The organism is Streptomyces sp. NPDC051636, from assembly GCF_044453765.1.
In the GTDB taxonomy this organism is placed as follows: domain Bacteria; phylum Actinomycetota; class Actinomycetes; order Streptomycetales; family Streptomycetaceae; genus Streptomyces.
On record NZ_JBITDA010000025.1, the window covers coordinates 57,672 to 114,424 of the forward strand.

Annotated in this window: 59 protein-coding genes and 1 tRNA gene (2 of these 60 cut by a window edge); 48 read left to right on the top strand and 12 right to left on the bottom strand. The window is 69.2% G+C overall.

Annotated elements, in window-relative coordinates; translation table 11 throughout:
- Positions 1-805, bottom strand: partial view of a hypothetical protein gene (locus tag ACIBBH_RS32925; RefSeq protein WP_399410955.1) — the 5' portion only. The gene continues 197 nt to the left of window position 1, outside the view; 805 of the gene's 1,002 nt are visible here — the first part of the coding sequence; its start codon is at positions 803-805; its stop codon lies beyond the left edge, outside the window.
- Between the two features lie 177 nt (positions 806-982).
- Positions 983-1,123, bottom strand: a complete 141-nt coding sequence (locus ACIBBH_RS32930) for a hypothetical protein (protein WP_399410958.1) — start codon at positions 1,121-1,123, stop codon at positions 983-985.
- Positions 1,124-1,584: 461 nt separating this feature from the next.
- On the opposite strand from ACIBBH_RS32930, the gene ACIBBH_RS32935 reads away from it, so the two are divergent.
- Together ACIBBH_RS32935 and ACIBBH_RS32940 are read left to right on the top strand one after the other, a co-directional pair.
- Complete coding sequence (locus ACIBBH_RS32935) at positions 1,585-1,788, top strand: cold-shock protein (RefSeq protein ID WP_399410960.1); 204 nt, start codon at positions 1,585-1,587, stop codon at positions 1,786-1,788.
- A gap of 49 nt (positions 1,789-1,837) precedes the next feature.
- A tRNA-Met gene (locus ACIBBH_RS32940) sits at positions 1,838-1,914 on the top strand.
- Between the two features lie 88 nt (positions 1,915-2,002).
- Here ACIBBH_RS32940 and ACIBBH_RS32945 read toward each other — a convergent pair.
- Together ACIBBH_RS32945 and ACIBBH_RS32950 are read right to left on the bottom strand one after the other, a co-directional pair.
- Positions 2,003-2,431: a GNAT family N-acetyltransferase gene (locus ACIBBH_RS32945; RefSeq protein WP_399410962.1), complete on the bottom strand. Its 429-nt coding sequence runs from the start codon at positions 2,429-2,431 to the stop codon at positions 2,003-2,005.
- Positions 2,432-2,981: 550 nt separating this feature from the next.
- A complete protein-coding gene (locus ACIBBH_RS32950) occupies positions 2,982-4,850 on the bottom strand; it encodes a hypothetical protein (RefSeq protein ID WP_399410964.1) in 1,869 nt (622 codons plus the stop codon).
- A gap of 330 nt (positions 4,851-5,180) precedes the next feature.
- Between ACIBBH_RS32950 and ACIBBH_RS32955 the strand changes: the two genes are divergently transcribed.
- Complete coding sequence (locus ACIBBH_RS32955; RefSeq protein ID WP_399410966.1) at positions 5,181-5,594, top strand: hypothetical protein; 414 nt, start codon at positions 5,181-5,183, stop codon at positions 5,592-5,594.
- A gap of 518 nt (positions 5,595-6,112) precedes the next feature.
- Here ACIBBH_RS32955 and ACIBBH_RS32960 read toward each other — a convergent pair.
- The 7 genes from ACIBBH_RS32960 to ACIBBH_RS32990 form a co-directional block, all read right to left on the bottom strand.
- On the bottom strand, positions 6,113-6,586 hold the full coding sequence (locus tag ACIBBH_RS32960; protein ID WP_399410967.1) for a hypothetical protein: 474 nt from the start codon (positions 6,584-6,586) through the stop codon (positions 6,113-6,115).
- A gap of 148 nt (positions 6,587-6,734) precedes the next feature.
- Positions 6,735-7,514, bottom strand: coding sequence for a hypothetical protein (locus ACIBBH_RS32965; protein ID WP_399410969.1), 780 nt, complete (start codon positions 7,512-7,514; stop codon positions 6,735-6,737).
- Complete coding sequence (locus ACIBBH_RS32970; RefSeq protein WP_399410971.1) at positions 7,511-7,750, bottom strand: hypothetical protein; 240 nt, start codon at positions 7,748-7,750, stop codon at positions 7,511-7,513. Before ACIBBH_RS32970 ends, ACIBBH_RS32965 begins: the two co-directional genes overlap by 4 nt.
- Complete coding sequence (locus ACIBBH_RS32975) at positions 7,747-9,957, bottom strand: Mucin-19 (RefSeq protein WP_399410973.1); 2,211 nt, start codon at positions 9,955-9,957, stop codon at positions 7,747-7,749. Before ACIBBH_RS32975 ends, ACIBBH_RS32970 begins: the two co-directional genes overlap by 4 nt.
- A gap of 413 nt (positions 9,958-10,370) precedes the next feature.
- Positions 10,371-10,949 (bottom strand): GIY-YIG nuclease family protein, encoded by a 579-nt coding sequence (locus ACIBBH_RS32980; RefSeq protein WP_399410975.1) that lies wholly within the window; start codon positions 10,947-10,949, stop codon positions 10,371-10,373.
- Positions 10,942-12,621, bottom strand: a complete 1,680-nt coding sequence (locus ACIBBH_RS32985) for a hypothetical protein (RefSeq protein ID WP_399410977.1) — start codon at positions 12,619-12,621, stop codon at positions 10,942-10,944. Before ACIBBH_RS32985 ends, ACIBBH_RS32980 begins: the two co-directional genes overlap by 8 nt.
- A 469-nt stretch (positions 12,622-13,090) precedes the next feature.
- Positions 13,091-13,843, bottom strand: a complete 753-nt coding sequence (locus tag ACIBBH_RS32990) for a GntR family transcriptional regulator (RefSeq protein ID WP_399410979.1) — start codon at positions 13,841-13,843, stop codon at positions 13,091-13,093.
- Between the two features lie 274 nt (positions 13,844-14,117).
- On the opposite strand from ACIBBH_RS32990, the gene ACIBBH_RS32995 reads away from it, so the two are divergent.
- The 41 genes from ACIBBH_RS32995 (at position 14,118) to ACIBBH_RS33195 (ending at position 51,397) form a co-directional block, all read left to right on the top strand.
- The gene (locus tag ACIBBH_RS32995; RefSeq protein ID WP_399410980.1) at positions 14,118-14,609 is read left to right on the top strand and encodes a hypothetical protein; all 492 of its coding nucleotides are present in this window, start codon (positions 14,118-14,120) and stop codon (positions 14,607-14,609) included.
- Positions 14,606-15,037: a hypothetical protein gene (locus ACIBBH_RS33000; RefSeq protein WP_399410982.1), complete on the top strand. Its 432-nt coding sequence runs from the start codon at positions 14,606-14,608 to the stop codon at positions 15,035-15,037. The genes ACIBBH_RS32995 and ACIBBH_RS33000 overlap by 4 nt, the downstream gene beginning before the upstream one ends.
- Positions 15,034-16,647, top strand: coding sequence for a hypothetical protein (locus tag ACIBBH_RS33005; protein WP_399410984.1), 1,614 nt, complete (start codon positions 15,034-15,036; stop codon positions 16,645-16,647). Before ACIBBH_RS33000 ends, ACIBBH_RS33005 begins: the two co-directional genes overlap by 4 nt.
- Complete coding sequence (locus ACIBBH_RS33010) at positions 16,647-17,054, top strand: RRQRL motif-containing zinc-binding protein (RefSeq protein WP_399410986.1); 408 nt, start codon at positions 16,647-16,649, stop codon at positions 17,052-17,054. The genes ACIBBH_RS33005 and ACIBBH_RS33010 overlap by 1 nt, the downstream gene beginning before the upstream one ends.
- Before the next feature lie 118 nt (positions 17,055-17,172).
- On the top strand, positions 17,173-19,800 hold the full coding sequence (locus ACIBBH_RS33015; protein WP_399410988.1) for a DNA translocase FtsK: 2,628 nt from the start codon (positions 17,173-17,175) through the stop codon (positions 19,798-19,800).
- Positions 19,801-19,994: 194 nt separating this feature from the next.
- On the top strand, positions 19,995-21,350 hold the full coding sequence (locus ACIBBH_RS33020) for a hypothetical protein (protein ID WP_399410990.1): 1,356 nt from the start codon (positions 19,995-19,997) through the stop codon (positions 21,348-21,350).
- Between the two features lie 187 nt (positions 21,351-21,537).
- Positions 21,538-22,380: a DUF4097 family beta strand repeat-containing protein gene (locus ACIBBH_RS33025; RefSeq protein ID WP_399410992.1), complete on the top strand. Its 843-nt coding sequence runs from the start codon at positions 21,538-21,540 to the stop codon at positions 22,378-22,380.
- Between the two features lie 72 nt (positions 22,381-22,452).
- Complete coding sequence (locus ACIBBH_RS33030) at positions 22,453-22,803, top strand: hypothetical protein (RefSeq protein ID WP_399410994.1); 351 nt, start codon at positions 22,453-22,455, stop codon at positions 22,801-22,803.
- A 175-nt stretch (positions 22,804-22,978) separates the two neighbouring features.
- The gene (locus ACIBBH_RS33035) at positions 22,979-23,572 is read left to right on the top strand and encodes a hypothetical protein (protein WP_399410996.1); all 594 of its coding nucleotides are present in this window, start codon (positions 22,979-22,981) and stop codon (positions 23,570-23,572) included.
- Between the two features lie 122 nt (positions 23,573-23,694).
- Complete coding sequence (locus ACIBBH_RS33040; RefSeq protein ID WP_399410997.1) at positions 23,695-23,937, top strand: hypothetical protein; 243 nt, start codon at positions 23,695-23,697, stop codon at positions 23,935-23,937.
- A gap of 104 nt (positions 23,938-24,041) precedes the next feature.
- Complete coding sequence (locus ACIBBH_RS33045; RefSeq protein WP_399410999.1) at positions 24,042-24,770, top strand: hypothetical protein; 729 nt, start codon at positions 24,042-24,044, stop codon at positions 24,768-24,770.
- A 28-nt stretch (positions 24,771-24,798) separates the two neighbouring features.
- Positions 24,799-25,338: a hypothetical protein gene (locus ACIBBH_RS33050; RefSeq protein WP_399411001.1), complete on the top strand. Its 540-nt coding sequence runs from the start codon at positions 24,799-24,801 to the stop codon at positions 25,336-25,338.
- 23 nt (positions 25,339-25,361) lie between these two features.
- Positions 25,362-26,447: a DUF6919 domain-containing protein gene (locus ACIBBH_RS33055; protein WP_399411003.1), complete on the top strand. Its 1,086-nt coding sequence runs from the start codon at positions 25,362-25,364 to the stop codon at positions 26,445-26,447.
- A gap of 37 nt (positions 26,448-26,484) precedes the next feature.
- Positions 26,485-26,676 carry a hypothetical protein gene (locus tag ACIBBH_RS33060; protein WP_399411004.1) on the top strand — a complete coding sequence of 64 codons (192 nt, stop codon included), beginning with the start codon at positions 26,485-26,487 and terminating at the stop codon, positions 26,674-26,676.
- Between the two features lie 75 nt (positions 26,677-26,751).
- Positions 26,752-27,399 (top strand): hypothetical protein, encoded by a 648-nt coding sequence (locus tag ACIBBH_RS33065; RefSeq protein ID WP_399411006.1) that lies wholly within the window; start codon positions 26,752-26,754, stop codon positions 27,397-27,399.
- A complete protein-coding gene (locus ACIBBH_RS33070; RefSeq protein ID WP_399411008.1) occupies positions 27,396-27,671 on the top strand; it encodes a hypothetical protein in 276 nt (91 codons plus the stop codon). The genes ACIBBH_RS33065 and ACIBBH_RS33070 overlap by 4 nt, the downstream gene beginning before the upstream one ends.
- A gap of 90 nt (positions 27,672-27,761) precedes the next feature.
- Positions 27,762-28,031, top strand: a complete 270-nt coding sequence (locus ACIBBH_RS33075; protein ID WP_399411010.1) for a hypothetical protein — start codon at positions 27,762-27,764, stop codon at positions 28,029-28,031.
- Positions 28,028-28,390, top strand: a complete 363-nt coding sequence (locus ACIBBH_RS33080; RefSeq protein ID WP_399411012.1) for a hypothetical protein — start codon at positions 28,028-28,030, stop codon at positions 28,388-28,390. The genes ACIBBH_RS33075 and ACIBBH_RS33080 overlap by 4 nt, the downstream gene beginning before the upstream one ends.
- 146 nt (positions 28,391-28,536) lie before the next feature.
- Positions 28,537-28,752 carry a hypothetical protein gene (locus ACIBBH_RS33085; RefSeq protein ID WP_399411014.1) on the top strand — a complete coding sequence of 72 codons (216 nt, stop codon included), beginning with the start codon at positions 28,537-28,539 and terminating at the stop codon, positions 28,750-28,752.
- Positions 28,749-29,054 carry a hypothetical protein gene (locus ACIBBH_RS33090; RefSeq protein WP_399411016.1) on the top strand — a complete coding sequence of 102 codons (306 nt, stop codon included), beginning with the start codon at positions 28,749-28,751 and terminating at the stop codon, positions 29,052-29,054. Before ACIBBH_RS33085 ends, ACIBBH_RS33090 begins: the two co-directional genes overlap by 4 nt.
- Entirely contained in the window at positions 29,051-29,332 is a 282-nt protein-coding gene (locus ACIBBH_RS33095; protein WP_399411017.1) for a WhiB family transcriptional regulator, read from the top strand. The genes ACIBBH_RS33090 and ACIBBH_RS33095 overlap by 4 nt, the downstream gene beginning before the upstream one ends.
- A complete protein-coding gene (locus tag ACIBBH_RS33100; RefSeq protein ID WP_399411019.1) occupies positions 29,329-30,069 on the top strand; it encodes a hypothetical protein in 741 nt (246 codons plus the stop codon). Before ACIBBH_RS33095 ends, ACIBBH_RS33100 begins: the two co-directional genes overlap by 4 nt.
- Before the next feature lie 4 nt (positions 30,070-30,073).
- Positions 30,074-30,562, top strand: coding sequence for a hypothetical protein (locus ACIBBH_RS33105; protein ID WP_399411021.1), 489 nt, complete (start codon positions 30,074-30,076; stop codon positions 30,560-30,562).
- Positions 30,563-30,879: 317 nt separating this feature from the next.
- Positions 30,880-31,950 carry a tyrosine-type recombinase/integrase gene (locus ACIBBH_RS33110; RefSeq protein ID WP_399411023.1) on the top strand — a complete coding sequence of 357 codons (1,071 nt, stop codon included), beginning with the start codon at positions 30,880-30,882 and terminating at the stop codon, positions 31,948-31,950.
- A complete protein-coding gene (locus ACIBBH_RS33115; RefSeq protein WP_399411025.1) occupies positions 31,947-32,273 on the top strand; it encodes a helix-turn-helix domain-containing protein in 327 nt (108 codons plus the stop codon). Before ACIBBH_RS33110 ends, ACIBBH_RS33115 begins: the two co-directional genes overlap by 4 nt.
- Entirely contained in the window at positions 32,225-33,187 is a 963-nt protein-coding gene (locus ACIBBH_RS33120) for a DNA polymerase thumb domain-containing protein (RefSeq protein WP_399411096.1), read from the top strand. Before ACIBBH_RS33115 ends, ACIBBH_RS33120 begins: the two co-directional genes overlap by 49 nt.
- Before the next feature lie 125 nt (positions 33,188-33,312).
- Positions 33,313-33,534, top strand: coding sequence for a hypothetical protein (locus ACIBBH_RS33125; protein WP_355858433.1), 222 nt, complete (start codon positions 33,313-33,315; stop codon positions 33,532-33,534).
- A 266-nt stretch (positions 33,535-33,800) separates the two neighbouring features.
- On the top strand, positions 33,801-34,361 hold the full coding sequence (locus ACIBBH_RS33130; RefSeq protein ID WP_399411027.1) for a hypothetical protein: 561 nt from the start codon (positions 33,801-33,803) through the stop codon (positions 34,359-34,361).
- A 929-nt stretch (positions 34,362-35,290) separates the two neighbouring features.
- Positions 35,291-35,641 carry a DUF3846 domain-containing protein gene (locus tag ACIBBH_RS33135; protein WP_399411029.1) on the top strand — a complete coding sequence of 117 codons (351 nt, stop codon included), beginning with the start codon at positions 35,291-35,293 and terminating at the stop codon, positions 35,639-35,641.
- Between the two features lie 101 nt (positions 35,642-35,742).
- Complete coding sequence (locus ACIBBH_RS33140) at positions 35,743-39,126, top strand: hypothetical protein (protein WP_399411031.1); 3,384 nt, start codon at positions 35,743-35,745, stop codon at positions 39,124-39,126.
- Positions 39,127-39,324: 198 nt separating this feature from the next.
- Complete coding sequence (locus ACIBBH_RS33145; RefSeq protein WP_399411033.1) at positions 39,325-40,164, top strand: hypothetical protein; 840 nt, start codon at positions 39,325-39,327, stop codon at positions 40,162-40,164.
- A 390-nt stretch (positions 40,165-40,554) separates the two neighbouring features.
- Positions 40,555-41,103, top strand: coding sequence for a hypothetical protein (locus tag ACIBBH_RS33150; protein ID WP_399411035.1), 549 nt, complete (start codon positions 40,555-40,557; stop codon positions 41,101-41,103).
- Positions 41,104-41,163: 60 nt separating this feature from the next.
- Positions 41,164-42,228: a hypothetical protein gene (locus ACIBBH_RS33155; protein WP_399411037.1), complete on the top strand. Its 1,065-nt coding sequence runs from the start codon at positions 41,164-41,166 to the stop codon at positions 42,226-42,228.
- Between the two features lie 556 nt (positions 42,229-42,784).
- Positions 42,785-43,144 (top strand): WYL domain-containing protein, encoded by a 360-nt coding sequence (locus tag ACIBBH_RS33160; protein ID WP_399411038.1) that lies wholly within the window; start codon positions 42,785-42,787, stop codon positions 43,142-43,144.
- 106 nt (positions 43,145-43,250) lie between these two features.
- Positions 43,251-44,798 (top strand): hypothetical protein, encoded by a 1,548-nt coding sequence (locus tag ACIBBH_RS33165; RefSeq protein ID WP_399411040.1) that lies wholly within the window; start codon positions 43,251-43,253, stop codon positions 44,796-44,798.
- Between the two features lie 142 nt (positions 44,799-44,940).
- The gene (locus ACIBBH_RS33170) at positions 44,941-45,291 is read left to right on the top strand and encodes a hypothetical protein (protein WP_399411042.1); all 351 of its coding nucleotides are present in this window, start codon (positions 44,941-44,943) and stop codon (positions 45,289-45,291) included.
- Between the two features lie 74 nt (positions 45,292-45,365).
- On the top strand, positions 45,366-46,223 hold the full coding sequence (locus ACIBBH_RS33175) for a hypothetical protein (protein WP_399411044.1): 858 nt from the start codon (positions 45,366-45,368) through the stop codon (positions 46,221-46,223).
- 78 nt (positions 46,224-46,301) lie between these two features.
- A complete protein-coding gene (locus tag ACIBBH_RS33180) occupies positions 46,302-47,606 on the top strand; it encodes a phosphoadenosine phosphosulfate reductase family protein (protein ID WP_399411046.1) in 1,305 nt (434 codons plus the stop codon).
- A 3-nt stretch (positions 47,607-47,609) separates the two neighbouring features.
- Positions 47,610-48,581 carry a tyrosine-type recombinase/integrase gene (locus ACIBBH_RS33185; RefSeq protein ID WP_399411048.1) on the top strand — a complete coding sequence of 324 codons (972 nt, stop codon included), beginning with the start codon at positions 47,610-47,612 and terminating at the stop codon, positions 48,579-48,581.
- Positions 48,578-48,961: a helix-turn-helix domain-containing protein gene (locus ACIBBH_RS33190; RefSeq protein ID WP_399411050.1), complete on the top strand. Its 384-nt coding sequence runs from the start codon at positions 48,578-48,580 to the stop codon at positions 48,959-48,961. Before ACIBBH_RS33185 ends, ACIBBH_RS33190 begins: the two co-directional genes overlap by 4 nt.
- 240 nt (positions 48,962-49,201) lie before the next feature.
- Positions 49,202-51,397 (top strand): hypothetical protein, encoded by a 2,196-nt coding sequence (locus ACIBBH_RS33195; RefSeq protein WP_399411052.1) that lies wholly within the window; start codon positions 49,202-49,204, stop codon positions 51,395-51,397.
- 188 nt (positions 51,398-51,585) lie between these two features.
- Here ACIBBH_RS33195 and ACIBBH_RS33200 read toward each other — a convergent pair whose 3' ends face one another.
- A complete protein-coding gene (locus tag ACIBBH_RS33200; RefSeq protein WP_399411053.1) occupies positions 51,586-52,275 on the bottom strand; it encodes a hypothetical protein in 690 nt (229 codons plus the stop codon).
- 441 nt (positions 52,276-52,716) lie between these two features.
- On the opposite strand from ACIBBH_RS33200, the gene ACIBBH_RS33205 reads away from it, so the two are divergent.
- The 4 genes from ACIBBH_RS33205 to ACIBBH_RS33220 form a co-directional block, all read left to right on the top strand.
- Positions 52,717-53,181, top strand: a complete 465-nt coding sequence (locus ACIBBH_RS33205; RefSeq protein WP_399411055.1) for a phosphoadenosine phosphosulfate reductase family protein — start codon at positions 52,717-52,719, stop codon at positions 53,179-53,181.
- Between the two features lie 458 nt (positions 53,182-53,639).
- Positions 53,640-54,692 carry a tyrosine-type recombinase/integrase gene (locus tag ACIBBH_RS33210; protein WP_399411098.1) on the top strand — a complete coding sequence of 351 codons (1,053 nt, stop codon included), beginning with the start codon at positions 53,640-53,642 and terminating at the stop codon, positions 54,690-54,692.
- Positions 54,689-55,027, top strand: coding sequence for a helix-turn-helix domain-containing protein (locus ACIBBH_RS33215; RefSeq protein WP_399411057.1), 339 nt, complete (start codon positions 54,689-54,691; stop codon positions 55,025-55,027). The genes ACIBBH_RS33210 and ACIBBH_RS33215 overlap by 4 nt, the downstream gene beginning before the upstream one ends.
- 255 nt (positions 55,028-55,282) lie before the next feature.
- Positions 55,283-56,753, top strand: partial view of a hypothetical protein gene (locus ACIBBH_RS33220; protein ID WP_399411059.1) — the 5' portion only. Its footprint extends 632 nt past the window's final position; 1,471 of the gene's 2,103 nt are visible here — the first part of the coding sequence; it begins with the start codon at positions 55,283-55,285; its stop codon lies beyond the right edge, outside the window.

Below are 56,753 nucleotides of genomic sequence, written 5' to 3' on the forward strand. Positions count from 1 at the left end.
GCAGGCCCGCCTCGGTCGCGGCCTGGTCCAGGTCGGCGTCGGAGGCGGTGTGGTCGATGCCGGCACGGAGGGCCGCACGTACGAGGGCGGCCTGGTAGCCGACCGGGTTGGAGCGTTCACTGATCTTCACGAACAGGTGCCTCCTCTCTGCCCAGCCTCCCGCTAGGCATATCTCTATTATGCAGAATGTGAATCTGCTTTTCAAGGGTTGGGGGCCGTGCCGCAGCGGTCGCAGGGCGAGGCCGCCCTGCTTGGACCGTGCGTGTGCACGGCGAGCAGGTCCGCGGCGCTGGTCACGGGACTCCAGCGGCGGCCACGGCACCGGTCGGCGGTGCAGGGGGGAGGCGGCCTCGAAGGACTCGTCGGCCCGGTGCAGCCGCAGCCGGATCTGCTGCCCCGAGATCGCGAGGTGACCATGGTGCAGTTCGCGGTCCTGCCAGGACCACGCGATGTAGTGCGCGACCTGGTCGCCAAAGGCGACGCGGGCCAGCTGGCTCGCGAGGTACTCGGCCGACGGCTCGATACGCCCGGACAGCAGGTCGGCGATCGGGTCCGGCTCAGGGAGGAACTCGAGCGTGCCGGAGTCGTTGCGGCCGCAGTTCGGGCAGCGGGCGGGCTCCCGGCCGGTGCCCAGGCAGCCGGTGGTGAGGTGCTCGCGGCAGCACGGGCAGTAGTGCGCGTAGCGGTCGCCGTTGGTGCCGGCCTGGTTGCCGCAGCCCTTGCACACGCCCGGTCGCTGGTTGCGTGAGAACGGGAACTGAGGTGCAGGCAGCCGCGTGTGCTGGTGGGACGGGCAGGTCGCCATGAGGATCTCCTGAACTCTCGAAGGGGCCGCGGTTGTTGGCGGGGCGGTTCGGGACTGGGCGTGGCGGCCGTCAGTTGTCCGGGGCGGCAGCCAGGTACGGCTCCAGTGGAGCCCCTACTTGGGGGCTGGGAAGCCGGCCGTGCCGCTGCCGCAGCCAGGCAGCACAGCCGTCGCGGATCAGTTCGGTGACGACGTGGCGGGGTCCGGGGCGGTCTGGGTGGTCGGCATACGCGCGGTGTCCTTTCCGGGTGTCTGGTGCAGGAGCCGGCGGCCGATGGCGAGGCAGGCGTCGCTGTCGTCCCACCGGTGGGGAGTCACGGGCACCATCAGAGCCCATAATGCAGAATCAAACTATGCATGCCTATAGTCTGCATAGATTGGTTACGCTTTATGATAGGTGTGCAGGCGTCAACTCCCGCGTCGGGCAGGTGCATGTTCGAGGGCGCCAGATGTGGTCTGCAGCGGCTGGCTGGAACCGGACGGCGCAAGAGAGCCGGCTGACTCATCCAGCCGAGCTCCCCAATCCCCGAATCCCCTGAGCTCCTTCAGGCGCAACGGGGCCTTGGACGCGGAGGGCTGATGATCGAGAAGACATCGAAGATGACGACGGTTGCCTGAGCCTGCGCCGTCAGTGAGGACGTACGCGACCCCAGCGCCTGCTGGAAGCGGTTATCGGATAACCGGGCTGGCGGTGGGGTAGGACGGATGCCGGGCCTCTCTTCGCTGGAAGGCCCATCACACCCAGCTGGGGTCTCCCAGCGAGAACGAAGGACAACAGCATGGCCAGAGGCACCGTGAAGTGGTTCAACGCCGAGAAGGGCTTCGGCTTCATCGCCCAGGACGGCGGACCGGACGTCTTCGCTCACTACTCCAACATCCAGGGCAACGGATACCGGGAACTGGTGGAGGGAGAGACCGTCACCTTCGACGTCACCCAGGGCCAGAAAGGCCCCCAGGTCGAGAACATCGTCCGCGGCGGCTGACATCCGACCCGAGTCCCGCATGATCCACCATGTACAGTGGCATCACCGACGCGGGGTGGAGCAGCTCGGTAGCTCGCTGGGCTCATAACCCAGAGGTCGCAGGTTCAAATCCTGTCCCCGCTACCAGAAGAAGGGGCCCGCAAGCGCGGGCCCCTTCTGCATTGGCCTAGCCGAACGAGCAGCCGACCACTGGGCAGTGTCGTCACGACCTGTTTTACCGCTCCGCCAGAGCCAGACTGTTGGTGCTGCCCCGGCCAGACCCGACCGTAACGAACGTCTCCGCTCCCTGTCGGGCTCGACGCAGCGAGACGCCCAGTCCCTTCAGCGCCAGTTGGTAGCCGTCATCGCCGTCGTCGCAGCTGAGCTCGAGGCCTGGGAGCCACACCCGGAACGGCTCCCCCTGCGCTGCTACCAGGTATCCGCGCTGGCGGTACCAGTGCATCACTCCGTACTCCCCGCGGGCGATCTTCGCCATCACCACGCGGCACCCCCGGTTTGCCAACCATCGCTCGGTCTCTTCAAGGAGCGCACTGCCCACTCCTTGTCGACGGACGTCGGCGTCGACGGCCAGCAAGTCAATCTCTGCCAGCGTCCGGGCCAGAGCACGCAGCGCGGAACGTCCCTGCTCGGTGTGCTGGCGCATCAAGCGAACCGGGGGAGTCACGAAAGCCAGCCCGCATGGTCCACCTGCCGACTCCCTCTCGGCCACCACGGCTCGCACTTGTCCGAAGGGGCGTACGGAGAACTCGCCACCATAACGATCCACGAGCGTCCCAAGCGGCTGGTCCTCCGGCTGCCGCAAGGAGGGGCGACCTCCTATGGCAATGTCTGACAGCCGGTTGAGATCCATGCTCTCACCGCGGCGTGCGGTGCGAATGGCAAGCACCGAATGTCCTCTCTTCATCTGCGATCAGGTCCGTCCCTTACGTGGTGCGGGCGTCCCATACAACGACGAACCAACTGTTTTGGGCACACAACAGCCGCTTCCGCAGTTCCGTCCAGGGAAGAGCTGTCTGTGCGCGGCCGACGGCAGCGCCGTCATGGGCGTGACAACGTTCGCCCGGGCTGACCGCTGAACTCGGCAGGAAGCGTCCTGTGGCCCAGCCCGAGAAGGCCGAAGCGCCCTACTTCTCCCGTGGCGTCTTCAGGTCGGGAAGCCGCGCAGGTGCCCTCTGTACTCGCTGCTCTAGCCACTACGAGGAGAATCTCGGCACGTCCGGGATCACCGTCGGGCTGCTCTGCCGTGCAGCTGTGGAAGTCAGCTCGCTCCACAGACGTCGATGAAGGGCATCGGCTGCGGCTGCCATGCGTGCATGGTCGAGCGGTTTGGCTTGCGGGTCCAGGACGGTGGGTGGGTGGTCACTGCTCCCATGGCCGCGCATGATCAGACCATGATCCGGGAAGCGGCCGAGCACGGGCGTGCCGTAGCGCGCCAGTTGTTCTTCGACGGCCAAGTCGAATTCGTCCGGTGTGGCAGCTTCGTCGGACTCGGTGAGAAGCAGCAGCCCGTTCAGGGGGTGGGTGCACACCGACCGGCCCAAATGCTCCGACCGCCACAGGACGGCCGACTCGGCTGGTGTGAGTGGCACACCATCGTTGGTATGCGTGGTGTTCGTGGTCTTGCCAGGGAACGGAATGTGGCGCTGGAAGGGCCGGGCGTGATGCACGAGAATCCGCAGGTCGGCGGCCCACTTCGAGGACGTCACCTCCTGCATCCAGCCGTCGTAGGCGCCGATAAAGAACACCTGGTCGAAGCCGCCGTGAGCATGCTGAAGCGCGGCGCCGATCGCGTCGCTGGTGTTGGGGACCGTCATCGACCACAGCTGGCCAGGTGGGGGAGCGAGCCGCAGCCGTGTCCATGTGCTGACCGCCTTCGGCATTGCGGCTGTCGCCCACTCTGGGCGGCCCGGATCGCGGAAGAGGCCCATGCTGCTTCCTTCCACGAGAAGGAGACCTACTGCGAGGCCGCGGGCAGCCCAGGCGGCGGCGATGCGCTCGGCCACCCTGGCCAGATGGTCCCGCCCCAGGCCGCCGGACGGCGCGTCGAGGAACTGGACGACGCGCGAACGCTTGAGAACGTCTGGCTCCGTGCCGTGCCCTGCGGGCCGGGGCCGGCTGACATGGCGGTCATCGCCCACGGCCGTCAACGGCCGTGGTACAGGGATCGAGCCGGCCGGGGCCGCCGGCACGCGACTGCTGCGAATCGTGAGCACGCCGCGGCAGAAAGACCAGCGGGGAGCCATTCTCACTGTGCAGTTTTCGGGTCCGCATGCGTGGTCCAGCAGCCGTAGCCCGCACCCCGCGATACGGTCCTCGAGCACCTCGATCAGCCGTTCCTCGTCGAATCCGCCACCTGCCACCTGGCGTTCGATCAACCAGTCGAGCCCGTGGTCGGCCATCTCGGTGCTCAGCCGTACACCCACGTACCCGGTGAGGCTGTCCCACAGGCGGGGGCGTCGCAGCAGGGCACTGCCCATTGAGCAGGAAACAATGAGTCGGCGCAGCAGACTGCGCTCCACCGGCTCGCGGCGTCCAGGGCCTCGCTCCTCACGCAGCGGATCCCACTGCACGACGTGTCCAGATGCCGTGACCTGGTCGGTGTGGGCGGCCAGCAGCGCGGACAGGTCCTCACCATGCGGTCCGCTCACCCACACCGCCGGCGCGGGTGAGCGCCAGGACGCCTCGAATGCCCAGGGGCGAAGACCGAAGCGCAGACGGGCACCGTCCATCTGCACGGTCAGTCCACGGACGCCACGCCACGGGCTCTTCTTCGTGCGGTACGGCAACAGTCCGAACAGGGACTGCACGTCCGCAGGGCGTTCAAGGCGCAGAACCAGTCCCTCCTCCACCGGCTTGGCTTCCCTGACGCCGAACGGTCGTGTCTGACCGTCCACGGTGCCAAGAGCAGAGACCAGTGCCGCTTCCAGAAGAGCCTGTTCACCTGAAGCCGAGGGTACGAGCTGATCGAAGCGGTCGAGTCCGCCCAGACGGCGTCGGACGCCCTCCAGTGACTCACCGGTGAGCTGGCAAGCAGCGTTGCCGAGCTGATCCATGCAGTACATGCGTGTTCCTCCGAGGAGCCCCCCGACCTGGGCAACGAAGGCGCATCTCAACACAACTGCGGGATCCGGCAATGGGCTCACGACGTTGGTTCTCTGACGATGCCGCGTGGTCGGGTCGAGCATCCAGAACTGGCCGCGTCCGAGGCCAGGCACGAGAAAGCTAGCCCGACCGCTCCGCCAGTTCCACCCGCCACGCCGATAACGACCGCTGACCCGCCGCCATGTCGCCACGAACATCTGCCCGATCGCTGCCACGCCGAGCGAGTGAACCGCGCTCGGCACGCGGTGAAGATCCCCCACAGCAACCCGCCCATGCTCTATCAGCGTGACATGACAGACGTCCTACTTGACCGCTTCCTCCGACGAGCCGACCTCACGCGGGTACTCGAGGAACACTTCGGATCCTGCCGCACCTGGCCCCTTCCCTTGCGAGCCGCCTACGACCAGCTCGAAACACTCAGAGACCTGCTCGGATCCGCCACCTACTCCACATTCCTGCGGTGCGTCGAGCGTGCAGCCAGCCAGAAGGAAGTCTCCGAGTCCCGGCTGCTCACCACGCACAGGGACTATCTGGACCGCGAACTGTACAAGCAGTACGGCGATGAACTGCCCGAGGAGATCAAGGTTGCCTGGGCCGTGACCTTCGGCATCATGGTGCTCCTCAAAGACCAGGAATACGCCCACCTCATCAAGGCAGCCGTCCGAGCTGACGAGGACAACACCGTCAGTACAAGCGCGTCATGATGCGAAGCCCGCCAACACTTGGCGGGGCTCACTTCCACTCACTCCCGTTCTTCGCCGGCGCGGCCGCCGGCTCCGAGGGTCCTTCGTCGGGTAGGTGTCGTCGCCGGGTGAGCGCCGAGTACGCCGCGGGCCCGCAACTTTTCCACGTCGGGAAGACGGACTTCGGGAAGTGCGTCGAGAAGGTCGGCCTGGGCCGCGTGGATGCTGCGCGGGGCCCGGGGGCCGGCGCCAAGGGTGCGGCGGGCTGTCACGCAGGCATCGTAGGCGGCACTCAACTGCTTCCGTCCCAACGGGGCGGACTTTCGTAGTTCATAACAGGGTGAGGGCCCGGGGCCAGGCCCTGGCACTTCCGGGCCCTCACGAGGTCGCGCATCCGCGGGGGTCGGACATTCAGGGCGCGATGCCGTACTCAACGACTCCTGACCCCTGCGGGGCACGCGTCGTGCGTTATGCCGGGGCGGGCCCGCGTCGCTGTTCGGGTCCGGCTGTCATGCCATGCCCAGTTCAGAAGCAGGCATTCACGCTCGACGGTAGCTGTCGACCGGGCCACCCCAGCCGCCGGGAGGCCCGTCAAAGTCGATCACGAGCGAGGAGCCTTCCGGGTCCACCTTCAAGTGACCCAGGCCGCGCCCGCCATCCTTGCCGTCCTTGCACGTGTAGGTGATGGTCGCGGATTCCTGGCCGCCCTTCTTCGTCGTCACCAACGTGCCCGTGCACGAGAGCTTCGCGCCCTTGGCTGTGGCTTTGCCGTCCTTGATGACGAGCGTGTCCAGCGTTGAGTCGTCGGGGGCAGCGATGTACTTCCAGGTGCCGGCCGCTCGCTCAAGGAGCGTGCCGTGAGACGGAGCCGCCCCGGCCGGCTTCCTCGCCACGCCAGTGGTGGCACTTGCCGTGCCATCTGCCGTCTTCCCACCCGCGCTCTTGCTACCGCACCCGGCGGCCATCACGACCACGGCGAGCGTCGCGGCCGCAATCCATCGCGCCTTGCGCACAACAACATCCGTTCTCTCTTTGCGTCTTTACAATGCCCGCAAACCTAACAGGCGCCCGCGGGCGAGCCGATCATGCTCTGCAACGCTGGCAGTTCCTTCGTTGGGCACGACGTCTCCTTTCCGAAGCGACGAGCACTGTGGTTGGTCCTCACCTGTTTTCCTTCCAGGCGCGGATCTCCAGGTAGACGATCTCGGCCTCGGGGTGCATGCGGCCGGTCATGACAAGCCAGCCCTGCACGGCGGCGGTCACGTCTCCGCCCGCCGCGTCCACGAGCTGCTTGAACTGGACTGCGTCGAAGCCTTGTTCGCCGGATCCGGGCCCGCCGACGTTCGCGCCGTAGGCGCGTTCCTCGGTCCCGTCGCGGCGCTGGACGACGTTGCGGCGCACCCCGGGGGAGTCGGCGAGGCGTCCGGCGTCGTGGGTGAACATGCTGCGCAGGGCCCGCACCGTGAACGCGATCTTCCCGTTGTTCGCGGCGGCCTCCTCGATGATCGGGTACAGGCGGGAGGCGCCGGCCGCGATGTGCTGCTTGCCCGCCCGGGCCAGCGACGACGTCCATTCCTTGCGGCGTCGGCCCTGCTCGTCGGTGACGGTCCTGGTGGAACGCACCGCGTTGCGGCGGCGCACCCGCGCCACCTCGCCGCTCTTGGTCAGCCGGGGCCGGACGTGGCCGCGGGCCAGCCGTTTGAGGCTTTCGATGTCCCGCGGCCCGCCGGCCTGCACTTCCTGGACGACTGCCCGCAGGGCTTCCACCATCGAGGCGCCCTTGTTCTTCGTGAAGAACTGCGAGACGAGGGAGGCGTTGCGGCCGAGGATCTCAGCGACCTGCTTCTTGTTGAAGCCCTCGTCGAGCAGCTGCTCGGTCAGGCGGGCGGCCTCGTTGCGTTGGGCGCGGCGGCCGCCGCCGCGGCGCTGGCGTGGGGTCATGCGGCCGCCTCCTCATCCTCGTCGTCGCACTCGTGGCCGGAGTCGGCGGTGTCGCCGTCCTCCCAGTCGCCGGCGCCGCAGATGCACTCCCACTGCCCGTACCAGCCGATCTCTCCCGGCTCAGGGCAGTCGTAGTGACCGGAGTCGGGAGCGTGCTCGTCGGGGAAGAGGGCCTCGCCCGAGGCGCCGCATTCGGAGTGCTCCCAGCGGGCCTCCCACGTCACGTCCGCGGTCACAGCGCTTCAGCTTCCAGGTTCTGGCGGCCCAGCTTCTGCAGCGTGTAGAACTCCTCGTCGTTGGTCGGGGTGGTCTGCTCCCAGTCCAGGGCGCCCTTGAGGAGGTAGTCGCCCGGTTGCCCGCTGTAGGGCCAGTCCGGCCGCTCGGTGGTGTAGATGGCGTCCGTGCGGAACGCGAGGATCGATCCGGCCGGCAGATGCAGGGCGCCGGCCGGGACGCCCTTGCCGACCTTGACGTCGCCGGTCTTCTCGTCCTGCCCGATGATCACGCTCTGGTGCGTCGACAGCAGTGCCGCGCGCGCGGCCGACCACACCGCGGCCGCCCACTCCGGGTGCGCGTACGGATCCCGAGCGAACCCCCCGTCGCGCTGCCAGGTGACGTGCGTATCCGTGATCCCGGTCAGGCGCGCGCCGTCGGGGATCTCCGGCGTGGACCCGTCCGCGTTGAGTTCCACGGACCCGGTGGTGATCTTCGGCCGCTGCGCGAACGTGCCGATCCCGTACAACAGGATCGACCGCACCGCCCGAGCGGCCAGCCGGAACGCCCACCGCATCGACTCATCCCCGTGCGAGGTAGACCAGCGCAGCAGGTGGTTCCAGACACTCTTCAGCTTCGTCGACCACTCCTGCAGCGGCCGCTGGTTCTTCTCCCACACCAGGCCGTCCAGGAACTCCACCTTCCACGGCATGATCGGGTTGCGCAGCGCCACGTTGATTTCCGCACCCCCCGCCCACGTCGTGAACGTACGCCCCGGCTCGTACGGGTAGTGCCAGGACCGCTCCCCGGGCGCGGGGGCGGGCAGCAGTCCGACATGCTCCCACCCCTCCGGGATGGTGACCCGCACCTGCCAGTGCGACGGCGCATACAGCAGATCCGCCTTCTCCTTGTCACTCAACGCGGCGAACGCCGCCTTCGTCATCCGGCGCGGAACGCCGGTCGGCGAGACCGAGCAGTGCCGCGCGTAAGCGAACGTACGGTCCAGCTCGTACCAGGCCGGCACCCGCTCCGGCACCCGAGGCGGAGTGATCAGCTCGGTGCGGCCCTGCCCGGCCGTCGCGTGCAACAGACCGCGGAGCTCCTGCGACAGCACCGGATACCCCTCGGCCCAGCGGCCCCGTTCCGGGATGGTCCGCGTCCACAGGTCACGGCCGGTCTGCGACGGCGACCCCATCAGCACGACGTCCCGCCACTTCTCGCGCAGCGCCTTCCACAGCTCCACGAAGGCCTGACGGACGATCTCCGGGGACGCGCCCTCAGGGTCGAACCACTCGCCCACACTGCGGATTTCGGTGTGCTGGTCCTTGCCGCGCTGCCACCGGCCCACCGGGTTACGCGGATGAACGAGGTGCCCGGCCTGCCGGTCCTTGCCACGCGAGGACTCCACCTGCCAGCCCTCCGGCAGCGGACCGTTCAACCATGCCGCGACCGCGTCCCGGAGGAACTCATACCGGCCCGCGTCCCGGTGCCAGGGGTCGCCGCCGGTGACGTAGATTCGCTCGATCGTGGCGGGGACCGTCGCGTACACGGCGGTCAGGATCTCGGCCACGCTCGCGCGCCCCAGCTCCAGCCGGGCTGTCCCGCCGCTCCACACCAGGACACCGGTCGAGGTGTCGAGGAACGCCATCTGTCGTACGGCCTGCTGGAAGTTCGGCGGCTTCGATGCCAGGTTCGACTCCTGCCTGAACCATCGGTCGCCCTCGGCCCCGGCCGGAATCGACGGCAGTTCACGCGCCGGCGCTTCCCCGGCCGGCTGGGCGGCCGGGACCGTCGGGGCCTGCTGGGCCTCCGCAGCCACGGCTGGGCCGGGCGCCGGCTCCTCGGCCTGGACCTCGGCGGCCGGGGCCTCGGCCGAGACAGCCGGTGTAGTCAGGCCGGGGGCGGTGGTTTCGGCGGGTTCCTTGATCGGCTGTGCGGCCGCCTCGGCCCCGGAGCGATCATCAATGGCCTCCGTGGCCGCGGCTTCGCTCACCGGCCCGCTCGCGGGCGCCTGGGGGCCCAGGCGGGGCACCAGGGCGACGACGTCGATCACCGAGAGACCGGCCGACGTCGCCAGCCGATCGGCCTTCGCCTTCTCGTACGCACCCAGCGCGACGATCTTCTTGTCCCGATCGGCCTGCAATTTCTTCAGCCGGCGCTCCAAGGGCTTGATCTCGTCGCGCAGTTCACGCAGATCGGCTAGGCCGTCGTTGTAGGTCTTGGCGTCCATCAGTCAGTTGGCTTCCTTCGGAGATCGCCGGAACAACCGCGACCCATTTTGCAGATCGTGACTATGCATAGTCAAGCTATGCGTTATGCGGGTGGGGTGCCGCACCCGCACGCACCCGCCGCAGAAGAACACCACCGCTCACCCCACCACCGAGTCCGCGCCGGAACCCTGCATGCTCCCAGACCTCACCGACAGCGCGGCGGCCTCGCTCGCCTCCCCCGACGAGATCGCACGGATCTCGACTCGCACACAACCAGCGCCTGCTACCAGGGCCACACGTTCAACCGCCACGGCTAGCGACCGGCCTTCCGGTTGAGGTGAGGGAGTTGCGCTTTCAGCACCCGGACTTCCAACTCATACGCGCTCTCGCGATCTGGGCATGGGAACGCCCGCCAGCGCCGAAACGCCTTGCCTTACTTCACGTGATCGTTCATCCGAGTCCGGAAGCGCTGGGTGCTGCCTACGTAGCAGGGCTCATTGCGCTCGTCGAAGAGGATGTAGACCACGGCGACGCCCTTCAGCGGCGTTGGGGCGTCCTCGGAGCACGGCCAAGCGCCGACCCATGTGTGACCGGGGCCGTTGGGAGGGTGCAGGAGAAGACAGGTCTGGTGCGGCAATGAGATGTGCTCATTCCAGCGCAGGGACCAACGAGGTGTCTCAAGGGCCCGATAGGCGTGAAAGAACTCGAGCAGCTCCGTGATGGTGATGTCCCCACAGCGGTAGCCGGCTCCATAGCGCTGGAGGATCTGGATCTCCGCCTTCTCCTGCGCCTCGGCGAGGCGCTTCTGCTCGCGCTGCAAAAGCTCGATCTTCTGAAGGGTCGCTGCGTAAGCAGCCGCTTCCTCCACCGACGCCCCCCTCGTTCGTGGCACCCGATCCCCGGCCTGCCCACGGTCGTTCACGAAATCATTCGCTGCACCAGCTGGGTCAGCGCAGACGTCGGCCGGCCTGTCCGCCGACCGCGCCGCCTCGAAACGGTTCGGATCACTCACCTGGCACCGCCTCGCTCGAGGAATGCGACTGGGCGTAGGCGGCGAGCTGTGGGTACTCGCGCGCAATCTGCTCGCGCAGACGCTGCGTATCCGGCCCAGCCTGCTGGCGACACCCCGCCTCGTCCCGGCCCATGCCCGGGCTCGATTGCTCTGCTCCATCGACTTCGCCAGCGCGTGGCGCACTGGCGAACTCGGCCGCTAGGCGCTGTATTGCACTTGCTGCTTCCTGCGCAGCCGCTCGGCAGTTGGAGCACAGTCCGTCCAGTGGGCGGGGTCCCTTGCCAGGTGCGCGACACGTTGGCTCCGTGCACTCCCACCGCTGCGGACGTCCCGCGGCCGGACTGGCCTTCTGGGCAGGCAAGATCTTCCGGTGGGCCCGGCGATCCAGGCGCCGCTCGTCGCATCGACGACACGGCTGACCAGTGTCGATGTCAATGCCGTCCTCGCAGCGAGCCGCGCGGCAGTCGCCGTCGCCGACGAGTTTCACGGCGACCCCGACGGGGCTGTCGAGTCCTTCCCCACCCATCGCGACGTTGGCCTTTGTCGCAAACCCCCACTCCACCCAGCGGCGGTTGACCCGCTCGGCAAGCTGATCCGGTGAGCGCCAGGCAAGGGCGGCCAGGATTGAATCTCTGAGGACGGCGGGCCGGTAGCGCGGGAGAAGTTCGCGAAGGGCCTCGGGGAACGCGTCCTCAACCGCACGTACCTGGGCAGCCTCCGCACGCGACATCCGGCCGCTGGCCCGGCCTGGTCCACCTGCTCCCGTTGATCTACGCGGCGTCGTGGCGCTGTTTGACGCGGCCCCGCCGCCGTTCGCGCGCGGCTTACTACCTGTAGGAGGCCTACGGCCGTCACCGGCGCTACGCGCCGAAGGCGCTCTCATCTCTTGTTGTTCTTGGTCTTGTTTCCCTTCGTCTTGTTCAACCCCCTTGGGAGGGGGCACCAGACCCCCTCCCAAGGGGGTACGCACCCCCGCGGAAGGGGGTACGGGCTGACCTGCGTATTCGATTTCAGGCACGGTGGACGAGTGTGTTTCCACTGGTCGCTCCGTACCCCCTCCCAAGGGGGTACGGAAGTCCTCGAGGCGCGGCGGCACGAACCGCACAAACGCGGGAATCGGCAACCCGTCCCGACGGGCACGCTTCCGCTCCTCGGCGACCCGCTCGCAGTGATCTCTCAGGCCGGCCCGCACAGCCTCCAGCCACGCGTCGAACTGCGCCTCCCGTTCCTTGCGCTGCTGGGGTGTCTCCTCGAGCGGCTGACCCGCTGCGTCTCTGGCTGACCGGTTCGCCCCGTACCACTGCCCCAAGGACTGCATGCCGGTGTACCCCGTCGGCGGAGTCTGATGAACCACATAGCGGTTGCGCCGGTTCAGTCCGGCAACAGAGCGGATCACGTCGACTGCACCGATCACCTCGAGCTCGAGCATGTAGCGCGCCACCTGCTCCGGCTTCTTCAGATGCAGCATGCGCGCGAGCGTGACCAGCCCCGGCCAAACTTCGGTGTCGTCCCGAGTGACGTTGATGTGCGCCGACAAGCCCCAGTACAACGTCCGCGCGTCCGACGTTGCGCCTGACAGCAACACCCAGTCCGAAACCATCGTGAACGGCGCGCGACGACCGAGGGCTGTCTCGAAGGCCGCATCGAGCGCGTCCGGATCCGAAAGCGTCACGTCCTCACCCCCACCGTCGCGAACGGACCATGGTGTGAGCAGAACTGGCGACCGTCGTCTCGGTACGTGCAGCGAGCGGCCAACCGGGCGGAGGAATACAGAGCCGAGGTCGCGAGTACATAAGCGCTCGCGTACGAGGGGGAGCCGCGCCGCGGCCGAGCGGCCGAGCAGGTCGGTGGTACTGGTGTGACACCTACGGGGTCCCTTGAGAAGGGAGCCGACGATCAGCTGACGGAGTGTGACAGCGAGCACGCAGGCGGCCCTCGCTGGGCCTGCAGGGTGATCCTTGTCTATCCTGTTACCGGTGACCGCGGGCCCTGGTGGTCCAGGCACCCAGCGCGGTCACCGCGCTGACCACGACTCCGAAGCTGGCAGGCGGGGGAGTCGCTTCGACGGCCGCACCTGTTCCCGCAGGGGCGGCCGTCATCCGTTTACGGTGGGATGCCGATGGTCATGGCGTCGTTCTCCCTTACCCGTCGAACTCGTACTCGAGGATGTAGGCGAGCGAGTCGAGCGTCATCTGGTTGACCTCGACTGCCTGCCCGGACTCGTCGTACGCGGTTCGAACGATGTTGATCACTGGAGTGTCTGCGGAGAGGTTGAGTCCCTCGGCGTCCTCGGCCGACGGTGCTCTCACTCGGATCTCTTCGCGGAAGTGCACAGGGGCCCGTCCGAGCTCGGCCAGGCGTGCATAGATCCCGCCAGGGCCGGAGTCAGCTTCGGTGATCCGCGTTCCAACCACGAGGTCGTATGGCAGGTAGGAGGTGGACAGGAGGATCGGCCGGTTCTCGACGATGAATCGGCGTGATCGACCGAACGCGGAATCCTCGCCGTCAAGGCCGAGGACTGACGCGATGGCCGGGGGTGCAGTGATCTGGCCAAGGATGGTGGCCTCTGACGTGAGATCCCGGCTGTCGTCGGCAGAGAAGATGCTGGCTCCAGACCCCCAGTGCTCGCGGGACAGCCGCGCGATGCTGCGTCGGCGGATCGGCCGGAACGATCGCACGTAGAAGCCGGCACCTTTTCGGGACTCCGCAAGGCCCTCCTTCTTCAGCGCATTGAGCGCTTGACGTGCGGTCATACTCGCCACGCCGTACTCAGCAGCCAGGGGGTTCTCCCCGGGCAGGCGGTCGCCTGGCCGGAAGACACCTGAGTCAATCTTGGCGCGGAGGTCGTCCGCGATGCGCCGGTACTTCGGCTGCTTGCTGGTTTCGCCAGTCATCCCCTCTCCCTGCCTCGCTAGCGATCCTACGGGTCCTCGCCGCAGAGATCGCTCCGAGGCTCAGTGACGCGCCATGGATCTTACATCGCTAGGGAGATATTGACAGCTCGCTAGTGAAGGCGTTTTTCTGGGTACAGCTCGCTAGGGAAGTTTCCGCGGAAACAGGGCGGGGCTTTTCAAGGGCACCGCCATGTCAAAAACGGCTCCCCGGGTGGTCTGGGCAGAGACCCGGAGAGCCGCCACAGGCCGTCCGATCTGAAACGGAGAACGACCCGTGAACACCATCTTCCCAGCCCAGCGACCGACGGAACAGCGCGTACAGAACGCGGGTTCGCGGCTGCTGGCTGCGGCGTTCGAGCGTCACGCCGACGCGCTGCTGGCCTACATCCGCGGGCACAACGAGCTGCCGGCCAACACCGACTCGTACGGGGTCGAGGACTTGGCCTCTCAGGTGTGGCTGGAGTTCGCGATGAAGCTCGACCGGGTCGACAAGCGGGTCCTGGACTTCTCGTACGTGCGGCTGACGGCGAACAAGGTCGTCCGCAGGGCTGCGAAGGTCGAGTCCGTTGAGGTGCTGTTCGGCTTCGCCGGCGGTGAGCAGGGACTCGCCGTCGAGGGTGCCGAGTTCGGCGACGACGAGGACTACGCGGTGGCGCCGCTGGAGCCGGTCGCGAAGCTCGCCGACACCCTGATCGTGGGCGAGCCCCGCACCGGCATGGGTGCCGGGCTGGTCCGCCAGCTGCTCGCTGCGGGGGTGGCGGCATGAGCGCGGCGACGACCACTTCGACGCGGACCAAGCTCAAGTTCTCCGCTCCGCAGCTCACGGTCATCCAGGCGCAGGCCCTCGTTACCACCTGGTTGATCACCGGTTTCGTGGCCTTCGGCGTCGCCTGGGGCCTGGGCCTGCAGGCCGCCTGGTGGCACCGCATCCTGCTGGCGCTCCCGGTTATCGGCCTGGGCGTGGCGGACGCGTACCGCGTCGACCACGTCATGGAGTTCCGCGCCCGGCTGACGCGCTCGCTCGCTGACCTGGACTGGGTGCAGATCCCGCTCGCGATCGGCGGTGGTGCCTGGCTGCTCGGGCTGGTGCCCGCGGTCGGCACACGCCTGGTGATCATCGGGTTGATCGTCCTGGTTGCCGTCCTGTACAGCTACGCGCCGCACGCGACGGCTCCCGCTGGAGGTGCCCGATGAGCAGTCTCGCTGACTTCCGGACGGAGCGCCGCCAGGACGAGGAGCTGAAGGCCCGGCAGGCCCGCGAGGCCAAGGCCCTCGATGTCGACCTCGACCTGCGCAAGCAGCAGCAGGGCTTCGACCAGCAGATGCAGTTGAAGCAGTTGGAGATCGAGGAGCGCGAGCGACTGGCCGAGCAGGCCCGCAAGGACAAGGCGCAGAAGGACGCCGCCGAGCTCGCGAAGAAGCAGGCGGCCGAGGCTGCGAAGATCCAGAAGGACAAGGAGCGCCGCAAGGAGCGGGAGCGGCTGCGGAAGCTGAGCCGGGAGCGGTGGCAGCGTCGTCTCGATGCCGCGCCGAAGTGGCTGGCCGAGCATCTGGACTTGTCGGCTGCGCTGGCGGTGATGGCGTGCAGCATCGTTCCCGCCCTGATCTCCCAGGCCTCTTCGCTGAACGACACCGGCATTGTGGAAGCGATGGGGTGGGCCGGCGGTCTGCTGGTTGCGCTGCTGCCGTTCATGCTGGAGTGCTCGGCCTGGGCGGCGACGGCCGGCGAGGCCAAGGCGATGAAGCAGGGCCGCTCCCCGTGGCCGTACCGGATCGCCGTGTACTCGTTCGCGGGACTGGCCTCCTGGGTCAACTACCTGCACGGCCGTAACGTCGGCGGTGACCGCTACGGGGTGCTGCTCGGGAGCGTGCTGGCAGCGTCCTCGATCATCCCGATCCTGGTGTGGCAGCTGGTGCAGCTCGGCCGGCACATCGAGTACCGGGAGCGGCTGCGCGCGAAGCGCCGGCAGCGCCGGGAGATGCGGAAGACCCGGAAGACGCGCCAGGACGAGTGGCCGCAGGTCTGGAAGGCCGCGGTGCGGTTGCGGGCTGTCGCCGGGTACGAGCGGCTGTCCGAGGAGGACGCCTGGACGATCGCCTACGGCGTGTTCGAGGGTGCTGGTTCGGAGGCACTGTCGGATGAAGTGCTGGCGCTGCTGTCCGCGGAGATGCTCGGTGATCTGGTGGAAGCCGAGGGGCGCCGGACGGTCGTACTGGAGGCGCTCGCGGAGGTTCGACTCGAGCGTCGGAAGCTGTCTGAAGCGTTGCCTCAGAAGGCCGCCGATGAGGGGTCCGAGAAGGGCCCTGAGGAGCCCGTGAAGGAGTCCGCGGAGGGGACCGCAATCCTCCCCACGCGGGTCTTCGAGGCGTCCTCGAGCGGTGTCGTCGCGCTCTCGGAAAAGCCCCGGTTGAGGACGGTATCTTCGCAGATCAACCCGTCCGTCCCCGCGTCCGCACGCACGTCTGAATCCGCGCCCGCGCGCACGGGCGATACCGCGCCCGCGCGTACGCGTAGGACCCGTGCGGCGAACGCCGTACGGAGTCTCTCGCCGGGTGCTCGGAAGGCCGCGTCGGTGTCCGCGAAGGCGTACAGCGCGAACGAGAACGCGGACATCGAGGAGTGGATCCGCGGAGAGCTCGCGGCCGGTCGCAAGGTCGGTTTCAAGGAGGTCGCGGACGAGACCGAGAAGCGTCGCCAGGAGAACCTGACCAAGAAGAAGGCGGCCGAGCTCGGCCGGCCGAGCAAGACCTGGGTCTACACCAGGATCGGCAACGCGAAGAAGCCCGCTCAGCGGAGCGCCTGATGCCGAAGACGAGCCTGCGCTACTGGGATCCGGAGGGTGAGGAGTACGGGTTACCGACATGGCCGCTGCGCATGGGCCCGGATCCGGAAGTGCTCGCAACCTTCCGGCAGTTGAAGGCCCGCGGACTGCGGCCTGGCGGCCAGGAGGCGGCTGGTCAGCTCGGCTGGCGTACCGGCGACGGTGACCGGTTTGCCTACCTGTACCGGGTCGACCTGGCCAAGCCGCGGCGGCCGATGACGCCGGCGAAGTGGGCGTCGATCGAGAAGGCGCTCAGGGCGCGGAGGACCTGCCCGGAGTGCAAGACCGAGAAGGACTACTACATCAACCGCAATCCGGGTGTTTGCCGGCAGTGCGACCCGGATGCCCTGCAGGACGAGGATCCGGACGATCCGCCGCTCGCGGCGTGAAGGACACAACAGCCAACTGAACAGGGGCGCGAGACGGGAGGTGCCGGCTGCACCTACCAGAGCGATGACCGGCTTTCCGTCTCGCGCCCCGCCCCCAGACGACGGAGGCACGACCAGCATGACCGAGATCGACACCAACCCGGTAATCGGCGCCGGCCTGGACCGCCGACTGGTGTGGGATGCCGCGGAGGCCGTGGTGTCCACCCAGTTCGCTTCTCGGTCCCTGCTGCAGCGCAAGCTCCGGATCGGCTGGGAGCTGACCGGGCACGTGATGGACGAGCTGGAGCGGCTCGGCGTGGTGGGCCCGGACCAGGGCTCGCGGGCCCGCGACGTGCGCATCCGACTCGTCGAGGACATGGAGCCGGTGTTCAACGCGCTGATGTGCGGCGAAGAGACCTCCTTCACCGATGCCGTCGGTGCCTCGCTGGTCCAGGCCGACGAGACGCTGGTGCTTCCCACGCCGCGCTTCACGCTGACCAAGGCGCCGGCCGCACCTGAGCCGCCGGCGGATGACCCGGACGACGACGGTGAGCCGGAGCCCGAGCACTCCCGCAGTGTCGAGGGCACCGTCTACACCGCCCAGGAGTGGGAGCTGCGCGAGGACCCCGAGGGGGACCGGCCGTGGATCAACCCGCAGCTGCGTACCCGTGAGGGGCGCCGCGGCTACCTGCGGTTCCAGCGCCGTCAGCTGCGTCGCCGGATGCGCAAGGCCGCGTCCCGGCAGCGCACCCCGCATGGTCTGGTGCCGCGGATGTGGCGCGGCCACCAGCGCGTGCGGGCCTGGGTGGTCGGCATCGAGGGCGCCAAGGCCACGGCGGACCTGAACCTGGCCCTGGTGTCGGTGAAGGAGGCCGACCGTGCGGCGAAGCGAGCGCAGAGGGCGATCCGCGACCGGAGCAAGAAGCGCGAGGCTGCGGTCAAGCTGCAGATGGAGTCCGGCAAGCAGCTGGTTGTTGCGAAGGCGGCGCGGGATGCGGCGAAGAGGGCCATGTGTTTCCGCGGGGGTCTCGCGTACGGGTCGGTCGTCGTGGTCGACGGCGTCACGTGGGGATTCACCAACGTGTGGGGCCTGCTGGGCGCGCTGATGCTGAACATGTTCGGCCTGGCCTGGATGGGCCGGGACGTGGAGCTCAGCGAGGAGGAGCTGGCGCGGCTGGAGCAGATCGAGGACGGCATGCCGCAGGAGGTCACGATCGGCATGACCCCGCGGGTGTTCCAGGAGATGATGCGCGAGGCCCTGGTCGAGAAGCTCAAGTGCGAGATCAAGACGCTTCGGGTGGACCCGCTCGAGTACGCGTACATCGTGCACGTGTGGCTGGACGGCATGACGCCGAAGAAGATTGCCGACGGACTGGCCGATCTGGAGGCGAATTTGCCGGGCGTGCGGACGTCGTCGATTCTGCTGCGGCAGTCGTCCCAGTCGCGGAATTACTGTGTGCTCACCATTCCCGGCCCGAATGCGTGGGCTGCTGTGCCGGAACTCCCTTATCGGGAGCCGCAGTCGCTGACCACGGCCGATATTCCGGACGCGCAGGTCGCGGCCGCGATGAGCGGTGACGCGCTGGGCCTGCCGCTGGAGCGTACGAACGTCAATATGGTGGGCAAGTCGCGTTCGGGTAAGTCTACTTGGCTGCGGGCCATCTTGGACGTGCTGACCGCGACGACCGACCAGATTGTCATCGGGATCGACCTGGGCTCGGCCGGCAGCGGGTTCGCGGGCCTGCGCCACGCGATGCACCTGGTGATCACCGACCCGTACCTGGCGGCGGAGGCCCTGGACTGGGGTCTGGCCGTTGGCCAGGGCCGCCCGGACCTGTTCGACGAGCTGGGCATGGGCCAGACCTGGGTGACGTCTCCGGAGCGGCCCGGGGTCAAGTTCGTGGTGGACGAGTTCCCCGCGCTGGTGAACACGTCCCGCAAGTGCGTGATCTACGACGAGAACGGCAAGAAGGTCGGCGACATCAACCTGGACGGCAAGCTCGCGGAGATGATCGACACGTGCGCCAAGTCCGACGTGACGGTGATCGTCGCTGGTCAGGGCATGACGCGGGCGCGGATCGGCGCCAACACGTGGCTGAACGAGCTGCCGGTGCAGATCCTGGCCGCGTGCGATGAGGACGACATCAAGCTGGCTCTGTCGGCCGGTGCGATGGACGAGGGATGGGCCCCGCACCGGCTGATGCCGCAGATGGGCCAGGACGTCAACGACGCCGGCGTCGCCTACGTGCTGGCCGGATCGCGGCACAGCGAGCCGATCCCGTACCGGGCGTGCATCACCTCCACCGAGGAGTACGAGCGGCGCGGCCGGGAGCGCGGCGAGCACCTGGTCGCGATGGACGCGGAGTCGGAGGAGTTCTGCGACATCACCCTGGAAGACCTGATGGAGAAGCAGAAGGCGCTCGAGGAGAGCCGCCGCCGGCGCCGTCCGTCCGGCCTGCCCGCCCTGATCACCACCATCCGGGGCATCTTCCGTGATGCGAACGACCCGGCCGGCCTGTCGCGTGAGGAACTGGCCGAGGCGCTCGGCGAGGTGGACCCCGACACCTGGGCGCTGGACAACTTCGACGGCGACGACGAGGACGAGCAGATCCAGGCCCGGATCGAGGCGGTCCGGGTGGCGGTCGACGCGGTCCTCGAGCCCATCGGCCACTCCTGGCCGATGGAGAAGTACAGCAGCAAGCTGCCCCGCGGCTGGCGCCTGCGGGACCTGAAGGTGATCACCGGAGAGGCCTCGGCGGAGGCCTGATCGGCCACCGGAACCGGGACGGAACTGCAGGTCAGCGAGGGGAACCGGGTCGGAACCGGCCCGGAACCCCCTCGAGACCAGGGGAACTCAGTTCCCGTCAAGATCCCGGTTCCGGCATGGTTCCACCCCGCTGACCTGCGAGTTCCTGACGGTTCCACCCCGGTTCACGTCCGAAAGATCCCTTGGAGTCCGAAATGGGAATCGACCCGAAGCGCTACCCCAACCCGGCCGCCGGCTACCACCGGATCGCCTGCGAGCGGCGCTTCATGTGGATCGAGCAGGATCCGAGGTTCAGCTTGCGCGACAAGTGGATCCAGCATCCCGTCGCGTGCCCCGTCTGCACCGTCGACACCGAGCTGGTGCTCGTGTACGAGCGCGGCGACCACTTCGTCCAGGTGCTGTGCCCGAACGGCCACGAGTGGCCCGAACCCCTCATCGACACCCAGTACTTCGCCGCCTACTCCGAACAGCGCTTCTGCGCCGATCCCGACCCCCGGATGCTGTGGATCATCGACGCGGGCTTCGGGGAGGAACCGCCACCGCCGATCGACGACCACGTCGAGCAGATCGCCAAAGCGGCCAAGGAGATCACCAAGTACGCCGGCCGCAAGGCGAAGACCCGCATCAGGCGCGCCGAAGGCAAACCTGTGCGCAAGGCCAAGAAGAAGGCCCTCAACCTGGCCTTCGCGCCAGTTGCGGCCACACTGCGCGCCGCCTGGATCATCCAGTCCGGCGGGGTGCCGCAGCAGGCCCCCAAGGGAGCGAAGGGCGGGGGCAAGCGGCGCCGCCCCGAGAACGGAATGAAGATCCCGTCGGTAGCCGCCTACCGCAAGGCCCTCGGTGTGCCCGCCGCGCAGAAGGGGCTGGCCTGCCTGGTGTGCGAGGACACCGGCCGGATCACCGCCCCCGGCGTCAGCATCCCCTGCACCGAGTGCAAGGGGGCCGTCGCGCCGCTCGCCCGCGCCGAGGAGAAGGCCCGCCGCGTACGCGAGGGTGTCAACCGTGCCAGCTCCGGCCGCACCCGAAAGGCGGCAGTCTCCCGTACCCGGAGCCGGACGACCACCAGCAAGCAGGGGGTGACCGTCCGCGCGGGCGAGACCGTCACCGGACCGGTCTCCGTCACCGGGCCCACGACGGGCACCGGGCCGAAGTCCACCGCCAGGAAGGCCGCGAAGGCGCGCCCGGCTGCCCAGGCCGGCCAGGCTGCGGCCGAAGCGGCCGCCCGCGCCGCATCCCGGCCCGGCGTGACCGTGGTGACCGGTGTCGTCAACGTCGCAGGCGGCCGCACCACCGGCTCCGTCCAGGAAGTCCACGTCACCGGCAGCCACCAGCAGATCAACGTCCGCGACGACGGCCGCCCGCCCGCCGGCGGCCGCCCCCCAACGGCCGGCGAGGCAGCCGCAGTTCGCGACGCCCTGAAGTCCGCGGAGCAGGCCGTACGCGAGAGCGGCGGCCGATCCTCCACCACCGTCCAGGTCTCCGGCAAGAACAACTCGGTGATCACGACCACGACCGACGGTGACGCCACTCACGTCACCGGTGACGGGTGAGCCGCAGCCCTCTGACCAGCACACTCAGAAAAACCCGCACCCACTTAATGCATAGTCTTGAAATGCATATTTAGATTCTGCATTATGGAGGTGTGCAAGACGCCCGGGGTGGCCGCCAGGTCGCCAACTCAGCCGGCCGCCCCGGGCCTTCCGTCCCGCTAAATCCGACTCCAACAAGGAGCAGCACGTGACCGAGAAGACCTTCACCGCCAGCGCCGCCCTCCCGGCCGTCGCCTACATCACCAGCCACGTCGGCCAGGTCACCGTCACCGTCAACCCGATGCTGAAGACGGCGCAGGTCAAGGTCCACACCGCCGACAGCGAGGGCCCCTTCGCCGACGCGGTGGACAACACCACCATCAGCGAGCGCAACGCGGGCAGCGAGACCCACCTGAACATCAACGTCCCGAAGGTCAACGGCGGCTCCGGCAGCACCAGCGTCGTCCAGATCGGCGGCAGCCGCTTCTCGTTCAACGGCGGCGTCGTCAACGCCGGCTCGATGACCGGCGTCACCATCAGCAACGGCGACATCTGGATGGGAGGCCAGCAGATCGTCTCCGGTGGTCGCGTCGTTGCCCAGCAGGGCGCCGTCGTCTCCGGCAGCGGCTTCGGCACCATCACGGTCGAGGTCCAGCTCCCGGCCGACTCCAGCGTCGACCTGCAGACCACCAGTGCTGACCTGAGCATCACCGGCGACCTGAACCACCTGAGCTTCCACACGGTCTCCGGCGACATCGACGCCCAGGGCGTGCGCACGCTCAGCGGCAACACCACCTCCGGTGACATCGAGGTCGACCGCCTGGCCGTCAGCGCCAGCGTCTCCTCCGTCTCCGGCGACATCGAGGTCGAGTCCTACTCCGGCAACTCGTTCTCCGCGAACACCGTCTCCGGCGACATCGAGCTGGCGGCCACTCCGGCCGCGACCGGCGGCGTCAACGTCTCCACGGTCTCCGGGGACGTCACCACCCGCGGCGCCGGCCACCTGAACGTCCGGCCGAGCACCGTCTCCGGGCGCGTCCGCAACCGCTGAACCCTCGTCCGGGCGGCCGCCGCAGCGGCCGCCCGGACCCCTCCCGACCGAATCGACCCGGAAGGAATGACCGTGGCTAGGAAGCAGCACACCTGCGGCGGACCGAAGTTCGGCCGCCTGACCGCTGGCTGCCCGCGCTGCGACGAACTCCTCGCCGGCGCGGAGCCGGTCCGCTACGGCGCCCGGGGCGACGACCGACCGCAGACGACACCGCACACGCACCAGGTGATCTACGGCCGCCGCGTGGCGGGCTGCCCGCGCTGCGCCGAGTTCGACGCCGGCGCCGAGCCGGTCCGCTGGGCGCCCAGCGGCCGCGAGCAGGACGAGCGGCGTGCCGAGGAGATCCGCGACCACTTCCACAACCCCAACTCGCCCCACCAGCGCGGCGAGTGCGGGCCGGTATGCACGTTCGGGGACTGGTGACCGCCAGTCCGCCACTCCGCAGAAACCGCGACGCGCATACTCTTGTAATGCATAGTCGAAGTCTGCATTATGGGGGTGTGCAAGAAGCCCGGGGCGGCCGCCAGGTCGCCAACTCCAGCCGACCGCCCCGGGTCTTCCAACCCGCTCCACCCAACTCCAGCCGAAGGAGCAGCACGTGACCGAGATGACCGCCTCGACCCGCAAGACCACGACTCGCACCGAGCCCCGCAACGTCATCGTCCGCCGCTTCGTCACCCGTACGCTGCGCCGGATCGCCGACATCAGTGACGTGTTCTTCACCTCGGGCCTGCTGGCCCTTGCGGGCATGTGGTTCGCGCACGCCGGCCCGGCCTGGATCGCCCAGGCCACCGACTGGCAGATGATCGGCTACGGCGTCATCCTCTACGGCGCCAACCGGCTCTTCGACGGCACCGTCGAGAGCATCGCCGATGCCCTCGACCCGGACCGCTTCGACGGCGACATCTTCTTCGAGATGACCGAGAGCCTGCGTCAGCTGCGCGCCGACGTCGAGAACGGCGCCGACACCGACGACGTCCTGGACAGCCTGGTCGCCAGCTGCGTGATCGAGGAACTGAGCGGCACCGTCCGCGGCATCTCCCAGCAGTTCGCCGCCCGCGGCGACGAGGACGAGGTCCAGCGGCTGATGGCGGTGGTCCTGCACCTGCGCAACGCCGACAGCAACCTCGGCTACGGCACACTCAACGCCGAGCTGGACGCCGTCGAGCACAGCACCGCCGAAGCCTCGTAGCTTCGCCCGGGGACGGCGGCCAGGTCGCCAAACTCAGCCCGCCGTCCCCGGCCTCCCGTCCCGCTCCACCCGGAGCAGGGGGCCGGAACCATTGTCTCCTACATCCCGAGTGGAGTTCATCAGTGACCCCCCGACACAGCCGACCCGAGGACGCCGAGAAGAACCTCCAGGAAGCCGTGAGAGCGGCCAAGGAGGAACGCGACACGAAGATCGCTGAGGCCGAGACGGTGTTCTGGACCAAGATCGCCGAACTGAAGGGCTCCTACCGCGGCGCCCAGACCGACATCGCGGCCATCCTCGGCGTCACCCGCGACGCGATCCTCAAGGCCATCAAGAAGCACACCGGCGACAAACCCACCAGCTGACTCGCCACCCCGGGCGCGGCCGCCAGGTCGCCAAACTCAGCCGACCGCCCCGGGCCTTCACCTCCCTCCCAAACCGTTCCCCCGCAGCAGAGGTTGGCCCTTCCATGCCCGCAGCTTCGACCGCCACGCCCACGGCGCCCCGGACCTTCTGGTCCGAAGCGGCCCTAGCGGCCGCCGTCGACGCGGTGTTCGCCGAGGCCCTCGCCGAAGAGCTGGCCGCCGCCTTCCGCGATGACGCGCCCGCCGACACCACGCCCGCCGACGACGCCCCCGCGATCGTCCTGCCGGACACCGACACCCTCATCCGCCAGGCCGGCATCGCCACCGGCCCCTGCCCCCCGGACCCGCGCCTCCTCTCCCGCTCGGGCCAGATCACCCGCACCGCCGGCCGCCTCGCCGCACGCGCGGCCTGGGTGCTGCTGAAGTACTCCACCCTCTTCGCCGCCGGCGTCCTGGTCGCCTCAGTGCGCGTGCTGTGGCACCTCCTCACCCCCTCTAAGGCGCCGCAGCTCGAGGCCGTACCGCCCGAGAGGCTGCGCGCCCTGAAGGCCGCCGACTTCCTGGAAGCGACCTCCGAAACCATCAAGGCCCGCGGCTGGATCCAGGGCGAGTACTCCTCCCCGGACGGTGTCTGCATCCTCGGCGCCGAACGAGAGCTTGTCTGGTCCGACGCCGCCAGCCGCAAGACGTCCTCCGACGCCAACGTCTACCTCCGCTCGGTGATCGGCCGCCGCAGCATCCCGCGCTGGAACGACAACCTGCACCGCACCGAGGAGCAGGTACACCGCGCCCTCCTTGCCGCCGCCGAGCGAGCCCGCGCCGCCGCCCAGTAGCCCTTCCCACGACGAAGGAACACCCCTCATGGTCGCCATCACGGAAGAACGCGTCGGGTTCCGCAACCGGGGCCTGGCACGGCACGCCCGGCAGATCGCCGACGCCGCCGCGGACCTGGTCCGCTACCAGTTCGGCTCCCTGCCCCACATCCACCTGCTGCTGACCGCCGACACGAACACCCTCGCGCACGTCGCCGCCCGCTCCGAACTCGCCCTCGTCGACGGCGTCACCAAGAGCGCGGAGAACAAGGAACTGCGCCTGGCCCGCCGCAACGCACGCGGCAAGGCGGGCATCACCGTGCTCGCCGAGGTGGGCGTCCTCGTCGTCGCCAACCTGGCCAACGTGCCCGACAAGGCCGCCGTGAACCAGCTGCTCGTGCACGAGTTCACCCACGGCCACCAGCTCGGCGACCCCGCCTCCCGCCAGCAGCAACTCGATTTCTGCGCCCACGCCTACGGCGTCAAGCGGCTCCCGCGCCGCACCGTCCGGCAGATCGAGATCCTCATCGACCAGCGCGAGGACCAGGCCTACGCCGCCGAGCGCCTCGCCAGCCAGCTGCCCGCCTGACCAGGCCGAAAAGGACCACGCTCATGCGACTGCGACTTCCCGGGATGAGCCGCACCGACCGCGCCCGCTGGCGTGCAGCCCGCTCGATCGCCGACCTCGCCGAACTGACCGCCCTGTGGCTGGAGGGCCGCATCGCCTCCCACCCCGGCGTCATGCCGAACTGCGGGCCCGACGAGGAGACCACCAACCTGGTGCCGGTTCTCGCCCTCGCCAATCGCGCCGGCTATCTGACCGACAGCTCCCAGCCCGGCATCGCCGAGACCGGATTCGACGGCCGCTGGTGGGCGCAGCGCGCCGCGGTGACCGGCTGGGTCCGCCGCGACCGCGCCGGCATCGACCTCGTCAACCAGATCCTCGCCCCCGCCGAGGCGGCTGGGCTGATCGTGTGCGCCGACAGCCACCGCGACGGGGTGACCGTCACCTCCGTCGACGGCCACGACTACACCACCTTCGGAGCGCGGCTCAGCAAGCGCGACCTGCGCACTATTTGGCCCGCTCGTCTCATCCACCGCGACCTCTTCCGCCAGCTGCAGGGCGCCATCCAGCTCACAGTCGTCGACCCCGAGTACGGCCGCGGTGATCTGCTGTGGGACGTCCTGGCCAAGGCCCTCTACACGCCGCAGGCCCGGCCCGCCGAGCCGACGATCACCGAACCCAGCCTGTACGTGCTGGTCGGCCCGGCCGGATGCGGCAAGTCCACCCTCGCCGCCCGGCACTTCCCAGCCGGCTCCGTCCTCGAGCTCGACGCCTTCCGCGCCCTGGCCGCCGGCACCCGCGCGGACCAGACCGCCACCCCGGCCGCTGTCACCGCCTTCGACGCGATCCTCACCGCCCGCCTCGAGCGCGGCCTGCTCACGGTCCTCGACGCCACCCACGCCGAGGCCCGCCACCGCCGCAAGTACACCGACCTCGCCCACCAGCACGGCCTGCGAGCCATCGCCGTTCTACCGGACACCCCGACCTCCGAGTGCCGGCGCCGCAACGCGATGCGCCCGGACGAGACGCGAGTTCCCCCGCGCATCCTGCGCGACCAGGCCCGCCAGGCGGACCGCTTCAACGCCAAGGCCGACGGCTTCGACGACGTGCTCACCCCGGCCGACCTCAGCTGACACCCCCCGACCCCTCCCCGCAGGAAGGAACCTGCCCGTGCAGACCACCCCCGCCCCGCAGCCCCAGACCGACGCCGAAGCCCGTCTGCTCGTCGACATGATCATCGGCCGCGACCTCGACGCGCCCTCCGCTTTCAACGGCGACTGGCACCAGGCCCTGAAGAACACCGCCGCCCGCTGGTCCGCCGGCAGCCCCGCCGACACCAGCCCGGCCCCGGCCAGCTCCTGACGAGCACACCCCCTCGACTCCGGACGGCCCACCCGGGCCGCCCGGCCCCACCAGAAAACACAGGAGACCCATCCCGTGACGATCAACACGACAGCCCCCAACCCCACCACCCAGGCCCCCGCCGACTGGCTGGACGCCATCCGTGACCGCCTCCAGGCCGCCACCCCCGGCCCCTGGACGGTCCAGAACGCGACCTTCAACGGCCACGTCCTGACCCGCTGCGTCGGCACCAACGACCTGGTCAGCGACGACGACTGCATCGCCGAACTCGACGTGCGCGAAGGCGGACGGGACGCCGCCAACGCCGACTTCATCGCCCACGCCCCCACCGACATGGCGCAGCTGCTCGCGCACATCGACCAGCTCAACCAGCGCCTGGCCGCCGCCGAGGCCGCCTTCCCCGGCATCACCCACCTGACGCCCGGCGCCCCGGCCGAGCTGACGATCTACCGCATCCAGCACGACACCATCCCCTGCGGCCTGTTCACCAACCGCGCCGCCGCTCGCGCCTGCGGCTCCGACCTCAGCGGCCGCGACGACGACCGCATCGACGTCACACACCAGTGGATCCCCGAGCAGAGCGAACTCGCCGAGGACCCCCCCGCCGAGGACCTGTCGCTCTTCGGGCCCGGCGAGGACGACGAGACCATCACCGGCTACTCGATCGTCCCGCTCACCCTGCACGCCGCGTACGACCCGGAGACGTGGGAGGACGGGGAATGACCGGCCGCGCGGAGATGTGGGAAGTCGACGTTCCCATCCAGCACCCCGACGGCCGCCGCACCGGGATCCACGTGTTCACCGGCCTGGCCAGCGACAAGAACACCGCCGTCGCCTCCGCCCGGCGCGTCGTCGACGAGGCCCGCGAGCACCTGCAGAACGGCCGCGAGATCCCGGTTCCCGACCGGCCCCGGATCGACTGGGCCGCCCGCGGCCTGCGCCCCGGCTGGCAGCTGCGCTGGGAGGACGCCAAGGCCCACCAGATCACCCTCTGAATTCGCCCCGGGACGGCCGTCAAGGCCTGGAAAACCGCCGGCCGTCCCGGGCCCCCTTCACCCGCGTAGCGAGAAAGAGAGACCACCATCATGCACGCTCGGACCGGCAGCAAGCGCACCCCGGCCAGAAGGACCGCCGCCGAGATCATGCGCGGGATCGCCGCGCGCACCCCCCGGCTGCACCGCACCCCGGAGTCCGTCTGCACCCGTCAGCAGTGCGACGTCGCCTGGCGTGGCGAGGAAAACGACTGCTGGAACTGCGGCCTGCCCGCCACCGACACCTACCGGCGCCGCGGCTCCGCCCTGCAAAAGCTCCTCGCCCAGGTCGACATCACGGACCGGAAGGCGGTCGCGGCATGAGCACCCTGGCCTTCCTCCACCAGCTTGTCGGCGCCCAGGTTCTGGGCGACCACCTCACCGCCTGGGTCAACCACCTCGTCGAGCACGAGGGCTTCGCCCGCGCTGACGCCTACCGCTGCATCACCGACTGGGCCGACGAGGGCGACCCCAGCATCCTCGCCTCCACCGGCCAGACGTGGGTGCGCTGCGACGACGTCGCCCCCGCCGACGCCCCCGTCCGCACCCTGCACGTCGTGGAACGCACCGACGACGGCGTGTTCCTCATCTACTACCCCGGCGACATCGACTCGGACTTCGACGTCGACGACCTCGGTGACCAAAGCCTCCTGCCCGGTCAGGACCGGGACCTGAACCGCTAACAGCTCGCCCCCGACCTGGCGCCCTCGAGCGACCTGCCGCGCGGCGCCGAGTTCCCCGTGGAACTGCTGCACCTGTACCGGCTTCAGGCCTGGTTACCGCCGGAGTTCTTCCTCCCCGGCTGCACGCCGAAGGAGGCGAACCAGCCGTGACCACCGCGATCCGCACGAGCCACGCCGCGGGCTGCCGTGAGTGCGCCGGCCGCGACGCCGAAATCCTCGAGGTCGTCTCCGGCACCCGCCTCAACAACGACAAGATCGCCGCTGAGCGGGCCCGCGAACTCGGCAACGGCGCCCACACCCACGCCGCCCTCAACACCGACATGTACGTCGTCCGCGCCTTCACCCCGGAGAACGCGTCATGACCATGGCCACCCGACTCGCCAGCCCCCGCACCTACATCCCCCTGCGGGCCGCCCACACCGTCGACGGCGACCTCGACCTGATCGCCGTCGAGCGGGCCGTCAACGGCGAACTGCCCGAGGGCATCACCGACGCCGAACTCGCCTACGCCGACCAGATCCTGTGGTCCCGCGACATCTCGCGCGCTGAGGCCGCACGGCGCCTGGGCCTGCCCTACGACCTGCTGCGCGACCTGCGCAACGACGGCTGGAACCCCGAGGTCATCACCGAGTGGCGCACCAAGACGCAGGGAGCGGCCGCATGACCGGCCGTCTCGCTCCGTTCCCCCGCTTCACCGGCACCGAGCCGTGCCAGGACCCCGACTACGACCCGGACCTGTGGAGCAGCAGCGACCCCGTCGACCGGGCCACCGCCCAGCTGGCCTGCCTCAGTGGCTGCCCCGTGCGTGAGAAGTGCCTGGCCTGGGCGATTGACCACCCCACCGAGGCCGGCGACGACATCTGGGCGGGCACCACGAAGGCCCGACGCAACACGCTGCGCCGTGAGTTCTCCGCCATCGCGACCAGGAGGAAGTCGGCATGAGTTCTCGCGACACCGCCCTGCTCATGCTCAAGAGCCGCCGCGATCCCGGCGAGATCAAGCGCGCGACCGGCATGAGCACCGGCCAGATCGCCGCCCTCGCCGAAGTCCAGGGCCTCTCCCAGACCGCGGCACGCTCCGGGGGCGTCCTCACGGGCATCGACCCGACGCTCATCCGGGGCCTGGCCGCGCTGATGTGGGTCGAGCAGAACGCCGGCCATCAGCGCGTGCGGCGGCAGGCCTCCCGGGTGCGGGAACTGCTCAGCGAGCTCGCCGGCTACCAGAGCCGCATGATCGCCGAGAACGGCATCCGCGGCGAGCTCGCCGAGATCGGCCGCAAGCTGAACAGGGCGCAGTCCAAGCTCAGCCGCCTCGGCGCCAACAGTGCCGCGCTCATCCGGGACTGGGCCGAAGAGCAGGGCATGATGGTCAGCCCGAGCGGGGTGCTGTCCGCCAGCGTCATCGAAGCCTTCGAGCAGCACCACCAGAACAGCAACCAGCTCGACCAGCGGCGTGCCATCACCGTGGCCCGCCTCCAGCGCGAGATCGCAAGCCTCAAGCGCAGCCGGACCGCCGCCCGCCGGCGGCTGGACAGCCTGACCAACCCGCCCGCCGCCGAGGTACGGGCCTGGGCCCGGCAGCAGGGCCTGGACGTGCCCGTCGGCGGCCAGCTGCCCGCCTACCTGACCGAGGCCTACAAGGACCACCAGGCCAAAGCCATGTCCGAGCAGGCGGGATAAAGCGATGGCCGTCTTACCCCTGGGCTACCGCTGCACCGAGCTGATCGTCGGTACGGGACGCGTCACGCTCTCCCGTACCGGCGGCGGCGCCGACTACGGCGCGTACGCCCTCCTCTACACCACCCGCCCAGTCGACGGGGGAGTGGAGGCGATCGTCGCCGCCACCCGCCCCGAGGACACCGACCCGGCCTTCAACCTCGCCGAGCCGCACCGGTACGGGCCGCAAGCCAGCGAGACCCGGCCGCTGATGGCCTGGGCGGCCGCCTTGAACGAGGCCAAGGCCAACGACCGCGGCAACGGCTACGTCGAGCGGCTGGCCACGGCGCTGCTCACCACCGCGTGGAGCATCCGCATGGTCCCCCCGCCCGGCGCGGTCGATCTGCCGCTGGCCGCCTGGGAGATCGAGACCCAGTACCTCGTCCCGCTCCGGCACGCCGGACACACCGCCGTCCGCATCGGCCGCCTGATCGCCGTCACAGCCAAAGAGACATAGACGGCCCCCGAGCACCGGCCCCCGCCCGGATGCCGTTAGTCCCGGGCCGGGGCCGGCCCAAGCCCACCCCTACAACACGGCCAGGAGAATCCCTTTGAGTACCACCCGCATTGAGTGGGCCACCCACGTGTGGAACCCTGACGAAGGTCCCGTGAGTTCGTCGGCCATCCGCAGTATCCACTCTCCGGCGTTGGGCCTGTGGCCTTGCCGTACTCGTTCGGGTGAAGCGCAGACGAAGGAACGAAGCAGCTTCAGGATTCCTGATTGCCTCCCGGTGAATCCCGAGGGATCGGGTCATCGAGTGAGCTGGGGGCAGCATGGGCCTGGCAGCAGTACGGAATCTTCGGCCAGAACTCAGGCTGACGACTCCCGAGGACGTCGAGGCATTCGAACAGGATCTGCTTGCCGAGTTCGTGCTGGCGAGATCGTCCGCCGGCACGGAGGACAAGACGATCCGCACGGACCTGTCGGCGATCTGCGAGTTGCGGGACTGGTTCGGCAAGCCGCTCTGGGAGATGGCGCCGCAGGACATGGACCGGTTCTTCGGCGGCAAGCATCGATCGGCGATGCAGACGACGAAGGCCCGGAAGGCCCAAGCGATCGGGATCTTCTTCGAGTTCCTGGAGATGCGGCACCAGGCCGATATCCACGCGGCCACCGGCGTGGTGGTCGAGACACCGCTGGACGAGCTGAACCGGCCACGGGGCAACGTGCACGCACGGCTTCGGATCCCGCCGAGCGCGCCGGAGATCGAGCAGCTCTTCAGCGGCTGGCGGGACGATCTCGGATCGGTCCGCAAGTACGCACCGAGCGTCCGCAGTTACACCGCGATGCGGCTGGCCAGCTTGCTGGGCCCGCGGGTGTCGGAGCTGTGCCTGCTCAACGTCGACGACATCCACTGGCACATGGGCCGCTTCGGCAAGGTCCTGCTGCGGGGCAAGGGATCACGCGGGCGGAAGAAGGAACGGCTCGTCCCGCTGATCAACGGATCCCGGGAGCTGCTGGAGTGGTGGGTCCACGGGCCGCGCTGGGAGTTCGACGACCAGGTCAACGCGCCGGGCGCCCCGCTGTTTCCCTCCGAACGGCGCCACCCTGACGGCTCCTGCAAGCGCGTGGGGGACGACACGCTGCGGACCGCGTTGGCGGGCATGGTCACCGAGCATCTGCCCAAGTTCTCCGGCCGCCTGTCTCCGCACCTGCTGCGGCACTTCGCGGCGTCCGATCTCTACCTGTCCGGCATGGACATCGTCGCCCTGCAAGAACTCCTCGGTCACGAATGGCTGCACACCACGATGATCTACGTTCACGTCACCCGCACCCACGTCGAAGACGCCTGGGTCCAGGCCGGCCAGCGGGCCAGCATCCGCCTCGGAGGTGGTCTTCGGTGAAGTGGAACCTGCGCCTGGTCGCCGCACAGCGCGACATCTGGAAGGCCAGTGAGCTGCAGCGCATGCTCGCGGACGCCGGCCTGACCATCAGCGCCGGGAAGATGTCGGGCCTGTGGTCGGGGCAGCCGGTCACCATCCGGCTGGACGACCTCGACGTGATCTGCGACGTCCTGAACTGCACCCCGGCCGACCTGCTGATCCCCGAGCCGGACAAGGCCGCAGCCCGCAGGCCGGAGGCCGATGCTGCTGACGCCTCGACCGCGCCATCCTGCGCATCCACTTCCACCACGGCGGCAACGAGGACCTCTACCACCAGCTCCTGATCGTCCTCGACGGGATCTCCCCGCGCTGGCAGGCCCAACCCCCCGCCGCCGCCGACCACGACATCACTGGCGCCTTGAAGTACTTCGACCGCAGCCCCCGTGACCTGGCCCAGCTCATCGCGCTGCGCGCCGCCGCGCTGTACGGCACCCAGACCACCATCGGCGGCGCCAACTCGATCCTGATCGCCGCCATGGCCGCCGACGCCACCCCGCCCGGCCGCATCACCATCGTCGACCCCACCCCGGACGCCATCGCCGCGTTCCTCAACCCCCGCCCCGTCCACGCCCTGCCCGGCATCGGCCCCGCCACCGCCACCCTCCTGACCCGGCACGGCCTGCACACCATCGGCGCCCTCGCCGACACCCCGCTGCTCACCCTGCAGCGCCTCCTCGGCAAGACCACCGGCCGAGAGATCGCCGACCGAGCCCGCGGCCACGACCCCCGCCCCGTCACCCCCGGCTCCGCCCCCGCCTCCCGCACCGCCCGCCACGACTTCCCGTACGACGAACTCGACCCGCTACAGCACCGCCGCGCCCTCCTCGGCCTCGCCGAACAACTCGGCGCCGACCTCCGCCACACCCACGACGCCGCCGGCACCCTCACCCTCGACGTCCGCTACGCCGACCGCTCCCACACCACCCGCACCCGCACCCTCCCCGAAGCCACCAACCACTCCGCCGCCCTCACCCACACCGCCCACCACATCTACGACAGCCTCGGCCTCCAACGAGCCCGCGTCCGCACCATCAGCCTGCGCGCCTCAGCCCTACGCCCCGCAGCCACCACCCACCACCAACTCCTCCTCGACCCGAGCGACGACAAAGCACGCCAACTCGAGAAAGCCGCCGACGCCGCCCGCGCCCGCTTCGGACCCGACGCCGTCTTCCCGGCCTCCCTGGCCCCGGCACCATGACCCCGTGCCACCGGCTCGGAGTGAGGCCACCGGCGAGGGTTATCCACAGGCCCGCACGCGGTCAGCTGCCGCACCGTACGGTGCTGCCCCTGGTGATCACGACACGGAGGTGCGCAGTGACGTACATGGTCGACCTGGCGCCACGAGCGGAGGAGTCCCTGGCCGAACTCCCAGCGGAGGGGCGCCAAGAGGTCATGGAGACGATCGCCGCCGCGCTGGTACAGCCGGAATCGTGGCCACCCCCCGGCGGAGGTGACGGGGCGCTATGGTTCGGGCCGCGCTCGTGGGTGGCGTTCACCGCATACCTCGACGGCATCGAGGTCTACGACCTGGGCTGGGTCGGATAGCCAACGCCTGGCCAGCTGCCACAAGGCGCGGCTGTCGTTGGATCCACGCCGGAACATCCCTGCGGTAGCGGCACACCACCAGCTCCTCGGCGACCTGAGCGACGACAAAGCGCGCCCCATCGAGAAGACCGCCGACGCCGCCCGGGCCCGCCTCGGACCCGACGCTGTCCTCCCGGCCTCCCGGACCCCTCACTTTGAACCGCCCGCGCCCCACGAACTCCACTGCGTGGCCTCCTGGGCAAGCCCCGCGCCCCTACGATGCGGTGGTGCGGAACACCAAAGCGTTCAAAGAAGCCGTCGCTGAGACCCTCGCCGAACTGGCCCGCCGGGGCGTGACCATCGCACCCGCGACGGTGGAGGACACCATCGAGCGCAACGTCCAGGCGGTGGCCAACCAGCTCCGCATCCAGGTGCGATCAGCCTGGCGGTACTTCGACGCCTCCGCCCTCGCCGACAGCATCGCCCAGAGCCTGCAGGAATTCGAGGGCAGCACCCCCGACGACGGGGTCGGGCAAGCGCCCATGCCGCCGCGGGACAACCCCGAGCTGGCGCTCATCCTCGCCGGCGTGCCGGACGCCCTGGCCCGAACCGGCGGAGACCTGTACGCCGTCATCCTCAACGTCGCCGTCAACGCATGGATGGCCGGCCACATCCACGGAGAAGACGGCTGCGAGGGATGCGACGGCAGCCGCGGTCCCACCGGCCACGACTGGCAGGCCCGCATGCGCACCCTCACCGAGATGCAGCCGGACATCACCAAGTGGTTCGACCGCGAAGTGTGGACCAGCGCCCTGAACAGCACCGGCTTCAACGTCACCCGCACCTGACCAACCCGGGCTGTCCCCCGGCCGAGACCGGGGGTCCGGCTTGCCCACCCGAACCAACAGGGGCTTGCCCAAGCTCAGGCGGGGCTTGCCCACCGATCTCCCGCCACCCAACCGACGGCCCTGGTGGCGAAACCCTCCGGATCGCCCGACGTAGATTCGGATACATGAACGACTCCGTCAGACGCATCGATCCCTCGACTGACCCCGCCTCGGCAGCGGTCATGCTCGGCTGCAACCCGAATCAGATCGGCCCATGCGCACGGTGCCAGGGACTCACAATTCGGTACGGCAGCAACGCCCAGTTGATCTGCCCGGCCTGCCGCGCCAAGGACCAGGCGCCCACCTAGGCCCGCGTCGCCGCCATACCGAGACGCTGCCGACAAGCCCTCGACGGCCGGCGTGCTGCGCCGCCGGCCGGGGCTGCCCAGCGCCTCGCAAGCAGTTGCTTCCTTAGTGGGCCCGACCGTTGCCTGGACAGTGGGCTGCACCGTTGCACCGAGGGGTGCACCGAGAGTTGCAGCACCCCTTTGCGTGATCCCGGCATTCGCCCAGCTCACCCCCCACGGGCAAGCCCTCCACCCTTACCGACACCTCTTTCTCCGCGTAAGTCGGAGGAAGAGGACGTAGTTCAGCACAGGCCAGCCCAGCCCAGAGCTCAGCCCATCCCGGCTTCGTCCGGTCGTCCCGCCGGCACCCGGCCGGCTCGAGCGGCCCCTGCGCCCGTCGCCGGCCCGCCCAGGCGCGCCGCAGGCGGCTGCGCGCACTCGCGCCCGTGGCGCCGCGCGAGCCGCTGACCAGCGGAGATTCTCGAAAAAGTGCCCCGGAATCCCTTCCGTTCGGTGATGGAAGTGCGGTATATTTTTCTCGTTGGTCGGCGGTGGCAGCCGACCGAATCCGAAGGCACCCCCCCCACAGAACGGGAGACATCCATGGGTCACACGCCCGACGCCCTGCTCATCACCCCCGAGGCGGACATCGTTCCGATCGACCTTCCAGAAGGTGACAACCGGCTGATCGTCATGCGAGCGGTACTCCGCTGCGACCGTGTTGACGTCGTCGCGCTCACCGACCAACTCGACATGTGGCTCGACGACGAGGGTCTCTACAACCACCCGGTCAACAAGCTCGCGACGCTCCTTGCGATCCGATTCGGATTCACCCACCAGCAGTACCACGGACCCGTACTGCTGACCGGTGGCGCTGACACGGACGGCGACACGGTTCCGCTCACCAAGGACAAGGCAGTAGCGCTCCTCACGAGCATCGCAGACCTGATCTAGGCCTCCCTGGGGAGCGGCGCACGCCGCTCCCCACCCCCCGGCGGCGGGGGAGTGGCACCCCCGCCGCACCGAAGACCCACACAGACTCTGGAGAGCCCCACATGTCGAACGCCATCATGATCACCACTCCCGCCCGCAACGCCATGGAAGGGCATGGCCTTACGGACGCGCGCACGATCCTTGCCTCGGATGCCGACCTGTACCCGGAGCGGCAGGGACAGAGCATGACGCGTCGCGCGGTCGCGTACTCCGTGTACTGCCCCGCGACGGAGCGGTACAGCCTGGTGACGCTTGACGGCCGGTGGATCATCCCGGGGCGCGAGGGTTACAAGACCCGGGGCCCGGTGGCGACGTACGCGCGGAAGAACATCGCGACCGTGCGACCGGACGCGCTTGTGATCTTGGAGCCGGTACGGCACAACGGCCCGTTCAAGGCGACGCAGTACGGGCGCCGTCCGGGCACGTGCCGTGCGGCAATCGGGGACGACTGGCGCGGCATCTACGGATACGCATGCTCGTGTGGTGCGGGCGTACAGCCTGAGAAGGTGGCCCGTGAGGGTTGGGTGATCGTTCGGGACGGTCGCGGCTCCCACACCGTGTCCTACGCACTGCGTAGCGAGCACCGTCGGGAATTCGGCACCGTTCCGGCGGAGGTTCCGGAGCGTGCGAACGTGGTGGTTGCTGGCGCCCCGGAGGCTCCGGCGGTCAAGGCTCCGGCCACCGTAGACGCTCCGGCCACCGTAGACGCTCCGGCCGAGTCGGCCCCCGTGGCGGAGTCTGCGCCCGTTCCGGCGCCCGTCGCGGTGGACACCCCGGACGTTCCGGCGGAGGCTGAGGCGCCGTTCTGCGCCCCGTACAGCGTGGCCGAGTACAGCATCACGCCGGACGTGTCGGCGGTCGGTCGTATCGCGTACGGCGCACCTAAGCCCGTCAAGCGCTGGAAGGTTGTCGACGCGAACGGGCGTGTTGCCTCCGATGGTCACCTGTCGCGGCTCGCAGCGGACACCCGCGCCGACTTCCTGAACGGCGAGTCGGGCCACGCACAGACTCCGGACACGTGCCCGGAAGGCACCCCCGACAACGTCCGTCCCCTGGTCAGTGTCGGGGCGCACGGTCGCGCATACGTCACGGGCGGGGGCGCGCGACTGAACATCGAGTCGGCGGACGGGCGCGCCCGGTTCACGCTGCACACCGTGCCGGATGAGGCACACCAGGAAGCGCGCGAAGGGTTCCACAAGCGTGCGCGGGAACTGTCTGAGGAGATCGTCAAGCGTGGCGACGGGCGCCCCGTGTTCAAGCCCGCGAAGGTTCAGATGTGGTCGGGCAAGCCCGCGCCGCGTAAGGCGTTCGAGCCTAAGGACTACGCCCCGGGCGCGATGCTGGCCTGGACTGTGGACGGGGTCCGGTACACCGGGCAGGTGTGGGCGAACCGTGTGCGCTCCGGGAAGTGGAACGGTGACCGGGGTGAGTGCTCGGCGGTTGTGGTGGCGACGGTTGACGGCCGTAGGGCGCGGCGTGATGAGGCAGTGTGCCTGCCGTTCGTGCACGGCTCGCGCCGCAAGAGCGCGTACGCGTTCGTGGCGACTCAGCACGGGAACGCGGACGTTGAGGTGATCGCCCCGGAGTGCGCGTCGGACGGTCTGTTTGATGTGGTGGCCACGACCGGTGACCCGGTAGAGGCATGGGAGTCGGAGGGTGGCTACGTCCCGGGTGTCGAGCCTGCCGACGCTCCGGCGGAGCCTGCCGACACTGTCGAGCCTGCCCCGGCGGAGGTACCGGCGGAGACTTCCGACGCTCCGGCGGAGGTTCCGGCCGGTGAGCACTGCCCCCGCTGCGACCGGAACACGCTGTACGGCATCGAGTGCGCCTACTGCGGCCACGTGATCATCACAGCCCTGATCGGCAGTGGGCCGCGACTGTGCCCGGCGGAGGAAAAGGCCATGGCTACGGGCCGTCAGTACTGCCCGCGCTGCTTCACGGTCGGTGTTGCGCTGTACGCGGCGACGCTGCACACGGGACCCGGGTACCTGTGCGCCGAGTGCTACACGGCACACGGGCGCCGTCTGCCCGAGGCTGGTCCGGCGCCGGTCAAGGCTCCGGCCGGTGAGGTTGTCCGGGCCGCGCGGGCAGCGCGCAGGGAGGCGGAGGAGTCGGGCGCGAGCGTTGGCGAGATTCACCGCGCTGGGGAGGCCGCACGTAAGGCGGTCGCCATGGCGTACGGGCAGCGTCCGGCGGACGTGATCAGCGACCCGTGCAGCGTGGACGTGTGGGAGGGCGAGGGCGGGGCGTGCATCGGCGTCGACCAGCCCAGCGCGCCGGACGCTGGATCGGGTGCTGTGCCCGTCGGCACCGACCCCTCTCCGAAAATGGGTACATGTACCGCTCCGGCCGTCGACGGCACCCCGGTCCGCCCCGACGTCGTGAGCGACCCGGGAGCCGTCGGCACGTGGGACGGCGAGGGCGGCGCCGTGCCCGGCATCGAGGCGCCGCGCGCCTGCCTCGCGGGGGAGCGGCCCGGCCCGGAGCCGTACGCCGTCCGTCCGGCCGTGGCCGAGTGGGTCACCACCCCGGGCACCAACCGCCGGACCGCGAAGCTGACTTGCGCAGGGGAGGAGTACCGCGTCTATCACGCTCCTGATGCGGTGCTGCCCTACACCGTGCGTCGGAGCGTCGGCGGCGCCGACGTCGACCTGGGAGGCTGGGTCGGCATGGACGACGTGCGCGCGATCGTCCGGGCCGACCGCCGCCGTACCGCCGCCCTGGAGGCGGACCGCCGCCGTGTCGAGCAGGAACAGCGGCGCGCGGCCTACCGGTTGCAGGGGGAGCGGCGGCAGGCACCCGTGCGGCTGACTGAGGAAGAGCGGCGAGCCATCGCCCGTCGGACGGAGGAGAAGCACCGTCCCGTGGCTGCGGAACTCTACGTCTCGCCGATCACGGGCAACGCGGTGCTGGCCTTCGTGTGCGGGACGTGCGGGAACGCGCACGATGACGCCCTGGGGCGGCCGCAGACCATCAACGGCCGCTACCGCACCCCGCTGTCCGTCGAACGGGACACCCTGGCTGCCCTGGTGGAGAAGCGCGGCTGGAAGGTCACCGGTCCGTGGACGGCCCATGGGGCGCGCGGGGACACCATGCGCGCCCCGATCGCCCCGACACCCGCCTACCTCGCATGGATGGACGCGATGTACGGGCCCGACCCGGCCACGCCCAAGGTGCAGGCGGGGGAGCGCATCACCCCCGTCCAGCGGGGATGGTGGGACGCGGTCAGCAAGGAAGGACACCGCTACGAACTCACCTGGCGCCCGACCCTGACCGGGCCGGTATGGAGCGTGCGTCACCGGAGCACCGACGGATTCGAAACGGTCGCCACGACCGGCATGGCGACCACCGTCCTGACCGGCATGCGGGTCGACTCCGCCGAGCGGGGCGCCCAGGCCGGCGACGCGGGAGACCCCGAACCGGTACATGTACCACTTGCCAGCTGACAGACCGGCCCTCCTGGCCCGCCCCCGAGCGGAGGCCAGGAGGGGCCAGCTGCTCACCGGGGCAGCTGGCCCCGGAGCGACCGGATCGGGACGGCAGACCGGCGTGGATCCCCAGGACGGCGCTGGCGGCAGGTACGTAGCCGGCAGCCTCGAAAACGGAGTTGACCACTCGGCAGCAGGAATTGGTACATGTACCGGATGAGTGCGCGCATCAAGTGGCAGGACATCATCGACCGGGCCCGCGACATCGTCGACGGCTACGACGGCGGCGTCACCGTACGGCAAGTCATGTACCGGCTGGTCGCCGAGGGGCTCCTGCCGAACACCGCACCCATGTACCGCAGGCTGTCCTCCCGACTCGCGCAGGCCCGCCGCGACGGACTCTTCCCGGACCTCATCGACACGATCCGCGAAGTCCACGTCCCGCCGGCCTGGCCGGACGCCGAGGCGTTCGTGGCGGACATGCCCCAGTGGTTCCGCCTGGACCGCACCCGCGGGCAGGAGTGGGCGCTGTACGTGGCGGCCGAGAAAGACACGCTGCGCCAGCTGCTGACCGGGTGGCTCGCCGAGTACAGCATCCCCGTCCTGGTCGTGAGGGGCTTCGGCAGCCAGTCCTACGCCGACGTCGTCCGCGAACGCGCGCGCAGCGATCCCCGCCCGGCGGCGCTGCTCTACATCGGCGACTTCGACGCCAGCGGCTCCGACATCGAACGCGACTGGGTGGAGCGCACCGACTGCTGGGAGCGGGTGGAGCGGGTGCTGCTGACGGACGGGCAGGTCCGCGAGTACCAGCTGCCGCCGGCCGAAGGGAAGAGGGATGATCCGCGCTGGCCCGGGTTCGCCCGCCGCTATGGCTTCGACATCGACCGCCCGGTGCAGTGGGAGGTTGAGGCGCTGGAACCGGCCGAACTCAAGCGCCTGGTGTTGGAGGCCGTCGACGGCTACATCGACCGGGAGATCCTCGCCGAGGTCATGGCCGAGGAAGAGCAGCAGCGTGCCCAGCTCGCCGCCATCCTCGGCCAGCAGCGGGACGGCTGAGCGACAGGGTGATGTCGGCCAACGAGAGGATCCCGCGCGGTGAAAGCCGCCCCAGACGGGGCCCGGCCTGCGACACTGGTCTCGCCCCGCCGTTCCCCCGTCGGCGGGGCACCCCGCGCTGGAGGGCGGCCGGCCGTACGGGAAAGAAAGCGGCCGGCGCCCAATCCGCCGAAGCGGGTGGCAAGGGCACCGGCCAACCGAAGACACACACCGTCCAGGACAGGAGGTGACCCGCACGGACGTGGTCGTGCTTCGAGTGTAGCGGTGCGGCAGGCCCGAGGAACGCCTCCTTGCCCGCGATGACGTAAGTCCGGTAACTTTCTTTCGTTGGGTGTGTTGTGGCAAGCACACCCCGGACCGAAGTCATCACCGTCGTCAAGGAGTTCCTCCATGCTGCACCGCGCACGGCCGCGTGCCGCCGTGTTACGCCACGCCCGCGGGGACGCCGGCTCGACCCCGATCGAGTTCCTGTTCCTCGCCACCACCGGCATCGTCTGCGGAGCCGCCATCTGCTTCGTCGCGATCCGCGCGAAGGCCAAGTTCGATGCCTTCGTAGCCGGACGCCCCGCGCCGCCCCTCCTTCCCGACTTCACCATCCCGTGGGGCGACGATCGGTCTCGCGGCCGGGCCGTCGCGCTCGGGGCCCTGATCACGGTGGTCGTCGTGGCCATGCGCGCCGTATCCCAGGCACGCCAGGCCGAGCGGCGCCGCCGCGCAGCCCTCGAGACACGCCACGACCGCGTCCTTGAGGACCTCGGTGCCCGCCTCGTCGGAGACCTGGCCCACCACCTCCTGGACAAGCTGGAGCTGCTCGAGGCCCTGACGGCGGCCCAGGACGCGTGGACCGGCGACGACGATCACTACCGGGCTGCCGTCCGCACTCTCGAAGCCCAGTGGAAGGCCACTACCGCTGACCTCACGCCCACCCGCACCGCATAGCCCACCGCCCCGCTCGGAACGCCGACGCCGGCGCCCTGCCCCACCGACCAGGAGAGAACGATGATCCGCGCCGGACGCCGGAAGTACGCCCAGACCAGCGACGAGCTCGCTAAGGCGATGGGCATCAGCATTGGCACCTTCCGCAACAAGCAGCCCTACACCGCCGAGGACTTCCCGCCCCTGATCAGCTCAGAGGGCGCGCGGGTGAAGCTGTGGGACAGCCAGCAGACCGCTGCCTACCTGGCCGGCCGCCCCGTCCCCGACGTTCCGAACGAGGACGACGACCAGGACCTCCTCGACCGCAACGAGGCCGCCGCCGAGCTCGGGGTCACCCCCAAGACCTGGGACGACTACAAGACACACCCCCAGATCGCCCCCCACCTGACCAAGGTCAAGGGCGTGGAGCACTGCCCGCGCGGCATCGTGAAGGCCTTCCGAACGGCCAAGGGCACCAGCACAGAGGCCGCGCCCAAGGGCCGCCCCAAGGGCAGCGGCGACATGGTTCCGCGCGACGAGATCTCCGCACGGGTCGGCGCCCTGCTCGACGAGGACCCGGCGGCCACCATCGCCACCGTCCAGGACCGCGTCGGCCTGTCCTACGCCGCGGCCGCGCGCGCCCTGCCGCGGCTGCGGGGAGAGCGGATCGCCGACCTGCTGCAGGCCGAGCCGGAGCTGACCCCCGAGGACGCCGCCACCCGTCTCGGCTACCCGACCGCCGTGCAGCGCACGGCCCTGGCCAGCGCCGCCACCGAACTGCGCGCCCGCCAGGTCCAGCCGTACCTGCAGCGCGTCGCCGACGTCCTGGTCGGCGCCGGCCTGGCCGAGCAGCAGGACGTCGTGGTGCAGCGCCTGGAGGGCGACGCGCTCGCCGCGGCCGTGTTGCTGAGTGGCTCCGGGACTCCCGCCCTGGTGTGGGACGAGCGCTACGGCTGGCGCACCGCCGTCAGCCGGCGCCACCCGATCGGCAAAGACACCGGCACCTCGCCGGAAGGCGACGGCATTCGGTACCTGAGCGAGGAGCAGCAGCCCGAGGCCGCCGAGTTGCTCGCCGCGCTCACCGACGGCCGGCGCGGCTCCCAGCAGCCCAAGACGATCCACCCGGCCGGTACCGCCCTGCACGGCTGAACTGGCAGCAGGCCTCCGGCTGATCGCTTCAGGGCCCGGGCCACCAGAACTCTGGTGGCCCGGGCCCTTCATCGTTGCCGCGCGGGTGCTTTCAGCGACGCGGGACGTAGGTGTCAGGACCCTCGCCGGGGTACAACGCGACCCGGCCAGCGAGTTCGGGAACGAGATCCTGCGGCGAGACCGCGCACGGCTCGCCGTAGCCGCGCGCCCACCTCAGCGCGCCTCGGCGCGTGCGTTCCCTGCGGAGCAGTCCGTCTTGCTCGGTGTGCACGAACCAGTCGCACCGCCCCCGCGCCGACAACCAGGCGCGGCGGATTGCACTCGGCTGCAGCCACACGCTTGGACCCCTCTCGCCTCTCGGACGATCGCAAGCGTCGTGCTCCGATCGGCGCCCTGTCAAACCACGGCACGGCGGCGGGAGACCCGCTGACGTGCCAATTCGCGCGAAAAGCAGGCGCGTTCCCCTCCCCCTGGTGATGATAGTGCGGTATATTTCTCTTGTGGGTTTCGTGGCAGAGCCCACCACCGAAGACAGGCACATCCCCAGGGAGAATCCGTGCTGGAAACGATGAAGAACACAGCCCGCCAGTCGCTCGCCGACACCCTCACCGACCTCGGCCACGCTATGGACGAGCAGCGCGCCGTCGTCATCGCATACGCCGACGCAGACGAGGCCCCGTCCGTCCGCACCATCGAGATCCACGACATCATCACCCGCGGCGACGAAGGCGCCGTCTTCGTCCAGTGCATGGACCGCCTGAGCCAGGGTTTCCGGGGCTTCCGGGCCGACCGGATTCAGATCTACATCCCCCTCGACGAGCCGTACGTCCTCGACGCCCCGGCCATCCCGCTCTCGGTGCGCTTCACCGCCCGCACCGAGAAGGAGTTCGTGGCCCTGGAGCTGGAGCGCGACTGACCACACGCGGCACACCGCCCGGTGCCGGGCCCGCCGTACGGGCCCGGCACCGGGCCGCCGCCTCAGGTCTCCGCCACCCCGAGCACCACGACTCTGGAGCCACCGCATGCCCGCGTACGCGCCGCCCGCCCAGCTCGCCGAGCTCGCGGCCAACCCCGTGACCGATACCTTCCGCCCCAAGCGGGCCACCGTCCTGTCCTACGGCCTGGGCGCCGACTCGACAGCGATTCTGCTCATGTACCTGGCCGATCCCGTCGCGCACGGCCTGGAACCCGACCTGTCCGACCTGATCGTCGTCCACGCCGTCACCGGTGACGAATGGGAGGACTCCCTTTCCTACTGTGACCGGCTCGTTCTTCCCCTGCTGCGCGAACGCCGTGTCCGGCTGGTCCAGGTGTGCCGTGCAGGCAAGAGCGACGCCGAAGGCGTTCTCGTCCTGGACGACTCCCGCACCCCGCAGCGGATCCATCAAGCCGGCCCCTGGCGCCTGTCCGACGAGCTGCGCGCCGCCGGCACCGTCCCGATGCTTGCCTCCGGCCAGCGTCGCTGCAGCATCCGGTTCAAAGGGTGGGTCCTTGACCACTGGGCGGCCGCAGAGTTCGGCACCACCTCATACCGTCGCGTTATCGGCTACCACTACGACGAGCTGGGGCGCGCCGAGAAGGACAGCCGGATCCAGCGGGAGCACAACACCAAGGCCGGGCGCACCATCTGCGAGCCGCACTACCCGCTGATCCTGGCCCGGATGGACCGGGCCGCCGTCGAGGCCTACGTCTACGAACAGCTCGGCGAGAAGATCAAAAAATCGTACTGCTCGCAGTGCCCCTTCAGTGGGGTCTGTGCCTCCCGCGACCGGCACGAGGAGCGGCTGCGCGAGTACCCGCACGTCGCCGCCGAGGTTCTCCTCATGGAGTACGTCTCGCAGGCCCTCAACGAGCAGATGTCGCTGTACGGCCCGGCCGGCTCGCTCTATCAGCGGCTCGCCGAGGACGGCCGCAACAACGCCGTCCTGACCACCTTCGAAACAGCCCTCGACCAGGCCGAGTACGCCGTCTACGAGATCCGCCGCATGACCTTCATCGGCCGGACCAAGGATTGCCGCACCCACCACGGAAAGAAGTGCACCCGCCCGAAGTGGTGGTGCCAGCAGGAACGCACCGCCCGCTGCCGGCGCAACCATCCCCAGGGTGGCTACACCGACTCCGAGACCGAGGAGTACATCAAGCTCCCGCCCTGGTGCTCCGGCCCCGAGGGCTGCCGCGGCAAGGTCAAGAAGGGCCAGTCCTGGCGCTCCCTGCGCACCGTGTGGGTCGGCGACCGGTTCACCGCCGAGATGCTCGTACGCCGCTACGCGTCGGAGAACGCTGACGTGAAGCTCACCATCGGCGAGCATTCCCACATCCGCCGTGCCCACTACCTGCTGCCTACCGACGGCCTGCCCTCCGCCGAAGCGTTCCTCGTCGCTGCCCCCGCCGGCGTGGTCGACAAGCAGCGCAAATCCTTCGAGGCCCGTTGGCGAGACATCACCGGCCGGACGGGCACCGTCTTCCGGCCCGTGCGGGAACTGCCCAAGCCCGCCCCCAAGCGGAAGAAGGGAGCACCGATCCCGATCCGCCGGGTCATCGACGCCACCGACGTCACGCTCACCGCGTGATCCCTGGCCCTGGCCGGCTCGCGGCCGCCGAGCTGTCGGGGGCAGTGTGCCCCTTCCCGTGGGTGATGAAAGTGCGGTATATTTTTATTGCTGGTCGGGGTTGGCCAGCGCCCCCGAACTCTCGCCCGCACGGAGGCCTTTGATGCTGCGCCGTTTCACCCCCGCCCTCCTGCCGATCGTCGCCGCGGTGACGGACGGCGGAATCGGCACCGTCAACCTCGACATCAGCTTCGAGCACCGCGGCAGCCACACGTGGGCGATTGCCGACGTGACCTACCGCGGATACGGCGTCATCGGCACGGGCCACTGGGGCAACCCCCTGGACCGGATCGTCGACCTGGCCAACCTCGCCCTGAGGCTCGGTGAAGCGACGCTGCGCATCCGCACCGAGCACGACAACGGCGTCACCACCACCTTCCAGACGCTGAAGTTCAGCCCTGCAGGTGTCGAAGCCGTCCAGGCGTCCAGCGTGCTGGAGCCGCTCCCGTTCTGACCGCTCCCCGGGGCGGCCGACGTGGCAAACGGCCGTCCCGGGCCCCAACCGAAGGCACCGAAAGGGACACCTGCATGACGACGAATCCCACGGCAACCGAAGGCGACCTGCTCATCGCCGAACTGGCCCGGCGCGGCCGACGCGCCTACCTCGGTCGCGACCGCGGAGTGACGTTCCTGATCACGACGGCCGATCCGGACGCCCCCGACGACGAAGAATCCGCCTACACCACCGCCCACCTCCTGATGTACGCCGGCGAGCACGCGGACCGCCCCACCGCCGAGCACACCGAGCCCTGGTCGGCGCACCTCCACGACGCCGAGGGCACCTACGTCACCAGCCTCTTCGCAGGCGTCGGAACCCCGCTCGACGCCGAGACGGACACTGCCCTGTTCGCCACCCAGGTCTGCGACTGGCTGGACGACCGGCGCAGGGCCACGGCGCGGCTGGACCCCAGGCCGGCACCCGACCGCTCCGCCCGCCGCCGCCTCGGTGACCTCACCCTCGCCGAGCTGCTCGCCTCCGCGGCCGACAACCACGCAGGCCTGGCCGAGCACCTCGCGCGCGAGGAGCGCGACGAGATGTACGACACGATCACGAACGCCTACGTCACCCAGATCGGAGTGGCTCTCACCGTCGCGCTGAGCACGGCCAAGGCCGCGTTCCCCGCGGCGCAGCCTCCGCGAAAGCCGTACCAGGCGCGTCGGCCGCTGCGGGAGATGACCCTGGCGGACTTCCTCCACGCAGCCGACCGGGAGCGTGCCGCGCTGAGCGAGCACCTCGACCACGGCGACCGCACCGACGCGTTCACCTTCGCCGCGTTCGCCGAGTGCCACGTCGAGGTGCTCGGCCGCTACCTCCGCCTCGCGCGACACGACCATGACACCGGCCGCACGCCGATCTGGCCCACCCCCGGCAGCGACGCGCGCTGATCCACCTGGGGGCGGGCGGCAGTGGCAGCCGCCCGCCCCCAGGGCCCGAACCGAAGACACCACACGGCTGAGGAACCCATGGACATCACCACACGCCTGTACCTGCTGGACCTGGTCCGCCAGGCGCAGCAGTCGACCGCCGCGCACGCGGCCGCGGTACGCGCCGCCGCCCGGGCAGCAAAAGCCGCCGCCCAGGCCCGCGACCGCGTCGACGAGCTCGCGCGCCAACGCCCCACCGCCCAGGACCTCGAGCAGCCCGACGCGGCCAGCGGCGAACTGGACCAGACACTGGAGGAATACACCGAATGCCGAGGCCGCCTCCAGGCCGCCAACCGCAAGGTGGCCCGTACCTTCCTGGCCGCCCGCGCCGCCAACCGCACCCTCGGCGCCACCTACGCCCAACACGCCCGCGGCCGCGCCCGAGCAGCCAGCCGTGACGAGGTCGCCGCCGGCCTGCTCGACGAACTCGCCGACGTGCCCCTCGGGTTGATGGACGCCGCGCACGCCATCCTCGTGCAGTCCAGCGCTGGCAAGGACTCACTCGTCCAACTGCACCGGATCGCGACCTGGGCCGAGAAGGCCGGCTGCCTCCACAAGGTCATCGTGATCCACATCGATCTGGGTGAAGAGTCCGAGTGGCCGGGCGTACGCGAACTCGCCCAACGCCAGGCCGAACGCTACGGCCTGCGCTTCCACGTCCTGCGCGCCGAGGGCGGACTCCTGGGCCTGGTCGAGAAGCGCGGCATGTGGCCCGACGCCGCCCGCCGGCTGTGCACGGCGACCCTGAAGCGGGACGTCGCCAACAAGCTCCTGCGCCAGATCGCCGCCGAACTCGGCCTCGACGAGCAGGCCGTCATCCTCAACTGCATGGGGATCCGCGCGGCCGAGTCCCCGGCCCGCAGCAAGAACTTCGAGCAATGTTGCGGTGCGCGCACCAAAAGCTCTGCGGCGTTCCTCCTGGCCAGCAAGGCGGCCAGTGCCCGTTGGAGTCGAGTTCTATCACGCTCCGCTGGGGTCGTGTGCGGTTTGGCCTGCGATCCCCTCAAAAGTGGTGTGTTCAGTGCACCGGTGTTGCGTGCAGCGCATCATCGCGTCGAAGGTGAGGCCCTGCGCCGGACACAGAGGGTGATGGATGAGTCGAGGAACTTCAGGAAGATCGGTGGCGGTTCCCGGCGTCGCGACCCTGCACGTGCTGCCCGGCGTGGCGATGCTCCGCCCCGAGGCGGCCGTCTTCGAGAAGACGCTGCAGGGATTTGCGGATCACCAGCGGGCCCGCCGACTGTCCTGGGACACCGTCAACACCAGAGCGCGGATCGCTCGCCAGGTCCAGGCAATGGCCGGCGGGTATCCCTGGGAACCGGCCTGGAACAGGCAGCTGTTTGATCGGTGGTCGGCGATGCTGGCGGACACCGTCGCCACGTCGACCATGTTTGCAAGTACCAGAACGACCTTGCGCTGTATCTCAGTTACCTGAGTGACCCGGCCTACGAGTGGCCCCAGGTGTGTCTGGGCACCTTCGGGATGTTCACCGGGTTCGCCCTGCGGGATCTGAACGCGGTCCGGCACGCGCAGGAGTACATCGGCCAGCCCAGCGGCAACCGGCCGCTGACCAGGGCAGAGGTGAAGCTCTTCTTCGGCCAGATGGACCCGGAGATCAAGCGGCTTCGCGAGCAGGGCCATAAGGGGGCGCTCGCCGCGGCCCGGGATCTGGCGATGTTCACGACGATGTACGGGTGGGGCCTGAGACGGCGGGAGACCGCCCGGCTGGAAACCCACGACTGGCGGCGGCAGGCGAAACTGCCCGAGTTCGGCGACTACGCGGGCCTGGCGGTCCGATGGGGCAAGGCCGGCGCGGGGCAGCCGCCCAAGCGCCGGATGGTGATCTCGGTGTGGCCGTGGGCGGTCCGCACGGTGCAGCTGTACATGGAGAACGTGCGCCCGCTGTTCTACGCCGACCGCCAGGACGACGGCGTGATGTTCCCCACCGAGCGGGACGAGATGATCTCGGAACGGGCGGTGAACCAGAGGTTCCAGCACTGGCGCGAGCTGGGCAAGCTTCCGGACCGCCTCGGCCCGCACTGCATGCGCCACACCTATGTGACCAGGCTCATCGAGGCCGGCTACGACGGCCAGTTCGTCACCGACCAGGTCGGCCACTCGCACGCCGCGACCACCGCCATCTACACCGCGCTCAGCAGCGACTTCAAGAACCTCAAGGTACGCGAGTACCTCGACGCGGCGGAGGAAGGGGCCCTGGCCCGCGCCTTCGCGATGGCCGATGCCGAGGCGGACATGGACGACGACTTCAGCGACCAGACGACACACGACCGCCCCGGCGGTTCGAGGAGGACCCGGTGAACGCGGTACCGCACAGCCACGACCCGCAGGGCAAGGATGCCCTGGAAGCCCTCCAGCCCCGCTACGAATGGCGGCTGCGCGAGCTCATGGCCCTGCGCCGCAACTGGTACACCACCACCAAGCTCGCACCGGAACTGAAGAAGTACGGCTTCGACCTGGACCGCAGCAACATCTACCGCCTCGTGAAGGCCGACCGCCCGCCCAAGATGCCCGTCGAGCTCATCCTGGCGCTCTGCAAAATCCTCAAGTGCAAGTTCGAGGACCTCGTCGTCGAGGTCGAACCCGACCATGCCCCCGATGAACCCGCCGCACGCGGACCCCGCCCCGTCATTCCGGACATGCCACTGCTCTCCGGCGACTTCTTCGACGCCGAGGGCTGACGGGCCACCATGACGAAGATCGCCACCTGCCGCCAGTGCGGCCGGGAGAAGGGCATCAGAAGTCAGGGTCTGTGCCACAGGTGTCACCGGGAGGTCGGCCCGAAGGAGCCCTGTTCGCTCTGCGAGCGACCCGGAACCGTCGCGGCACGCCGTTCCGGACAGCCTGTGTGCCACCGCTGCTGTCAGCGTGAACGCAGGGAGCCACAGCTCTGCCACACCTGCGGGCAAGCCAGGATCGCCGTGAGGAAGGACCCCGCCGGAGCGATCATCTGCACCGGCTGCCACCGCAAGACCCTGCCCAAGGAACCCTGCTGGGCATGCCGAAAGATCGTCATCCCGGCCGCCCGCACCGAGGAAGGCGCCTGGTGCACGCGCTGCCGCCAGCATCACCTCGCCGAACCGTGCTCGCGCTGCGGCCTCACCAAACCGGTCGGCCTGCGCCGCGAGGACGGCCGGCCTGTCTGCCGCGCGTGCTACCAGCACGTCCATCCCCGCCCCCTGCGCCAGTGTGTGGACTGCGGCGACGCCAGGCCCGCCAGCCGCATCAGCGAAGACGGACCGCTGTGCGAGAAGTGCGACAACCGGCGGGCGCCGACCATCCTCTGCCCGCAGTGCGGCCAGAACAGAAAGGTCGGCATCCTCAGCACCGGCGTCTGCCGGGCCTGCGCCCGCCAGGCCACCCCGCGCCAGACCTGCGTCAACTGCGGTCTCCTGCGGCTTGCTGTCTACCGCGACGAGAAGGGGCAGCCGTGGTGCGACGGCTGTCGCCGCGCCGACCAGGCACAATCCTGCACCGGCTGCGGTCGCCGCACCGTGGTCACCGCGCGCGACGAGCGCGGCCCCTGGTGCGACCGCTGCTGGCAGATAGTCCGGCCAGGCCCGACCTGCCGTGACTGCGGCAGCAGGCCATCAGCACCGGTGACAAGCGACGGGACGCCGCGCTGCGTTCCCTGCTACTCCGCTGCGGTCGTCCCTTGCGCTCGATGCGGCACGCCCGCCCGCGCCGAGCGACGGTGGCCGGAAGGACCGGTCTGCCTCGCCTGCGTCGACGCGGTCCGCCTCACCCACCAGGACTGCCACCGCTGCGGACGGCTCGGCGGCGTCTTCCACCGCGAGGCCAACGGGCCGCTGTGTCCCGAGTGCGCCGGCGTCACGTTCTCCTACCGCTGTCCGACCTGCGCGGCGATGGGCCGCCTCATCCAGGGACAGTGCCCGCCCTGCCGGGCCCGGCTCGTCCTGACCGAGGCATTCACCGACGCAGACGGCCGACAGGACACCCGACTGGTTCCCCTGGCCGAGTTGTTGGAGCACTACGACAACCCGTACTCGATGATCCTCTACCTGCGCCGCCCCGGCGGCCAGCTCATCCGCGACATGGTCCGCGGCACGCTCCCGTGCACCCACGAAGCCCTCGACGCACTGCGGCAGACCACCTCCGTCCAGCACCTGCGGGGCCTGCTCGTCCTGGCCGAGATCCTGGAACCACGGGAAGAGCAACTAGCCCAACTGAAAAGGGACTTCGACATCATCCTCGGCGAGGTGTCATCCGTGGCGGACCGGACCATCCTCGCCCGATACGCGCGTTGGCATCTCATGCCCCTCGCGCACCAGCGCCTCGACCAAACCGGCTTCAGCCGCTACCAGCGCGAGCACCTGCGCCGCCAGCTGGGCGCCGCCCGTGTCCTCCTCGGCCACATCCGCAGCCGCGGACGCACCCTCGACAGCGTCACTCAGCACCTCGTCGACCGGTGGCTCATCGCCAACCCGACCCACCAGTACTACGCCCGGCCCTTCCTCCTGTGGGCGGCAACCTCAGAGCTCGCACCCGCGGACGTCGCCATCGCCACCTCAAGCAGGAACGGCGAACGCTCCATCATGAACGACACCGACCGGGTACTCACCGCGCTCAAGCTGGAGACTGACCACAGCCTTCCGCTCGCGGACCGCGTCGCCGGCTGCCTCGTCCTGCAATACGGCCAGAGCACCGACCGCATCGTCAAGCTCACCCTCGCCCAGATCCACATCCATCCCGACGAACCAGGAGTCCTCGGCCTCCAACTCGGCCGAGAACCACTCTGGCTCCGGCCACGCCTGTCTGCTCTCCTCCAACAACTCACCCACGAACGCCGCCCACTGGCGGCAGCGCTCAAAGACCAGGAGACCCCGTATCTCTTCCCCGGCCTTCGCCCCTCCAGCCCCCTCAGCTCGAACACCCTGCAACGCCGTCTCCAGCGCCTCGGCATCCCCAGCGCCAACAAGGCGCGCAACGGCGCCTGGCTGGCACTCGTCGGCGCGGTCCACTGGAAGATGCTCGCCGACCTCCTGGGCGCCGCCGACGGCACCGCCCACCACTGGCACAAATGGAACGGAGGCGACCGCGCCAGCTACGTCGCCAGCCGCCTCCGAGCAGCACAAGCACCCACGGGACCCGAGTAAGCCGACTATTGATACTGAGGTACGCCAGTACTACAGCGGCGGATCTTGCTGATGTGGTCGGCATTGTTCGTTCGGGTGGAGGTGTGCGGTGGTGTGCGGGCAGGGGTCGCCGCGTCGCTAATGTTGCGGCAGCACACCGGGAGAGGCGCTGGACACTCCGACTCTTTCATCGACATCCTGACAGATGCTCAGCAATGAATCTCAGTCAGGTCATTATACGTTGAGGGATCCTGGCGTAGCCAGCCAGCGCCAGGCAAATCACACTGTGCAGTCTTGGCTCCGCCCACATACAGGGCGGCGTATTCTCTGTATGGGCGCCGCGCGGTGACACGGAAAGTCTGGCCTGCGTCGTCCGCCTTCTGCATCGCGGTGGAATTTCCGTCGATGACAGTAATTTCGATCACAAAATCACAAAATGACTTTAGCGAATATGCCTTGATGGTAAATGTCTGCTTTTCGCCATAGTCCAAGGCCACCGAATGATTGTCGAAGTAGTTGCCCAACTTGGATGAATCGATCTTCTCCGTCTCCATTGCCACCGCCGGCGGCTCCTTGGCGACTGGTCTCGGCGAGTCGAGGTCGAAAAGAAGCCCGACGTTCTCCTCGCCACCCGCAGTGTAACCAACGATGGCGGTCCCCTGAAGTGGCGCCCTGCATTGCTGTTTGACGGCTTCCATTTCGATGACTTTTACTGGATCTTTCCTTCTCCCCTCAAGGACGAGTTTAATCAAAGAGTCTGGAGCCTCTGCACCGCCGTGGTCTCGCGTCCAGTCTAGAATATTGGGTTTGTCCTGCTTGAATGAATCGACCTTAAGTTGGATCGGTGACGGGAGGGCAAGGAATACTCCATCCCTTTCAATGGCATGGGAATAATCCACTCTTAGGGCGGGTCCGCTTGAGGGGTTGGATCGGAACAGGATCCTGCGAATATCGCCCAAGAATGCCACGATGAGCGTCGCTACAACGGCTACAATTACTCCCTCCACGACTCGTGCCCAGAGTTTGCGCCGCCGGATGGACTGGGCGCTCGTAGAATGGGGCGATACGGGTCGTCGCGAGCGTCGGCGGAAATTCATTCGGCGACAACTTTCAAGTTTATTCCATTCGGATGCTGGATTATCTCGGACGATGGGTAATCTCGACCTCCTGGCGCGCAATTATGTGAACCGCCCACGGCTGCTAGCCTGAACGCAGGTCAGACTGCGAAATTGCCGGACAATCCTTCGGCGTCCCAAGTAGCGCCCGCCGCCACCACTATGACGGCGGCGAGCGGATCCGCTGCCGTGACGCTGCGTGGCGTTTGGGGGACTCATTCGTCCTTGTGGAGTATTGCTCGCCGCCAGCAGCAGCGCCTGGCCATCGACATGCGCACCAGCGCGAACAGCCGCATGGTGCTCACCTGGCACCCCATCTTCGAGGTGACCGACCGCGAGGTCTGGCAGGAGATCGCCACACATGGGCTGGAGTACCACCTGGTCTACGACGCCCTGATCCCCCGCCTGTCCTGCGTGTTCTGCGTCCTGGCCCCCTTCGACGTCCTCGTGCGCGCCGCCCGTCTGTGCTGGGCCCTCGGCCTGCCGCTGCCCGCCCGCTACCGCGACCTGGAAGCGAAGATCGGCCACCGCTTCAAGCAGAGCCACAGCCTCGCGGAGGTCTACGCCGAGGCTGAGCGCCTCGAGCGAGAGGAAGGCCCGCTGGTCTGGAACCGCGGCGACGCCGTCCGGCAGCACCTCGGCGCCGGCGCAGCCGACGACTACCTGGCCCGTGTGGCGCTGGCTGCCTGACCACCTTCACCTGACCGCCCGTCCCAGGGGCCGCTGGCCACGCGGCACGGTCCCTGGGAGGGCGGCCCTCATCCCGGGGCGACGCAGCACGCCCACGGCGCACCCACGCTCCAACTCCGGCAGGAAGCCGTGTCGTCGACCTTCAGCAACGAGCCAGCAGGGCGCGTGATCGTCATCGTTAGTGGATGACGTGCAGGTTCCCCGAGGGCTTCTGAGAGCGGAGAAGGTGCTCGTCAGCAGGTCAGCGGTGCGCGTGGCGCCCGTTCCGTGATCTCCAGGAATTTGCGAGTAACTAGGAGAAGTCCGCTGGAACTCCAGTAATCTCTGTGCTTGTGTCAGATTTCGAAGGTCGCACCCTCATTCTCGTGCCGCCGCCACATGCTGCGGAGGAGGGCTCAGGTCCGATCGAGACCGGTTTGGCGGATGTCGTCACCCTCCAGCGGCGCAGCCAGGCACGGATGTCCGCCCAGGACGAGGAGAGCTTCTTCGTCGATGCGCTCACCGAGTACCAGTGGGCGCGGGACTCGGCCGGACTGGCCCCGTCGACGATCGACCAGCTGATCAAGCCGGTCATCGAGGTCTGCGACTTCTACGGCACCGTGCCGTGGCATCTGACCCCGCGCGAGGTCGACAAGTACTTCGCCGGTCCGGGGAAGCGGGCGCACAACACGCACCGGCAGAAGCTCAACCACATCGACGCGTTCTTCGCCTTTCTTGAACAGCGCTACGCCCACGAGATCATGATGAGGTTCGGGGCGACGGTGGAGTCACCGGTGGACCCGTTCAACAGGCCCGTTCACCGTGGGGACTTCGGGCTGCGGGTCCCACCGTCGCAGACGGCGATGAAGGAGTTCTTCGCCCGCTGGAGGGAGCAGTTGCCGTACGCCCGGAAGTACGCCGTGGCCTGCCGCGACTACGTCATGACGAAGATCGCATACGTCTCCGGTGTGCGGGCTGCCGAGCTGTGCCCGGTGACGATCGGCGACGTCCACTGGGAACACGGCCAGTGGGGCCGGTTCGTCGTCCAGGGCAAGGGCGCTCGCGGCTCGGGACCGCGGCCTCGCGAGGCGTACATGTTCCGAGAGGGGCGCGAGCTGCTCTGGTGGTACATCGAGGAGGTCCGGGCGGAGTTCGGCGACGACGCCGATCACCCGTCGGCGCCCCTGTGGCCGTCCGAGCGCAAGCCCAAGGCGATAGCGGCGCTGAACCTGCCGATCGCGCCGGCGATCACACCCTCGACATTCCGCCGCCAGCTCCACGCGGCGGCCGCGAGCTACCTGACCGGCCCGGTCACCGACCTCTTCCCGCACCTCCTTCGGCACGCCTGCGCGACCCACAACTACGAGCGCGGCATGACGCTGTGGGAGGTCCAGCGCGTTTTGGGCCACCACTGGGCCACCACGACTCTTCGGTACATGGCGACTGCACAGGCCGACCCCGAGCATGCCAATGTTGCAGCGAGCTCGCGGGCGGCCCAGCGCCTGGTGATGGACAAGGGGAACCTTCGGTGAAGTGGAATCTGAGGATGGTGGCCGCTCAGCGGGATCTGTGGCGTCCCACCGAGTTGTTGGAGGCGTTCAAGACGGTCGGGTTCACGCCGTCGCTGAGTAAGGTCGCCGCGATGTGGAGCGGCACGCCGGTCACGGTGCGGCTCGACGACCTGGACAAGATCTGTGCGGTGCTGAACTGCACGGTTGGCGATCTGCTCCAGGCCGAGCCCCTGGAGGCCGCTGCGGGAGGGACCGAAGCACTGCCGAAGGCGGTGGGCGCTGAAGGCTTCAACGGGGGGCCTGTACGGCCAACCCCCGGTCGGCAGGGCAGCCGTCGCTCGCTGCCGCCGAACTGACGAATGGCGGCACGATCTCATCCTGCTCAGTGCCCGGACTGCAAGGGCTGGGGGGTTCTCGGGCTGGCCGCGTGCCAGGGGTGCACGGAGTGGCGGAAGAAGCATCCTAAGCAGGGCGTCTGTCTGCGCTGCCGTCACACGGGATACCTCAACTCCGACCGTCTGTGCCGGGCATGCCTGCACGCGGTCCGGCTCGACGCCGACGCCGCGTGGGTCACCGACCCGGAAGGCGCCAGCCCTCGGAGCCGCCAGCTGATGTTCCTCTACTACGGCCTCGCCCCCACCCACGCCCAACCGCTGCGGAAGTACGGCAGGCGCACCGGCCGCACCGGCACCGATCAGCGCGAGCGGCTGCACTGGGTGGAACACCTGCGCGCGGCCGCGGCCCCGACCCGAGACGACCCTGCGGTCCTCCCACCCGCCGTCCCGGGTCAGCTACCGCTCTTCCCGGTCCGCCGGATGCTGTCCATCGACGTCTGCCGACGCATTCTGCAAAGGCCGCTCGCTGGCTATAGCGATGTCGTCGAGCACACCGCGGCGTTTGCGGCGGACACCGGCATCAGCAAACCCATGCAGCGCAAGCTGCACGAGATGCTGCGCCTCGCGCTCGCTGTGCGCGACGCGGACGGCGACGGCCTCGTCGATGAGCTGGTCCTCGACGACATCCCCAACTACGGCCGGTCCGTCCGGGCGATCCTTCTGCGGGCGGAAATGCTCAGGCTCCTGCCAGAGCCGCGCGAACCCGACCGTCCCCGACGGTCACGGACGTCACGGACCACGCGCCGCGTCTGGGCGCCCCGGGCGATGACACCGAGGTCCTGCCAGCAGTGCGGCTCCTGGTTCACAGCGACGACGAAGGTCACCTGCGAGCCCTGCTCATCCTTCGCCACCCTCGAGAGAGGGAACAGCCCGGCCTCCGCGGGAGCGTGCGACCGCTGCCGCCGTGTTGACCTGCCGCTCGCCGACGGACACTGCCGCGGATGCCGATGGCACGTAGCCAACTACGGCCCAGGGGACATCGCCCGATTCGGGACGCAGTTGTGGCTCGGTTCACCGGTCCCGGCACCCACAAGCCTGCGTCACTCGAGCGTGGCCCCGCCTACTCCGCGCCGCCCTGTGTCTGAGCACTTGATGGCCCCTGGGCAGGAGAGGCTGTTCGAGCTCTGGCGAGACTGGCGCCCGGTGGTCAACTTGACGCGGCACAATCTACCGACGCTCACGGACTCGGCCGAGCGGCTGCTCGACGACCTCGGCAGCGTGATGAAGCAGGAGATGTGGTCCCAGGTCCCCGCCACCAAGACCCGAAACACGCTGACCATCCTGGTGTCCTGGCTCGGTGCCGATGCCCCGCTGCTGGAGTCCGACATCCGGTCGCTCGTCGACAACCGTCCCCTGAAGTTCAGCGGGCGGCGGGTCACGCAGTTCCTGGAAACCCGCGGGCTGCTGATCCCAGATGCCGAGTTTCGCCGGGACGCGCATCAGAGGCGCTTGGAGGCCGAGCTCGCCGCACTTCCCGCGACGATCGCACAGGAACTCTCGGTCTGGATCAAGGCCGTGCGCGGAGAGGGCAAGTGGGAGCACGCTGGCCGCACCTACCGGAGCATCGCCCGCTACTGGCATGTCCTGGACCCGATCCTCAAGGGGTGGCTCGCGGACGGCATCGAGAGCCTGCGCGAGATCACCCAGGACGACGTCAAGCGGGCCATCGCCACCCGCAAGGGGACGC

What these genes read in the sequence shown, in the direction of transcription:
- ACIBBH_RS32935 (WP_399410960.1), top strand. Translation starts at nt 1,585, where the DNA reads ATGGCCAGAGGCACCGTGAAGTGGTTCAACGCCGAGAAGGGCTTCGGC.
- ACIBBH_RS32945 (WP_399410962.1), bottom strand. Translation starts at nt 2,431, where the DNA reads ATGCGCCAGCACACCGAGCAGGGACGTTCCGCGCTGCGTGCTCTGGCC.
- ACIBBH_RS32950 (WP_399410964.1), bottom strand. Translation starts at nt 4,850, where the DNA reads ATGTACTGCATGGATCAGCTCGGCAACGCTGCTTGCCAGCTCACCGGT.
- ACIBBH_RS32955 (WP_399410966.1), top strand. Translation starts at nt 5,181, where the DNA reads ATGACAGACGTCCTACTTGACCGCTTCCTCCGACGAGCCGACCTCACG.
- ACIBBH_RS32965 (WP_399410969.1), bottom strand. Translation starts at nt 7,514, where the DNA reads ATGACCCCACGCCAGCGCCGCGGCGGCGGCCGCCGCGCCCAACGCAAC.
- ACIBBH_RS32975 (WP_399410973.1), bottom strand. Translation starts at nt 9,957, where the DNA reads ATGGACGCCAAGACCTACAACGACGGCCTAGCCGATCTGCGTGAACTG.
- ACIBBH_RS32990 (WP_399410979.1), bottom strand. Translation starts at nt 13,843, where the DNA reads ATGACTGGCGAAACCAGCAAGCAGCCGAAGTACCGGCGCATCGCGGAC.
- ACIBBH_RS33000 (WP_399410982.1), top strand. Translation starts at nt 14,606, where the DNA reads ATGAGCGCGGCGACGACCACTTCGACGCGGACCAAGCTCAAGTTCTCC.
- ACIBBH_RS33005 (WP_399410984.1), top strand. Translation starts at nt 15,034, where the DNA reads ATGAGCAGTCTCGCTGACTTCCGGACGGAGCGCCGCCAGGACGAGGAG.
- ACIBBH_RS33010 (WP_399410986.1), top strand. Translation starts at nt 16,647, where the DNA reads ATGCCGAAGACGAGCCTGCGCTACTGGGATCCGGAGGGTGAGGAGTAC.
- ACIBBH_RS33015 (WP_399410988.1), top strand. Translation starts at nt 17,173, where the DNA reads ATGACCGAGATCGACACCAACCCGGTAATCGGCGCCGGCCTGGACCGC.
- ACIBBH_RS33020 (WP_399410990.1), top strand. Translation starts at nt 19,995, where the DNA reads ATGGGAATCGACCCGAAGCGCTACCCCAACCCGGCCGCCGGCTACCAC.
- ACIBBH_RS33045 (WP_399410999.1), top strand. Translation starts at nt 24,042, where the DNA reads ATGCCCGCAGCTTCGACCGCCACGCCCACGGCGCCCCGGACCTTCTGG.
- ACIBBH_RS33050 (WP_399411001.1), top strand. Translation starts at nt 24,799, where the DNA reads ATGGTCGCCATCACGGAAGAACGCGTCGGGTTCCGCAACCGGGGCCTG.
- ACIBBH_RS33055 (WP_399411003.1), top strand. Translation starts at nt 25,362, where the DNA reads ATGCGACTGCGACTTCCCGGGATGAGCCGCACCGACCGCGCCCGCTGG.
- ACIBBH_RS33070 (WP_399411008.1), top strand. Translation starts at nt 27,396, where the DNA reads ATGACCGGCCGCGCGGAGATGTGGGAAGTCGACGTTCCCATCCAGCAC.
- ACIBBH_RS33075 (WP_399411010.1), top strand. Translation starts at nt 27,762, where the DNA reads ATGCACGCTCGGACCGGCAGCAAGCGCACCCCGGCCAGAAGGACCGCC.
- ACIBBH_RS33080 (WP_399411012.1), top strand. Translation starts at nt 28,028, where the DNA reads ATGAGCACCCTGGCCTTCCTCCACCAGCTTGTCGGCGCCCAGGTTCTG.
- ACIBBH_RS33090 (WP_399411016.1), top strand. Translation starts at nt 28,749, where the DNA reads ATGACCATGGCCACCCGACTCGCCAGCCCCCGCACCTACATCCCCCTG.
- ACIBBH_RS33095 (WP_399411017.1), top strand. Translation starts at nt 29,051, where the DNA reads ATGACCGGCCGTCTCGCTCCGTTCCCCCGCTTCACCGGCACCGAGCCG.
- ACIBBH_RS33100 (WP_399411019.1), top strand. Translation starts at nt 29,329, where the DNA reads ATGAGTTCTCGCGACACCGCCCTGCTCATGCTCAAGAGCCGCCGCGAT.
- ACIBBH_RS33105 (WP_399411021.1), top strand. Translation starts at nt 30,074, where the DNA reads ATGGCCGTCTTACCCCTGGGCTACCGCTGCACCGAGCTGATCGTCGGT.
- ACIBBH_RS33110 (WP_399411023.1), top strand. Translation starts at nt 30,880, where the DNA reads ATGGGCCTGGCAGCAGTACGGAATCTTCGGCCAGAACTCAGGCTGACG.
- ACIBBH_RS33125 (WP_355858433.1), top strand. Translation starts at nt 33,313, where the DNA reads ATGGTCGACCTGGCGCCACGAGCGGAGGAGTCCCTGGCCGAACTCCCA.
- ACIBBH_RS33135 (WP_399411029.1), top strand. Translation starts at nt 35,291, where the DNA reads ATGGGTCACACGCCCGACGCCCTGCTCATCACCCCCGAGGCGGACATC.
- ACIBBH_RS33140 (WP_399411031.1), top strand. Translation starts at nt 35,743, where the DNA reads ATGTCGAACGCCATCATGATCACCACTCCCGCCCGCAACGCCATGGAA.
- ACIBBH_RS33145 (WP_399411033.1), top strand. Translation starts at nt 39,325, where the DNA reads ATGAGTGCGCGCATCAAGTGGCAGGACATCATCGACCGGGCCCGCGAC.
- ACIBBH_RS33150 (WP_399411035.1), top strand. Translation starts at nt 40,555, where the DNA reads ATGCTGCACCGCGCACGGCCGCGTGCCGCCGTGTTACGCCACGCCCGC.
- ACIBBH_RS33155 (WP_399411037.1), top strand. Translation starts at nt 41,164, where the DNA reads ATGATCCGCGCCGGACGCCGGAAGTACGCCCAGACCAGCGACGAGCTC.
- ACIBBH_RS33165 (WP_399411040.1), top strand. Translation starts at nt 43,251, where the DNA reads ATGCCCGCGTACGCGCCGCCCGCCCAGCTCGCCGAGCTCGCGGCCAAC.
- ACIBBH_RS33170 (WP_399411042.1), top strand. Translation starts at nt 44,941, where the DNA reads ATGCTGCGCCGTTTCACCCCCGCCCTCCTGCCGATCGTCGCCGCGGTG.
- ACIBBH_RS33175 (WP_399411044.1), top strand. Translation starts at nt 45,366, where the DNA reads ATGACGACGAATCCCACGGCAACCGAAGGCGACCTGCTCATCGCCGAA.
- ACIBBH_RS33180 (WP_399411046.1), top strand. Translation starts at nt 46,302, where the DNA reads ATGGACATCACCACACGCCTGTACCTGCTGGACCTGGTCCGCCAGGCG.
- ACIBBH_RS33210 (WP_399411098.1), top strand. Translation starts at nt 53,640, where the DNA reads ATGTCCGCCCAGGACGAGGAGAGCTTCTTCGTCGATGCGCTCACCGAG.